Source organism: Tomitella biformata AHU 1821, assembly GCF_000524475.1.
In the GTDB taxonomy this organism is placed as follows: Bacteria; Actinomycetota; Actinomycetes; order Mycobacteriales; family Mycobacteriaceae; genus Tomitella; species Tomitella biformata.
Genome location: NZ_BAVQ01000027.1, coordinates 1 through 57,671, shown reverse-complemented (window position 1 = coordinate 57,671; position 57,671 = coordinate 1). Strand labels below are relative to the sequence as shown.

The 57,671-nt window shown below is 64.2% G+C and carries 30 protein-coding genes, 1 pseudogene and 1 riboswitch (1 of these 32 running past the window's edge); of the genes and pseudogenes, 11 read left to right on the top strand and 20 right to left on the bottom strand.

Annotated features, from left to right (window positions below; translation table 11 throughout):
- A protein-coding gene (locus TBIF_RS10730; RefSeq protein WP_148302235.1) for a DEAD/DEAH box helicase crosses the window boundary here: on the top strand, nt 1–131 show its end. Its footprint begins 1,981 nt before the window's first position; the window shows 131 of its 2,112 coding nt (coding positions 1,982–2,112); the start codon falls outside the window, past its left edge; it ends in the stop codon at nt 129–131.
- A gap of 8 nt (nt 132–139) precedes the next feature.
- Here the strand turns inward: TBIF_RS10730 and TBIF_RS10725 are convergent, their stop codons facing one another.
- From TBIF_RS10725 to TBIF_RS10715, 3 genes are all read right to left on the bottom strand, one after another.
- A complete protein-coding gene (locus tag TBIF_RS10725; protein ID WP_024794803.1) occupies nt 140–757 on the bottom strand; it encodes an NADPH-dependent F420 reductase in 618 nt (205 codons plus the stop codon).
- Nucleotides 754–1,149 (bottom strand): VOC family protein, encoded by a 396-nt coding sequence (locus tag TBIF_RS10720; RefSeq protein ID WP_051461479.1) that lies wholly within the window; start codon nt 1,147–1,149, stop codon nt 754–756. Before TBIF_RS10720 ends, TBIF_RS10725 begins: the two co-directional genes overlap by 4 nt.
- Before the next feature lie 242 nt (nt 1,150–1,391).
- Entirely contained in the window at nt 1,392–2,582 is a 1,191-nt protein-coding gene (locus TBIF_RS10715; RefSeq protein ID WP_024794801.1) for a Fic family protein, read from the bottom strand.
- 124 nt (nt 2,583–2,706) lie between these two features.
- Here TBIF_RS10715 and TBIF_RS10710 point away from each other — a divergent pair, with 124 nt between their 5' ends.
- On the top strand, nt 2,707–4,161 hold the full coding sequence (locus tag TBIF_RS10710; RefSeq protein ID WP_024794800.1) for a plasmid pRiA4b ORF-3 family protein: 1,455 nt from the start codon (nt 2,707–2,709) through the stop codon (nt 4,159–4,161).
- On the opposite strand, the gene TBIF_RS24940 is transcribed toward TBIF_RS10710, so the two are convergent.
- The gene (locus tag TBIF_RS24940) at nt 4,064–4,489 is read right to left on the bottom strand and encodes a nucleotidyltransferase domain-containing protein (RefSeq protein WP_084611655.1); all 426 of its coding nucleotides are present in this window, start codon (nt 4,487–4,489) and stop codon (nt 4,064–4,066) included. The two genes, TBIF_RS10710 and TBIF_RS24940, sit on opposite strands and share 98 nt — an antisense overlap.
- A gap of 180 nt (nt 4,490–4,669) precedes the next feature.
- On the opposite strand from TBIF_RS24940, the gene TBIF_RS10705 reads away from it, so the two are divergent.
- Nucleotides 4,670–6,148, top strand: a complete 1,479-nt coding sequence (locus tag TBIF_RS10705) for an IS1096 element passenger TnpR family protein (RefSeq protein WP_158506338.1) — start codon at nt 4,670–4,672, stop codon at nt 6,146–6,148.
- On the opposite strand, the gene TBIF_RS10700 is transcribed toward TBIF_RS10705, so the two are convergent.
- The 3 genes from TBIF_RS10700 to TBIF_RS10690 are packed head-to-tail and all read right to left on the bottom strand — an operon-like array spanning nt 6,145 to nt 9,064.
- Complete coding sequence (locus TBIF_RS10700) at nt 6,145–6,936, bottom strand: ABC transporter ATP-binding protein (protein ID WP_024794798.1); 792 nt, start codon at nt 6,934–6,936, stop codon at nt 6,145–6,147. The genes TBIF_RS10705 and TBIF_RS10700 overlap by 4 nt on opposite strands.
- Nucleotides 6,933–7,961 carry a FecCD family ABC transporter permease gene (locus TBIF_RS10695; RefSeq protein ID WP_024794797.1) on the bottom strand — a complete coding sequence of 343 codons (1,029 nt, stop codon included), beginning with the start codon at nt 7,959–7,961 and terminating at the stop codon, nt 6,933–6,935. Before TBIF_RS10695 ends, TBIF_RS10700 begins: the two co-directional genes overlap by 4 nt.
- A gap of 38 nt (nt 7,962–7,999) precedes the next feature.
- On the bottom strand, nt 8,000–9,064 hold the full coding sequence (locus TBIF_RS10690; RefSeq protein ID WP_024794796.1) for an ABC transporter substrate-binding protein: 1,065 nt from the start codon (nt 9,062–9,064) through the stop codon (nt 8,000–8,002).
- Nucleotides 9,065–9,109: 45 nt separating this feature from the next.
- A riboswitch (cobalamin riboswitch) is annotated at nt 9,110–9,245 on the bottom strand.
- A gap of 186 nt (nt 9,246–9,431) precedes the next feature.
- On the opposite strand from TBIF_RS10690, the gene TBIF_RS10685 reads away from it, so the two are divergent.
- Nucleotides 9,432–10,922 (top strand): plasmid pRiA4b ORF-3 family protein, encoded by a 1,491-nt coding sequence (locus TBIF_RS10685; protein WP_084611653.1) that lies wholly within the window; start codon nt 9,432–9,434, stop codon nt 10,920–10,922.
- Between the two features lie 17 nt (nt 10,923–10,939).
- On the opposite strand, the gene TBIF_RS25685 is transcribed toward TBIF_RS10685, so the two are convergent.
- Nucleotides 10,940–11,086 carry a hypothetical protein gene (locus TBIF_RS25685; RefSeq protein WP_158506337.1) on the bottom strand — a complete coding sequence of 49 codons (147 nt, stop codon included), beginning with the start codon at nt 11,084–11,086 and terminating at the stop codon, nt 10,940–10,942.
- Between the two features lie 25 nt (nt 11,087–11,111).
- Between TBIF_RS25685 and TBIF_RS23435 the strand changes: the two genes are divergently transcribed.
- The 3 genes from TBIF_RS23435 (at nt 11,112) to TBIF_RS23430 (ending at nt 14,065) form a co-directional block, all read left to right on the top strand.
- Complete coding sequence (locus TBIF_RS23435) at nt 11,112–12,050, top strand: aldo/keto reductase (protein ID WP_038170718.1); 939 nt, start codon at nt 11,112–11,114, stop codon at nt 12,048–12,050.
- Between the two features lie 264 nt (nt 12,051–12,314).
- Complete coding sequence (locus TBIF_RS10670; RefSeq protein WP_024794794.1) at nt 12,315–13,310, top strand: helix-turn-helix domain-containing protein; 996 nt, start codon at nt 12,315–12,317, stop codon at nt 13,308–13,310.
- A 275-nt stretch (nt 13,311–13,585) separates the two neighbouring features.
- The gene (locus TBIF_RS23430) at nt 13,586–14,065 is read left to right on the top strand and encodes a hypothetical protein (RefSeq protein WP_148302234.1); all 480 of its coding nucleotides are present in this window, start codon (nt 13,586–13,588) and stop codon (nt 14,063–14,065) included.
- 28 nt (nt 14,066–14,093) lie between these two features.
- Here the strand turns inward: TBIF_RS23430 and TBIF_RS10660 are convergent, their stop codons facing one another.
- The 4 genes from TBIF_RS10660 to TBIF_RS10645 all read right to left on the bottom strand — a co-directional run bounded on the left by TBIF_RS10660 (nt 14,094) and on the right by TBIF_RS10645 (nt 21,094).
- On the bottom strand, nt 14,094–14,828 hold the full coding sequence (locus tag TBIF_RS10660) for an SDR family oxidoreductase (RefSeq protein WP_024794793.1): 735 nt from the start codon (nt 14,826–14,828) through the stop codon (nt 14,094–14,096).
- Nucleotides 14,829–14,922: 94 nt separating this feature from the next.
- Nucleotides 14,923–18,087, bottom strand: a complete 3,165-nt coding sequence (locus tag TBIF_RS10655; protein WP_024794792.1) for a helicase-related protein — start codon at nt 18,085–18,087, stop codon at nt 14,923–14,925.
- On the bottom strand, nt 18,084–19,901 hold the full coding sequence (locus TBIF_RS10650; RefSeq protein ID WP_024794791.1) for a phospholipase D family protein: 1,818 nt from the start codon (nt 19,899–19,901) through the stop codon (nt 18,084–18,086). Before TBIF_RS10650 ends, TBIF_RS10655 begins: the two co-directional genes overlap by 4 nt.
- Entirely contained in the window at nt 19,901–21,094 is a 1,194-nt protein-coding gene (locus tag TBIF_RS10645) for a DUF6361 family protein (protein ID WP_024794790.1), read from the bottom strand. Before TBIF_RS10645 ends, TBIF_RS10650 begins: the two co-directional genes overlap by 1 nt.
- 600 nt (nt 21,095–21,694) lie before the next feature.
- Between TBIF_RS10645 and TBIF_RS24455 the strand changes: the two genes are divergently transcribed.
- Nucleotides 21,695–27,148 carry a DUF3320 domain-containing protein gene (locus TBIF_RS24455; protein WP_024794789.1) on the top strand — a complete coding sequence of 1,818 codons (5,454 nt, stop codon included), beginning with the start codon at nt 21,695–21,697 and terminating at the stop codon, nt 27,146–27,148.
- A gap of 330 nt (nt 27,149–27,478) precedes the next feature.
- On the opposite strand, the gene TBIF_RS25390 is transcribed toward TBIF_RS24455, so the two are convergent.
- From TBIF_RS25390 to TBIF_RS10620, 6 genes are all read right to left on the bottom strand, one after another.
- Nucleotides 27,479–28,651, bottom strand: a complete 1,173-nt coding sequence (locus TBIF_RS25390) for a PDDEXK family nuclease (RefSeq protein WP_200182822.1) — start codon at nt 28,649–28,651, stop codon at nt 27,479–27,481.
- 65 nt (nt 28,652–28,716) lie between these two features.
- Nucleotides 28,717–30,942 (bottom strand): 3'-5' exonuclease, encoded by a 2,226-nt coding sequence (locus tag TBIF_RS10635; protein WP_024794788.1) that lies wholly within the window; start codon nt 30,940–30,942, stop codon nt 28,717–28,719.
- A complete protein-coding gene (locus TBIF_RS10630) occupies nt 30,943–37,293 on the bottom strand; it encodes a DEAD/DEAH box helicase (RefSeq protein WP_500805014.1) in 6,351 nt (2,116 codons plus the stop codon).
- Nucleotides 37,290–38,996, bottom strand: a complete 1,707-nt coding sequence (locus TBIF_RS25385) for a hypothetical protein (RefSeq protein WP_148302232.1) — start codon at nt 38,994–38,996, stop codon at nt 37,290–37,292. The genes TBIF_RS10630 and TBIF_RS25385 overlap by 4 nt, the downstream gene beginning before the upstream one ends.
- Nucleotides 38,997–39,006: 10 nt before the next feature.
- Complete coding sequence (locus TBIF_RS10625; RefSeq protein WP_024794786.1) at nt 39,007–43,620, bottom strand: Eco57I restriction-modification methylase domain-containing protein; 4,614 nt, start codon at nt 43,618–43,620, stop codon at nt 39,007–39,009.
- A 2-nt stretch (nt 43,621–43,622) separates the two neighbouring features.
- Entirely contained in the window at nt 43,623–46,514 is a 2,892-nt protein-coding gene (locus tag TBIF_RS10620) for a helicase-related protein (RefSeq protein ID WP_024794785.1), read from the bottom strand.
- 144 nt (nt 46,515–46,658) lie between these two features.
- Between TBIF_RS10620 and TBIF_RS10615 the strand changes: the two genes are divergently transcribed.
- Together TBIF_RS10615 and TBIF_RS10610 are read left to right on the top strand one after the other, a co-directional pair.
- Nucleotides 46,659–50,060, top strand: coding sequence for a hypothetical protein (locus tag TBIF_RS10615; RefSeq protein WP_024794784.1), 3,402 nt, complete (start codon nt 46,659–46,661; stop codon nt 50,058–50,060).
- Nucleotides 50,057–55,000 carry a DEAD/DEAH box helicase gene (locus TBIF_RS10610; protein ID WP_024794783.1) on the top strand — a complete coding sequence of 1,648 codons (4,944 nt, stop codon included), beginning with the start codon at nt 50,057–50,059 and terminating at the stop codon, nt 54,998–55,000. Before TBIF_RS10615 ends, TBIF_RS10610 begins: the two co-directional genes overlap by 4 nt.
- 46 nt (nt 55,001–55,046) lie before the next feature.
- On the opposite strand, the gene TBIF_RS23420 is transcribed toward TBIF_RS10610, so the two are convergent.
- Nucleotides 55,047–55,358: a hypothetical protein gene (locus TBIF_RS23420; RefSeq protein ID WP_024794782.1), complete on the bottom strand. Its 312-nt coding sequence runs from the start codon at nt 55,356–55,358 to the stop codon at nt 55,047–55,049.
- 124 nt (nt 55,359–55,482) lie between these two features.
- Here TBIF_RS23420 and TBIF_RS24935 point away from each other — a divergent pair, with 124 nt between their 5' ends.
- Nucleotides 55,483–57,066 (top strand): DEAD/DEAH box helicase, encoded by a 1,584-nt coding sequence (locus TBIF_RS24935; protein ID WP_084611652.1) that lies wholly within the window; start codon nt 55,483–55,485, stop codon nt 57,064–57,066.
- A gap of 368 nt (nt 57,067–57,434) precedes the next feature.
- Here the strand turns inward: TBIF_RS24935 and TBIF_RS10595 are convergent.
- A pseudogene (locus TBIF_RS10595) lies at nt 57,435–57,671 on the bottom strand (IS1634 family transposase); the annotation flags it as partial.

Below are 57,671 nucleotides of genomic sequence, written 5' to 3'. Positions count from 1 at the left end.
TGTTCGATGAGTACGCGCGCCGCAGCCACGCGAAGGAGTCGGATGCCGCGGCCACCGCGACCGGCTGGGACGGCGGGGCTGGTCCGACGGAGCAGGACTACGTGCGGGCCGAGCGGGAGCGACTGGGGTAGATCGCCGATCAGAGGGCTTTGGCTCCCAAGGCGATGTCGAAGCCGGCGCCGTTGCGTGCCAGGCCCATCAAGAGGATGCCGGCGGACTCCAGGATGTAGGCCATCTCGAGCCCTCCTGCATCGAGGGGCCGCATGCCCAAGCTCTCTAGAAACGCCGCGACACGTGCTTTCGCCTCGGCGCTATCGCCGGCGAAGAACACGTCCACGGGCTTGTCTTGGGCAAGGACGCCGCCGAAGATCAAATTGAATGCCTTCACGACGTGTGCATCCGCGGGGGCGGCGGCGGCGATCTGCTGGGACGCCGAGTTGCCCGCGGTAGTCAGGACCCCGCTTATGTCGGCGTTGAACGGGTTGGAGATATCAATGAGGGTCTTGCCGGCCAGCGCATCGCCGTAGTGCCCGACCACGTCAACAGCGCCGCTGTAAAGGACGGCCATGATGACGATGTCCCCCGCCGGCGTTGCGCCGAACGCGCCGACGGTGGCTCCGTCGCCGATCTGGTCGGCGAGCGCTTGAGCCTTGGCGGTGTCGCGGTTCATGAGCTCGATGGTGTGGCCGTGCTTGGCCGCCCGGGTGCCGATGGCGGTGGCCATGTTGCCTGCGCCGATGATGCTGATGGTGGTCATGATGAGTGTTCCTCCGTCGTTGAGGCCTGGCACTTGAATTCGAGGTTGTTCCCGGCCGGGTCGCGGATGAACACCGCGTAGTAGTCCGGCCCGTACTCCGGCCACAGCCGAGGCTCGTGGAGGATCTCGGCACCGAGCGCGATGGCGAGATCGTGGACACGCCGGACGGTGGCCTCGTCCTCGACCCTGAGCGCAACGTGGGTCTGGCGGCCACCGGGATCGGTCGCCCGGGAGAAGAGCAGCTGGGTTGGCTGGCCAGGGAGGGCGTACCCGATCAGGGTTGGCGTATCGAAGGTTCGCGTGCCCCCGGCCAGGCTGACGAGCTGGTCGTACCAGTCGCCGATGGCGTTCAGGTCGTCGACTTGGAGAACGACGTGGTCGAGCAGCGTCATGGGACGAGCCCGCTGGCGGCGACCGGCTGGACCTCGTTGGCGATGGCGTGGGCCATGAGTTCCTCCGATGGAATCGGGGATGGAGCGGGTGGTTCGCGCTGCGGTGGGTGACGCCCGACACATTACGTTCCAGGCTAGCCCGGGTTTTCCGATCCTGCCGACACACTGTGCGCGGCACTTCCGCGTTCGGAGGCAGGGGAAGAGCACGTCTGCGCGGCCATAACTCGGGCTGACTGCCAGAATTACCGGTGGTGGGCAGTGCGTTTGCCGATCGCGGCGCTGAGCGCGTCGAGTTCGACGAGCACGTCTGTCGCGGCCCAGACCCGGTTGCGCTTGCTCTCGGCGAGCACCTGGAGGATCCCCGCCTCGGTCAGCTTGCGGAGCGCCCGGTAGGTGCTGGCCTCGGATGTTCCAGTGATCGACTCAGCGGTGTCGGCATTGAGAATGGGGGAGTCGAGTAGTGCCGCGATGAGTGATCCGTCCGCGGAATTGGCTTGCGGTTTCGCGATAGCGCGCCAGCGCCCGGGCAGGTCGGCTAAGGCCGCGGCCGATTCCTGGGCGGCCTCGCTGGAGTCGATGGCGGCTTGGGAGACGTAGTCGACGAACTCGTCCGCCGCGCCGTTCCGGTACCTAGTCAACTTCGCGAAATAGCGGTCGGTGTTCGCGAGCATCACCGATGCGAGCGGCACGGTCACGCGTGTGGTGAGCCCGCGCCGGCGCAGGATCGCGCTGATCAAGGCTCGGCCAATGCGACCGGTGCCATCTGTGAACGGGTGGATAGATTCGAACTGGGCATGGGCGATCGCCGCCTGCGCGATGATCGGCAGGTCAGTTCGGTTTGCGAACACGGTGAGGTCCGCCATCAGCTCGGGCACCAACTCGGGCGGTGGCGGAACATGCATCGCGTTGATCGGTGTGTAGTCGCTGCCGCCGATCCAGTTCTGGACATCCCGAAGTTCTCCGGAGTCTCGCGCCGCGTAGTAGTCGGGGGCCATCAGTAGTCGATGGGCCTGCAGCAACGTGTCAAGGACGATCGGTCCAGACCCAGCGGTGTCGACCATTGCGATGAGGGCCTGCGCGGCCGCGAGCTGGGAGCGCGCCTCGTCACTGGCTTTGCCCCCGGCATAGGCCTTGCCAAACGCGTGCCAGCCGGCGTTGATGTGCTCGATCTTGGAGGATGCCACGGACTCGCTGCGAAGCAGGAAGTCCGCAAGCGGCGGAAGATGCGCCCCATAGCCGGCCTCAAGCCGCACGACGGCGATGACGGCCGCTTCGTGCAGCCGGGCGATCTGCCCGGCGGGCTCGTAGACGAGGTCGCCAATCATCGGGGGAATCTGCACGGTGATCGTTTCGAGTGGGCGGTCCGCTCTGGAGCCCTGACGGCTGGCGGGATCCCACTGGCGCACCTCACTCTGATGGCTGGGCCACTCCATGGGTCCTCCTGGCAGAATACGCGACTAACGTGCACCTTACTGTACTTTTCATATAAAAAAGTACAGTAAGGGCTCGGGTGCCGTACTTTGCTCACGAGTCAGGTCAATTGCCTAGGCTGGGCGCATGGCCTCCACCTCTCCGGAATCGCGCTCGCACCTGTCATTGGTTCCGAACCCGGCCGACCCAGCAGCCACCACGGCCCCGGTGCCGTCGCGTCGGCACCCCCGGCGGGGGACGCTGGCCGTTTACACGCTGCGCGTCGAGCTCCAGGACATCGAACCCGCGATCTGGCGGCAGATCGCCGTCCCGTCTGACCTGATGCTCGACGCACTCCATCCCGTGCTGCAGACCGTCATGGGCTGGCGGGACAGCCACCTGCACGGATTCCTCAGCGGGGAGCTGGGGTCGCCGGATTCAGAGCGGTTCGAAGTGCGCTCGGAATTTTCAGAGCCGCTCGGTTTCGGTCCACCCGGGTACGCCGCGCAAGCTTACGAGGACGAGGTGCGCCTGGATGAGGTGCTGGCCGAGGTGGGGGACACGCTGCTGTACTCCTATGACTTCGGCGACGGCTGGGTGCACACCGTGACGCTCGAGGGCGTCGATGAGGTGGCGTCGAGCACGGTTCCTGTCTGTCTCGATGGGGCCCGGGCCTGCCCGCCCGAGGACTGTGGCGGCGTCCCGGGCTACGAGAACCTACTCCGCGTGCAGGCGAGCTCCGGTGATGCCAGCAGCCGGGAGCTGCGTGAGTGGCTGATGATGACCACCGGCAAGTTGTTCTACAAGCCAGAGGAATTCGACGCGGACGCGGTCAGCGCACTGCTGCGCGCGCAGGTCGAGGGTGCGGCGCTGATGCCCGACGCCGCCACCCCGTTGGGCGCGTTGCTCGCACGGCTCTCGCCGCGGCGGGTGCCGGGGCTGTTCGCGTGGCTGCCGCGCGCGGGGCTTAGTGAAGGCGCAGAGCTGACCGCTGAGGAGACCGAGCGCGCGACGCGGCACCTGCGCTGGCTGCTGCGCGTCGTCGGGCCGGACGGTGTGGCGTTGACCGGCGCCGGCTACCTGGCGCCCAAGATTGTCACCGAGGCGCGCGCAGAGTTCGAGTGGACCCAGCGCTGGCGCGGGACCAGCAACCGCGAGTCCGACCACCCGCAGATGCTCCACCTGCGAGAGGCGGCGCAGGAGCTGGGCCTGGTCCGCAAGGCGAAGGGCAAGCTGCTGCGCACCAAGCTCGGCTCCACGCTGGCCGACGACCAGACTGGTCTGCTGCGGCACGTGGCTGCACGGCTGCCGCTGGGCAAACCGAAGATCGACCAGGAGGCCGGGCTGATCTTCCTGCTCGGCATGGCGGCAGACCGGCCCTCCGGCGAGTCGCAAGCGGTGCTGGCCCAGGCGATCGCGGAGTTGGGCTGGCGGTTCGAGGGGGTGCCCGGCGCACTGCCCGATCACGAGACCCGCTGGGTGATCGAGCGGACCCTCGGCTACCTCAACGCGATCGACGCGCTGAGCGAGCCGGACGCGAGGATGGGCGACGAGACGGTGCCGGAGTGGGGTCGCAAGCTCGCGCGGCTGGCGCTTCGGTAGGGCAGTCTCGACGGACCGTGTGGTTGCGACGAGCGAACTCGGATCGGGAACCCGAGAGGGGGATGCCCTCGTGCACGACGTCCATGAGGACAGGTTCAGCGTTGCCTGTCCAATTGCTCACGTCAGCCATCAGGTCAGCGACCTGTGCATCCCATCGTTCGTCGCTGACGACTGTGTCGGGACGGATGAAGAGGATGTCAATGTCACTCTCGATGGTCATCGTGCCACGAGCCGCGGAGCCGAAGAGGGCGGCGAACTGGGGAGGAGTGTCCCACCCCGCAAGGCGAGCCTCTAGCCTGCGTAGCAATTCGCTGAAGAGGCCGCTCATCCCGATGATGTGAGGGAACGCCAGATGCTGGCGGTTGAGCTAGTAATTGAAGGTGTACGGATTCTTGCGGTGCGCCGAGGGAGGTTGAGTCCACTAGCCCTCCGCAGAATTTCGCTGGGTGGCGGACCGCGGTTGTCGAAGCTGATTCCCAAACGTGCGGCCGCGCCTATCCTCGGCGACATGGCAACATCCAGATCTCGCGGCCGCGGCCACCTCTCACTGGTGCCGCCACTGGCCGACGCCGTCGCGCCGCAAGCCTCCGCGACGACGCCAGTCAGCGGCCGCCAGACACCTCTCCAGTACACCCTGCGGGTGGAGTGCGAGGGGCCTGGTAATCCGTCGTGGCGTCGGCTCCTCGTCCCGCGCGGGATGGTGCTCGACGCGCTGCACAAGGCACTGTGCGCGACGCTCGACTGGGATGACCGCGGACCCCACGCGTTCGTCACCGCCGATGGGACCTTCGCGGCCGAAAGTCGGCGGATCGAGTCGAGCCCGGAGCCCGACGCGACCCCGGCCGGAGAGCCGGATCATGTGGCGGCGCGCGGAATTGGCGTGCTCCACAGCGACAAGTTGCGACTGCACGAGGTGCTGCGGCGCACGGGCGAGGCCATGAGCTACGAGAACAGTGGCGACGGCGTGGTGCGGCGGGCGGCCATCACTGTGGAGGACGTGGAGCCGATTGACCAGCGCCCTGGCCAGTACCCGGTCCTGCTCGCCGGCGAGGACGAGGTCGAGATCGCGGCCGGCAATGCGAGGCTGCGCCGGCTCTATGGGCTGCCCGTGTTCACGCCGGCGGAGGGCTCCGTGTTCGCCGCGCTGCTGAGCAGGCTGCCGGAAGCGCGTGCGCCCCAGTTTTATTCGATGCTGCCCCGGATAGGCCAGGATCTCGCCCCGGGAGACCAGCCCGGCGGTGATCAGCCCAGAGGTGATCAGCCCAGCGCCGAGCCAGCCCGGGACGATCCGGACCGAGATCGGGGCCCCGAGCACGCGGTGTTCCACCTGCACTGGCTGTTGCGGCGGATTGGGCCGGACGGGATCGATCTCGACAATCTCAGCCGGCTGCCCAAGCCGATCGTGTCCGCGGCCCGCAAGGAGGTCTGCTCGCCCGATCGGTGGCGCCCGCGCAGCCTGAAGGAGTCCGACAACCGCGAGATCGTCAGTCTGCGGGCCGCGGCGGAGGACTTCGGGCTCACCCGGGTGCACGAGGGGCCGCCGGAGCCCGGCCCCTTGAACGATGCCCTGGCCGAGATCGCGAACAAGTGGGGGACAAGGCCGTTCCGGGCGTTCCGGTTGGAGCGCACCGACGTGGGGGAGACGCTCGCGGAGGACCAAGGCGCGCTGCTGCGGCACGTGCTGACGAGCCTGCCGTTCGGGGAGACAGCCGCCGAGCGGGACGACGCGCTGCTGTGGCTGGCGGTGCTGGCCGCGGGGATCCCACTTCACCTGCGGACCAGCCTCCTCGCGGAGGCGATGGCGGCGCTGGGCCCGGATGTGGAGGCCCGCACGCGGACCTTGCAATCGGGGAAGAACGTCAATTTCCTGTTCGCCATCGACGCCGCCGATTGGTGGTATGACCGCGAGGAGGAGCTCAACAAGAAGCGGTGGGTGCGCGAGTTCGCGCGGCTGGTGCTGGCGCAGCCGGTGCAGACCCGGAGCTAGCCGCTAAGTCGCACAGGCTGGGCTCTGCGTCGACGGTATGTGACGGTGGGGTAGCCGTCCTCGGGCGCGATCGTCACGTTGGCCTGGACCCGGTAGACCTCCCAGACGAGCTCCGCCGTGATGACGTCGACGGGGGTGCCCGCCGCGACCACCCGGCCGTGCGCAAGCACCACGACACGGTCGCAGAACATGGCCGCGAGGTTGAGATCATGCAGCGCAATGACATTGGTCATGGGCAGCTCGGCGACCAGCGTCAAGATGTCGAGTTGGTGCTGGATGTCGAGGTGGTTGGTCGGCTCGTCGAGCAGCAGCACCTCGGGCTGCTGGGCGAGGGCGCGGGCGATCTGCGCGCGCTGGCGCTCGCCGCCGGAGAGGGTGTGCCAGAGCCGGCGTCGCATATCCGCCAGGCCGGTGGCCGCGAGCGCGGCGTCGATCGCCGCCTCGTCCGCCCCGGGGTCGGCGGCGAACAGCGTGCGGTGGGGAGTGCGGCCGAGCCGGACGATGTCGAGCACGGGGATGTCGACCTCGGTGTGCGAGTGCTGGTCGACGGTGGCCACCCGCCGGGCGATGTCGCGCCTCCTCAGCGTCCGCAGGTCCTCGCCGTCGAGAAGGACCTGCCCCGAGTCCGGCGTCGTGAGCCCCGACAGCAGCCGGATCAGGGAGGACTTGCCGGAGCCGTTGGGGCCGAGCAGGCCGATGGTCTCCCCGGCCCGCGCGCCGATGGTGACACAGTCCAGGATGGTCTTCGCGGAGCGGGCCCAGGTGATGGCGTGGGCTGAGAGGCTCATTCACTCCTCCGCATGCGGAACAGGATCACGGCGAACGCGGGCACGCCGATCAGCGCGGTGACGACGCCCACCGGGATCTCCGTCGGGGCGAACGCGGTGCGGGCGATGGCGTCGACCCACACCATGAAGATCGCGCCGATGAGCGCGGTGGCGGGCAGCAGGCGGCTGTGGCGCGTGCCGACGAGGAAGCGGGCGGCATGGGGGAGGACGAGGCCGACGAAGCCGATCGCCCCGGCCGCGCTGACCAGCGCGGCGGTGATGAGCGCGGTGACCGTGTACAGCAGGACCTGCACCCGGCGCACAGACACCCCGAGCGCGGCGGCGGCGTGGTTCCCGAACGTGAACGCGTCGAGCGCGGGGGCGTTGAGCAGGCACGCGGTGATGCCCACGGCGACCACCACGCTGCACGTCGCCACATCGGTCCAGCCGGCGCCGGCCAGCGACCCGAGCAGCCAGAACAGCACCCCGCGAGTCTGCTCGGCGTCGGCCGAGGAGATGACGATGAACGACGTCAGCGCGGAGAACAGCTGCGTGCCAGCCACTCCCGCGAGGATGACGCGCGAGGTGCCCCCGCCGGCGCCGGTCGCCAGCAGCATCACCAACCCGAAGGAGACGATCGCGCCGACGAAGGCCCCCGCGGACAGCGAGATGGCGCCGCCGCCGATACCCAGTACCGCGACCATGACGGCGCCGGTCGAGGCGCCGGAGGAGATGCCGAGCACGAACGGGTCCGCGAGGGGGTTGCGCAGCAGCGACTGCATGATCGCCCCGCACAGGGCCAGGCCTGCCCCGCACACCGCGGCGAGCAGCGTGCGGGGCAGCCGCAGCTCCCAGACGATGCCGTCCTTGATGGCGCTCACGCCGGAGCTGCCGATGCCCCAGTGCGCGAGCACCACCTGGTAGACGTCGAGCACGGACAGGCTGGCGGGGCCGAACGTGATGGCCAGCGCGATCGAGAACACAAGGCCGACGAGGCCCAGGGCGAACAGCCCGCCCAGGACCGGCCGGGAGTCGAGACGCTGGATGTCGAGACGCTGGGCACCGGAGGACGCTGTGCGCGTGCTCAATTCGTCAGGCCCCAGCCGTCCAGCGCGGCCGCGGTCTTCTCGACGCCGTCGACGGTGCGGATCGACGGGTTCAGGTCTGCGCCGTTGACGACGATGTAGCGCTTGTTCTGCACCGCGGACAGGCGGGCGGTCACCGGGTTCGATTCCAGGAACGCGATCTTGGACTCCAGCGCGTCGCCGTCGATGCTGCGCCGGCTCAGGTCGGCGAGGACCAGCACCGTCGGATCCTGCTCGAGGATGGACTCCCAGCTCACCTGGGGCCACTCGTCGGTGGTGCCGGCGAAGATGTTCTGCGCGCCGACGGACTCGGTGATGATGCCCGAGGACCCGCAGCAGCCGGCCATGTACGGGGTCATCGTGTCCGCGAACCAGTACGCGACGGTCACCCCGGCGGCGTCGACCTCGTCCGAGGCGGCCGCGAACCGGGTCTGCAACTCGGCGATGTACTGCTCGCCGCGCGCGGTCACGTCGAAGATCTCTGCCAGCTGGCGGATCTCCTTATAGATGGTCTCCATCTGCAGCGGCTCGGTCCGTGCGCCGTCCGCGTTCACGCTCACCGCGGTCTTGCCGTCGCAGTCGGTGGGGGACAGGTACGTCGGGACGCCGAGGTCCGCGAACTGCTGGCGGTCCGCCACCCCGCCCGGGCCGAGCGTGCCGCCGAACGACGCGGTGACGAAGTCGGGCTCCGTGTCGAGGACCACCTCGAAGGACGGGTTGTTGTCGGCCAGGCGCGGCACGCGCTCGTTATCCGCCGCGAGGTTCTCACGCACCGGGTCGGTCCAGGTGGCGGTGCCGACCATCCGGTCCGCGAGGCCGAGGGAGAGCAGGATCTCGGTGGAGCCCTGGTTCAGCGACACCGCGCGCTGCGGCGGCGCGTCGATGGTGATCTGCTTGCCGCAGTTCTCGATGGTCAGCGGGTAGTGGCCCGACGCAGTCTCTGCGGTGTTGGCGGCATTGCTTGAACCGGCGGCGCTGGAATCGGGGGAAGAGCTGCAGCCGGCTAGCGCCAGGGTTGTCGCGGCGGTGGCGGCGAAGGCGGAAAAGGTACGCGAGAATCGCATGTTCGAGGGAACTCCTTGCTCGGGGCTCAGTCGCGGAGCCGAGAAATTCGTCGTGCTCGATCGGTCAGTGTCCGGACTTCGACCCCTGAAGGGTCGTTACCGTTGCGCGTCAGCCCTGGATTCACACCAGGTTCCCTGCTCGATCGTGGCCGCATGAACGGCCAGTGGGGACCCTATAGGAGATCTGCGGTGCGGGGCGACGGGCGGTGTGCGCCGACGCCTGATCGTGGGCAGCGTCACGGCCGGCCCCGGTCCGGAATCGAGGGGTCCCGCTCTGCCGTCGCGGCGGTCGGGGCGGCGCGCGCGGCCGGCGGCGGCATGCTGTCGTTGTGCTGTATCGCGCCGGTGATCTGCCTATCCTGGGCGGGTGACGAGAATCGAGCGGGGCCGGCGCGCGCACCTGTCCTTGGTCCCGGCACTGGTCGAGGCGCAGGACGAGGTGACGTCTGAGGCGCCGCGACCTGCCCCCACGCTTCTGCGGCCGCGCAGGCCAGAGCCCGTCACCTACACCCTGCGGGTGGGCTTGGAGGGCGTCGAGCCGGAGATTTGGCGCCGCGTCACCGTGCCGTCGGACATCATGCTCGACGCGCTGCATCCGGTGCTCCAGACCGTGATGGGCTGGACCGACAGCCACCTGCACTCCTTCATCAGCGCCAGCGAGAAGTACTCGCCCGACTCCCTGCGCTTCGACATGCGCCCGCGCTTCGACGCGGTGGAGGACGCCGGCGGACAGGGCGAGGGCGAGCAGGGCGACTACGAGGACACCGCCCGGCTCGATGAGGTGCTCGCCGAGGTGGGCGATCTGCTGTTCTACGAGTACGACTTTGGGGACAGCTGGGAGCACGTGATCGCCCTCGAGGAGGTTGGCGCGCTGGCGGGGCCGAGCCCGGTGTGCGTCGACGGGGCCCAGCGCTGCCCGCCCGAGGACTGTGGCGGGGCGTACGGCTACGCGCGGCTGCTCAAGGCGCTTGCCGACCCCACCGAGCCGGAGCGCCGCGAGCTGCGGGCCTGGGCCGGATCGGGGCTGGACCCGCAGCGCTTCAGCGTCGAGGACGTCAACGCGGAGCTGCGGCGGCAGGCCACCCTGCGCGCCAGCTACCCGGCCCCGTGGACGCGGGCGGCCGGGCTGCTGCGGCTGATCCCGGAATCCGCTGCGCCGCTGCTGTATGCGCTATTGCCGGGGGCGCAGTTCCAGGACGAGTCCGCGCACGGCATGACCGCGGAGGAGCTTGCGTCCGCCACCGCCAATCTCCGCTGGCTGCTGCGCCACCCCGGCGAGGACGGGGCGGCGTTGACCCAGGCCGGCTACCTGCGGCCCGCGGATGTGGCTCTCGCGCGGGAGGAGCTGGGCTGGGCCGGGCACTCGCGGCGGGCGGGTGCCCGGGAGGTGGACTGCCAGGAGCTGCTCGACGTGCGCGCGGCGGCCGCGGATCTGGGCCTGACCCGCACGTCGAAGGGGCGACTATTGCGCACCAAGCGCGGCGACGCGCTGCTGGCGGACCCGGCCGCGCTGCTGGCGCACATCGTGGCGCAGTTGCCGCTGGGGGCGGAGGATATCGAGCAGGACTCGGGGCTGCTGATGCTCCTCGCGATCGCCTGCGGCACCCCGGAGCAGCGCCGCTCCGGGGTGGTCGCGGAGGCGATGACCGCGCTGGGGTGGCGGACCGACGGCCAGCCGATCGACCCGCGGCGCACCCCCGCAATGGCGGGCCCGACGCTGCAGGTGCTGCGGGCCGTCGGCGCGTTTGGCCCGCGGTCCGTCCGGCCGCGACCGCCAGCTGACGTCCCGGTGGGTCCGCGCTGGGGCCGCGAGCTTGCGCGCATGGCGCTGCTGCGACCGGGGCCCGCGGGGGAGTAGGGGCGCGCCGGGGTCCGTCAGAAGATCTTCACGGCCTCCTTGAGCGCGGACGTCAGCTTCTCGCGGTGCACGGGCTTGGTCCACGGCGCGACCGTCACCCGGAGGTAGCTGTTGCGGCGACGGTTATGGTCGCGAGAGAGGTGGGAGACGAGCCCACTCGGCATTCACGGACCTTGAACTAGGAGAAGAATGACCAAGCTTGGTACGTCAGAACTCGATGTATTCCCACTCGCGCTGGGCACCAACACCTTTGGCTGGACCTCGGATGAGGCCACGTCGCACGCGGTGCTCGATGCCTTTGCCGAGCACGAGGGTAACTTCCTCGACAGCTCAGACAGCTACTCGAGCTGGATCCCGGGCAACTCCGGCGGCGAGTCCGAGGCCATCATCGGCTCCTGGCTGGGCAAGCGCGGCAACCGTGACCGGATGATGGTGAGCACCAAGGTGGCCCAGCACCCGGAGTTCCAGGGCCTGGCCCCGGCGAACATCGCCGCAGCCTGTGACGCGTCCCTGTCCCGCTTGGATGTCGACCACATCGACCTCTATTACGCGCATCAGTACGACCCGAACACGTCCGTCGCCGACGCGGCCGCGGCATTCGACACGCTGGTCAAGGCAGGGAAGATCCGCCACATCGGCCTGTCCAACTTCCCGGCTGAGCGGATCGACGAGTGGATGGCCGTCGCGGACCGCGAGGGCTTGGCCCGGCCGGTGGCCCTGCAGCCGCACTACAACCTCGTCGCCCGTGGGGGCTACGAGCAGACGCTGGCTGAGACCGCCCGCCGCCACGATCTCGGCGTGTTGCCCTACTTCGCGCTCGCCAGCGGATTCCTCACCGGAAAGTACCGGACCAAGGAAGATTTCGAGGGCAAGATGCGCGGGCAGATGGCCAGCCCGTACTTCAGCGCGTTTGGCGTGCAGGTCCTGGAGACGTTGGATGCCATCGGCTGGGCGCACAAAGCGGAGATCGGGACGGTGGCACTGGCCTGGCTGCGCACGCGTGAGAACGTGGCCGCCCCGATCGCCAGCGTGCGCACCGTCGAGCAGCTGCCCGCGCTGCTGGCCTCCGCCACGCTGGAGCTGACAGCGGAGGAGATCGCCGCGTTGGACGAGGTGTCGGCCGCCTAGTCTTATAGGACTGCGCCAGATGACATTGCTTGCTGGTCAACCCTTCTCGCCGTCGGCCTGGCGGCGAGCTCGTCGTGCGCCGTGCCCGGATGGTCAGTGTGGAGAGCGGTCGAGTCCAGGTCGAGACGGGGTGCTCTGCTGGGTGGCGGTCGCGAGCTGCTTCGGGACAAGTCGAGGCACCCAGCTTGGTCGACAACCTATGTATGATTTTGTCATCGAAGGTTGTTTGACTTCCAGGTGTCGATGTGAACGGAAGGGGCTCGAATGCATTTGGCGGCTGATCCCCAGCTATCTCTAGCGGGGCTGCTTCGTCGTGCTTCGATCCGCATTACAGAAGGCACCGCGGACGAGCTGACGCTGGTTCTTCCCGGCCGCGAGGTCCTCAGGGTGATGGTCCGCACCGAGTCTCAAAGCCCCAGTCGCAGCCGGATAGCGCTGGCCGTCGCGGGGGCTCGGGATGTGCGGGTACTTTACGTCGCGTCGCGGCCGGGGAGTGCGCTTCGCGAGGCGGCGGAGACAGGTCAAGTCGATCTCGTTGCGACGGAACCGGAGCTGGTGATCATTCAGGGACGAAACCGTCTGCCGGGACGGGCACCGGGGAGTGCGCAGGGCCAGAACCGCCGCGCGCGGTGGGGGCACTGGGCGGTGGATCGAGTACTGCTCCTCGCCGAGATGCCGATGACCCAGCGGGCGCTCGCGGATGCCGCCGGGATCTCCCAGCAAGCGGTGTCGAAGATCCTCCGCGTGCATCCCGACGCGATCGCAGCTGCGGACGGTTGGGCCGTGGAGTCTGCTGCAGACCTGCTTGACCGGTGGGCTCAGGAGTATCCGGGGGCTGGCGGGATCGAGTCGGACTGGTACCACCTGGATCCGGTGACGGCACAGGCACGGCTGGTAGTGGCTGTCGCGGACAGCTTGAGCGTGGATGTGCTCGCGACCGGGGATATCGCTGCTGACACCTATGCGCCGTGGCGGCTGCCGGCCACGGCCACGCTTTACACCGCAGAGTGGATCGACTTGTCCGTTGCGGACTTTGTTCCGGCCGAACCTGGGGAGTCGACGCTGACAGTGCGTATCCCTCGCGATCCGACTATCTGGCCGGTGGCGCGGTGGTATTCGAGTCAGTCCGAGGGAGACGGCGGAAGTTTGGCGGACCCGGTGTTGGCCTACTGGGATCTGCTGCGCGCGCCAGGCGCAGACGCGGCAGAGGCGGCGAGCATGCTCCGCCAGAAGATTGTGGAAGGACGCCCGCGTGGCTAGTCCTGCGGCGCACATCATCTCGACGTCGACTGCGAGCGACTTGGGGCTTCTTGCCCTGGCAGATCTCGCGAACGCCGCGCAGGGGATTGAATACCGCGTCATCGGCGGACACATGGTCCACCTGCTCACCTACGCGTACCCCACCCTGGGCGTTGCGGCGCGGGTGACCTCCGACGCCGACGCTGGCATTGATAAGCCAGTGGCAGCCGGATTGGGACTGCACGCAGCGTTGCTGGACCAGGGTTATGCGGAGCAAAAGGGTAATAGATCTCACCGTGGACATACTGGTGCCGAAGACTGGACCCGACAAGATCGCGGTGCTTGGTGGCAGAGGCTTCGACGCGGCCCCCGGACTGAGCCTCGCCTTAAGTCGTAGGGCGGTGGAGGTCGATGTGGACGCCCAGTTGCAAGATGGTCGGAAACTGCGATTCACCGTGCCGATTCCGGATGTGGAGGCGGCTCTGGTTCTCAAAGCGCTGGCGTGGCAGTCGCGGCTGGCACTCAAAGACGCCAGTGACATCGCAACGCTGCTGGAGATCGCCAATGTACACCGAGACGCGTTCGATTCCCGTTGGATGCTCGACGATCCGCTGCGTGCGGCGCGAGGCGAGCGCCTGGATGCGGCCCGCGCTCTGCACCAGCTCGCAGATCGGCTGGACCGGGGAGTGGTGGCCGTGCCTCAGCAGCCGTCGCCGAGGCTGATCGCTCTGATTCGCAGGCATGTCTATGCCCCATCCGCAGGAAGACGTCTGTGATCGGGCGCTGCTCTCGGCTACCGCTTGCCTACGCGGCCCCGCCGTTGGCGTACAGCACCTGGCCGTTGACCCAGCGCATCTCGCCGGCGAGCGCGGCGACGACATCGGCGATGTCCTGCGGGGTGCCGAGCCGCTCCATGGGGTTGAGCCCCGCGATGGTGTCGATGAGCTGCTGGGGCTTGCCCTCACGGAACAGGGGAGTGTCGGTGGGGCCGGGGGCGACCGCGTTGACGGTGACGTCGCGGCCGCGCAGCTCCCGGGCCAGGATCAGCGTCAGGGCCTCCACCGCACCTTTGGACATCGCGTAGGCGGCGTAGCCCGGCTGCTGCAGCCGGGTGATGCTGGTCGAGAACAGCACAATCGCCCCGCCCGGGCGGACCCGCCGCGACGCCTGCTGCGCGACGACCATCGTGCCGCGCACATTGACGCGCTGGATCTGGTCGAACACCTCGAGGTCGAGATCGGCCACCGGCGCGAGGGGCATGATGCCGGCGGTGTGCACCAGGACGTCGACGCCGCCGAACTCCGCCTCGGCTGCGTCGAACAATCCGCTCATGGCGGTCTCGTCCGCGATGTCGCCGCCCACCGCGATCGCCCGGCCATCGGCGGCGTGGATCGCCTGGACGACGTCCTCCGCCCGTTGTCGGTTCCCGCTGTAGTGCGCGACAACCGCCAGTCCGTCGGCGGCGAGCCGTGCGGCGACGGCTCTCCCGATGCCTCCGGATGCGCCGGTGACAATCGCTGTTCGGGGCTGGTTGTCCATGACGGCTCCTGCACGTTTTCGTCTAGCGCGATACGAGATGCATCAAGGCTCACGGTAGAGCGAGAGTGCTGCCACGTCGAGGGCTGACCGGGGACTACCCCCGGCTCGGCGGCGCTAGGTCTAGTCGCAGCACCTCGCCATCCGCCTCGCCGTCATCGAGGTAGCGCACCAGGTCCTCCTGCCGCGGCTGGCCCAAGGTCATGCGATACGCGGCGACGGTGCGCAGCAGCCTCTGATATTGCGCCGTCTCGCGACTCAGGGGCATCGCGGGCACGTAGCGTTCGATCTTCGCTCCTCCCGGTGGGGCGAAGACCCAGTCCGGCACCAGGTCCGAGTCGGTGGGTGACTTGGCGGCTTCCGCCGCGTCGAACATCGCCGCCCACGGATCGACACACCCCGGCCGGAGCGCGGCGTCGGCGTGCACCGACGCGATGTTGCGCCGGATCGCGTGACCCCGGAATCGGTGGACCCGGCCCTCCCGCTGCTCCAAATCGACGGGGTTGCCGGGCAGGTTCCAATGCACGACGGCGCGGCTGTAGTTGTGGAAGTCGAGGCCCTCCTGACCGACCGAGGTGGACGCGACGACGAAGGGCCAGAACGGAGAGTTGAAGGAGGCCAGCACATCTGCCGCACGGGCCTGCGTCTGCTCGGTCTGCGATCCGCGTTGGCCCAAGCGCATGGCGAAATGGTGCCGGATGGGCAGCGGGCGGCGCATGGAGACCTCTCCACCAGAGAGGTCGAAGACGTCGACGCCCGCGCCGCCGGCCTGGATGCTCATAGCCGCGACGAGCCCGCTCGCGGCCGCCTCGGGATCATGCGCGTCGTGGAAGCGCTCCACCCCGCCGAGGGCGAGGTACTCGTCCAGCACCGATTGCAGGTTGCCGTCCAGGCAATGGCGCAGCGCCGCCTGCCACGGGGCAAGGTCGGGCTGCGCATGCCGTATAGCGGCGGCGATCTCTGACTGGTTGAACAGGGACCGGAACGCGTCGCAGGTGTCGAGCGTGACATTCCACAGCTCGTCATCGTCGTATGCGAGGACGGAGCCGGTGGCCCGCCGGAGGCCGCGGAGCAGGCAATTCGCGGGACCGGCGAGGGCGAGCTCCGCGAGGACTCGCGCCAGGTCCGCGGGGATGGCGCCGAGCGCGCTGACGTCGAGTTCGGTTGGCGCGTCGGGCTTCCCGTAGTAGTCAGGTAGCGCAGGTGGCTCGGTGTAGTCGGGATATGCCTGCATGTCGAGCAGGATCGGCGCGGCCCAGTACCAGGACGGGTCGACGGAGGAGCGGCGTGAGGACGAGATATCGAGCCCGGGCAGCAGTGCGTCGAGCTTGGACTGGACTCGCTCGGTGGCGATCGACAGCACGGCCTCCACAGCGGGGACGCCGTCGCCGAGCTCTTGCGCGAGCACCAGCGGGTCGCACAGTTCGGAGAGCACCACGCAGGGCTGGAACAGCGCCTCGGACGCCATATTCTCCTGATTGCCATCATTGCGGGGCCGGCGGAGGAATGCCGTTCGTCCACGCTCCGCGTATCGGCGCTCCGGATCGATGGCGGCGATGCCCCGCTGCTCGGCCTGATAGCTCAGCACGCTGGCGATCGCCTTGGGCGCGACCGCCCACGCGGAGAAGACCAGCCGCTTGGTGAAGCCCTGCAGCAGCGGATCGGCGAAGGCACCGCCGGGGGAGTAGTACGGCAGCGACGGCGGCAGCCAGGCGAGTTGCCACGCGCCGCGGTCGATGGTGTCGGCGATGAGCGCCCGCATCTTCGCGTTGCCGGCGTCCAGCGGCTGATACCGATCAATGACGTCCCAGTCCAGCAGCCCGCTGGCGTTGCGCAGCGCCTCCTCCACCGCGGCGCGCGCCTGGGGGTCGGGGGAGTTCAGAGCCTGGCCGAGCCCCTGCTTGACCTGGTAATTCTCCATGATGTTGAACAGGTAGGGGCTCGAGCGCCAGAGCTCGAAGATGTCGCGGCCGCCGCGGCCACGCCCGACGGCGTCTGCGATGGACTGCCCGCCCGCGTAGGCGAGGAGGTCGCCTCCGGTCACGGGGACCGGCATGGGCACCTCGACGAGCATCCCGTCGCGGTCGGGGGTGGAGCCCAGCCGCTCGACGCGTGACATCACGTCGGTCAGCGTGCCCTGCACGCGGTCACGTGCGGCCAGCCCCGCGCCGCGGGATCCTGCGCCGAGCCGGGCGGCCGAGCGCATCGTCGCCAAATCCTGTGCCAGCGTGTCGATCTGAACGCTGACGTCGGCGGGGTTGGCACGGCCGCCGAACAGGAACCGGACGGTGGCCAGGAAGTCGTCGTAGTGGCCGGCGCCCTCCTCGTCGTCGGGCAGCGTGTACATGCTGAACGGGGTGGCCGAGAGCATCAGTACCTTGGCGGTGTCCTGGTTGAACAGGGCCTTGGCAAGGTCGGCCTCGTCGTTGTCCTCATCGAGCAGCGCCTTGAAGCGGTGGAACTCGTCGAGGATGATGAGGTCCGGCTCCAGGGCTCGGATGCTGGCGTGTGCCACCAGGTTTCGCATCCTGCCGATGAGGCGATTGCGGTAGCGGCTGGTGTCTTTGTCGACGGGCTTTCGCAGCCAACGAAACTTCGTCATCGCGAGGTCCCAGACTTCCGCCGCCAGCGACTCGTAGTCGCTGTCGATGGGATCCTCGTTCTCGAGGTCGTTGACGAACTCGAGGGCGACGGCGTCCGTGATCCCCGCGGTGTCGAAGGCTTTGAGCCGGCGTGTGAAGGTCTCTTTCGCAACTCCGCAGCGGAAGAACTCCGGCCAGGCGGTGGAGCTCATCTCGTCCTTACTCCAGCCACGCTGCAGCAGGTGGTAGAGCAGCACTCGTTCATTCGCGAGTCCGCTGGTCTCCTTCACCGTGAACGAGGTGCCGGGGGTGAACGAGATGTAGTTCAGCTTGTTGCCCTGAAACTCGGCGATGTTGTGCAGGAGCAGTGACAGGCGATCCGCGTGCGGCACGCGGACGCCCTCGGGCACCAACTTCGCCAGGTTCTGCTGCGCGATCTGCGCGTTTGAACAGATGTAGACGATGTCGCTGCGGTCTTCGATCTCCCACAGGTGCTCGATAGTCTCCGCGATCACGCCGCGCGCGACGAGCGTCTTGCCCAGCCCCACCTCATCGGCGACGAGGAAGCGATCCGTCGCGTCAGCGTCCTTCCACAGCCTCTTGGTCACGTGCGCGACGGTGTCGCGCTGAAAACCCTTGAGGGGTTCGAGCGCCGCCTTAAGATCTGGCTTCGGAGTCATCGCGATCCTCCCATTGTTGCAGCGCGGGCAGCGTCGAGCAGGTCCCGAAGCTCGTCGTTGACAAGGCTCTCGACGTCCGCCTCAGCACCCAGTTCGCGGATGAATGTGTCGATGGCGACGATCGCCTTGCTGTCACCGGCCGCGACGGCGCGGACAAGCGGCTCGAAGATCGTGGCGTCGTCGAATCGAGGCCGGGTTGGCAAGCCCGAGACATTGCCTTGCACCAGCCCCAACAATGAGTCGAGGTCGCCTGGAAGGTTGCCGCCGAGGAGCAGGAGCAGGTACTGCGTCAGCTCGCGTTGCGTGCTGATGATCTTGCGCAGCACCACCGCGTCCCGCTCGGCGACGTTGCCGACCAGAGCAGCCTTGATGATGCCGACGCGCTCGATGCCGTCGCGGCGGGTCCGCACGCTGAGGAACGGCGTGAGATTCTCGGCGGCGATGTCCCGCCAGGCGGGCGCGCCGGCCAGCGGCTGATAGGCATTGTGCAGGGAGACCAGGGTGACGTCCACGCCGCCGTCCCACACCAGGTCGGCCGACTCGGGAAGGACGAGGGCACAGTGCGCGACGCCTCCCGCCAGCAACTCGAATCGCAGTTCCGGGTTCGCTGCCGCCAGGCGGGCGCGGAAGTCCGCCATCGCCATCTCCACCCTCGCCAGGGCGGTCGCATCGGGGTCGAGCGTGGGCGAGGAGATCGTGTACGGCTCGGTGATCTTGCCGAAGCCCGTCGAGTCGGAGACTCCGTCCCACATTTGGGCGACGCCGCAGCGGTCGGTGCGGCCTCGCAGCGCCGCGGAGAACTCGACGTTGCCGCCCAGCCCCGCGCCGGTCGCATTCGCGGAGCCGGTGATTAGCAGCGTGTCCCTACCGGTGTCGAAGACGAAGGTCTTGGCGTGCAGGCCGGAGGGGGTGCCGGTGATCTCGGAGCTCTCCGCCGCGGCCTCCTCGTCCTCGCCCGGACGGTCGGCGGTCTGGTGCAGCACGTGTGTGCTCGCGCCCGCGAACGCGTCGGCTCCGGCGGCGTCGAAGGTCGCGGCGCGGGAGACGACGCGGGTGTCGGGGGCAATGGCGGAGACCATGCGCGCGGTGGACACATCGAAGAACGGCGAGATCACCAGCGCGCGATCGGCGGCGTCGGGGATCGGCAGATCGGGGCCGAGGCCCATGCCAAGCGGATGCAGGGTGAGGCCGGTGAACGGTGCAGGACAGGAGAATTGAGCGGCGCGCACTGTGCTCGCGACGTCGAGGACGGACTTCTTGCGGGTCGCAGGCATTGGCGTGACGGCGAGACTTGGCAGTGCGGCCAGGAAGGCCGCGAGCGGAGCGGCGTCGATGGCCTCGGCGGTGGCGGCCGAGTCCTCGTCGAGCATCAGCAGCGTGTCCCAGGACGCGTCGAACGTCAGATTCCGGCTGGAGCAGAGGAGTCGGTGCAGATAGCCGCCGTCCGCCTCGTTCTCGAATCGGATAAGCCAAATCTTGGGGTGGAAGAGCCTGCCCGCGGTGGGTGCCTGCACCTCGACGACGGCATCCTCGGCGAAGGAAAGCACCGACCGATACGGCCCGGCGGCGCGGATGGCACCGGCCTGGCAGAACACCGTCATCGAGTCGGTGTGCCGCCGGAGCGAGTCGAGGATCGCGAGAGGGGAGATGGCCTCTATATTCTCGCTGTGGTTGCGGGCAGCCAAGGACAGCGGAGCCAACAGCAGCGCGGTGAGGTCCAGCGAGTAGGTGGTGGTGACCACGGCGTCGACGCGGTAGCCGTCGGGCGGCTGCAGCGCATCGGTCAACAGCGCGCGGGTGTCGGGGCTGAGCATCAGCTCTCACATCCTTCGATGATGTCGCGCAGGATGCGCACGGCTACCGGCCAGTTGTAGGTCAGCTGGCCACCAGACGCGCCGAGCCAGGAATCGACGGCTGCGCGATTGTCGCCCAAACGTGCGCGGTGAGACTTCAACTGGATCTCGCGGTCCCGGATCAAAGACCGTGCGGCGTCGCTGGGCGGGCCGTCGGGGCTCTGCGCGGCCTGCTCGATCCACCGGGTCACGAAGTCGATTGTGGGCAGCGCGATCCGGGAGTTGTGCTGGCGCATCAGCTTCCAGAACTCTTCGCGGTCCCAGCCGCCGAGGACGTTCTCGTCCCTCATCTCGTGCTGCCACGCGTCCCACTCCTCGGAGTAGAACTCGATGTGCTCGTCGGCGTGCTTGGCCTGGGCCACCAAGAGGTTGTACAGGATGGTCGCGCCGGCGGCGGTGATGCTGAACCGGCGGCCGTGGTCGACGATGCCCTTGAGCGGGCCGGTGAGCGTCCCGATGTCCCGGTGCTCCCATACGAAGCGGGCGTCCTCGTCGATCCCCTGCTCGAATAGCCATGGGAACAGGGATTTGGGCTGGGTGTCGATGATGCGACCACGCAGGTACTCGGCCTCGTTGGCCGGCATGGCGAAGGTGGTGGCGCCCAGCAGCCCCGGCGGAGCGAGTGGAAGACGCGGGTCGAAACCGTCTGAGACGAGGTGCTGATGGGCGCCGGGGTCGTCGGCGGACACCATGCGGCGGTTGGACCGGCGCGCGCTACGGGCATCGCGCAGAGTGGCATTGATCGATCCGCCGCGTGTCCGGAGTCCGTAGGTGGCGGTGGCGGACCAGAACATGCCGCTGGGCAGCCGTTTGAGCTTGTCTTTGGCGGTGCCACCGATCACGCCCTGGGTCTCGCCGCCGTTGAGCAGCGCAAGGATGAGCTGGCGCTCCTTCCGATCCAGCAAGGAGGGTTCCCCGGCGGTATCAGCCGAGCTGGCGATGGTGTCCTGGATGAGCCACGGGATGAACAGCATGTACCGGGCGCGGGTGTGCAGGGTTGAGGTGCCGGGGAATAGCAGCTGCGCGAAGGTGTCCCGGATGGATCCAAGACCCAGCTCGTCAACGGTGCCCTCGTCGCGGAACTGGTCGATCACCTGCATGACGCGTTTGCGCTGCTGCTCGTCGTGATCCAGCCAGGCGAGTTGAGACACCATCGAGTGTGAGCTCCTGATCTCAGGGGGACTTGGCCGAGCGACGTCGACACTGGTGCATCGGCGGAGCAACGGTTATTCGTTACGGCTGACCTGTTTTTACAGGGCGGCGCTGGACCGCCACGACGACCATCGAGCCGGGGACAAGGCTCACTTCGCCGGTGGCGGGCCAGTCTTAGTCATGCAATGCCGGCCGGATCGATGGCAGGCGCGTGGTCAACTCCGGTGGCTCGCGGGCTGTGCGTGCTAAACGGTGCCGAGGTTCGTAACACTGTGTCGGTGGGCGAAGGTAGTTTGCTGACGCGGTGACACGGATACTGCTGATCGCCGTGGCGGTCTGTATGCGTGAAGTCAGCTGATGGGAACGGATGATCTAGGTAGCAGGATGAGGCAGGATGAGCCGATGTATGTTGGCTGGACAAGCGGCTTCGCTTGGCTAGATAGCGCTTGCGATCCGGTGCGCTTGTAATTTGGCGACGTGGGAGTGAGGCCTTGCCGCTACGGACGAAAATAGGGCGGCAACTTTCAGGACATCCGGCGATGTGCTGATCAGCTCACTGCAGTGATTTGTCTTGATTGATTATTGGAAGAGAAAGTCTTGATATGGCTCAGAATACGGGTGTTGGAACCGGGGCGGGCGCGTTGACGGTGGATCAGCGCTTGAACCGTCAGCTTGTCTCTTGGCGTGAGCAGCTTCTGGCCCTGGACCGTCGTCAGCGCCTGCTGTACTTCAAACACACGAAGGCGTCTTCTCTTGAACTGAGCGAAATCGGTTCGGCCGAGATCTTGTCATTGGTCCAGCAGGGTGAGGTTCCTGTGCGTCCGAAGCCTGATGACGGCGAGGCAGCGGTACCTCGCTCAATCACGGCCGAGAACAAGACGGCGGCGACGCTGAAGTCCTCGCTGAACCGGATGAGTGTCGTCTCCCAGCAATCTTTTGCCGATCGAGGCGTGTGGACTCTGCAGTTGGGCCTCGGGATGCTCCGCTGGATCGATCCCGATGATGGCGCCGAAGTCCACAGTCCACTGCTGATGGTTCCGGTGGAGTTGAAGAAGACTGGCGCGGACTCGCCGTACGTGCTGTTCCTGGCCGATGGCGATGCCTCCGTCAATCCGGCGCTCAAACTGAAGTTGGAAGAATTCGCGCTCACTCTGCCGGAGGTAGATCCGGACACCGCAGACATCACGAGCCTGATGGCAGACGTCGCAGTACTCGTGGAGGGGAGAGCCGGCTGGGAGGTCGTCGATCGGGCGGTGTGCACCACGTTCACCTTCCACAAGGAGGCGATGTATCGGGACCTGCTTGCGAACGCGGACGCGGTTGCGGGACACCCACTCGTGGAGCTGCTCGCAGTGGGGCCTGAGTCCAGTTCTGCCGACAGCTTCGCGTTTGATCCCTTCCCGATCGACTATCTGGACTCCGTTCACCCGCCGGAGAAGATGTACAGCATCCTGGATGCGGACTCGAGCCAGCGGCGGTGCATCCTCGCTGCGGCCCAGGGGCAGAGTTTCGTCATGGACGGCCCACCGGGGACCGGCAAGAGCCAGACGATTGCGAACACGATCGCCGAGCTGATCTCTACCGGGAAGACGGTGCTCTTCGTCAGTGAGAAGGCTGCGGCGCTCGACGTGGTGCGAGACCGGCTCGGCAATGCCGGCCTCAGTCATTTCCTGCTCGAGTTGCACAGCCACGCTGCCACACGCAAACACGTGGTCCAGGAGCTTGCCAAGACGCTTCAGAACCGCGTGGTGACCCGGCAGAAGTTCACGGGAGATGAGACGAATCGTCTAGCCCAGACGAGGGAGGAGCTCAACAACTTTGCCGCTGGCATGAACGAGGTCCACCGTGATCTGGGCATGACGATCTTCGAGGCGATCGGCTTGCTCGAGCAACTGCCCGAGCACATCGACGCGTCGGCGGACCATGGTTCGGACTGGGCCATGATGACTCGCCAGCGACTGGCAAACCTGCGTGATCAGGCAGCCGAGCTGGGGACCTTGTGGCACGTAGCCGAGACCGGTGATGATTTTTTGTGGCGTGGGCTTGTCAGGCAGGACCGGGGTGCGCCCGAGGCGAGGGAACTGAAGAGAAAGGCCGCTTCCGGAGTCCAGCAGGGGGAGCGGCTGGCGATGAGGCTGGACTCGATCGATACAGCGATCGGAATGCGCTTCTCTCGGGACACAGCTGGTGTTCAGGTGCGGACACAGGTTCTGAACCTATTGGCCGACCGCCGAGACGTGCCCACCGACTGGTTCTGCAGGAGTTCGCTGGAATCTGTTGGTGATCGTCTAGAAGCGGCGCGAACCGCCGCGGAGATCGTCGAAAGTCAGTTGGCGCATCTGAATGAGCTGGCCGGGCCGAAGTGGACTGAGCTCGATGCGGCGGTGATCGATCCTCTCCAGTCCGGGGTGGAAGACAAGATCGTCCGGCCGGTGACGCTGCTGAGCGAGATCGATTCGCTGGTCCCGCAGCTAGCAGCGTTCCGGGACTTGACCGTCGAAGTTCTGGCCGACACCGAAACCCTCGCGTCGATGCTGGGTATTCAGACGAAGGCCATCATGGCCGAGCGCGCTGCAGAACTGGTGGAGCTGGCGGCGTTAGGCGGCGCTGTCGAGAGGCCGGATCCGCGGTGGTTCAACGCGGGGCTACAGGAACAGGTCGCGCGGGCCATCACGGTCCTGGAGTCTCTCGTGGCCCACGCCGAGAGGCGGCAGAAGGCGATGAGCGAGGTGTTCACCCTCGACGCGCTGGACCTTGACCTGCACGCGCTGATGGTGCGATTCCGGGATGTGCACAAGGGGATGGCAAAGCTGTCGTCCGCCGCACGAGGGGATAAGAAGTTGCTGAAGAGCGTCACCGTCACCAGAAAGGTGAACAGGGACCTGATCTCCCAGTTGGGGGAGGCGGCGAGCTGGCAGCAGGCGGTCACTGATTTGCGGAAGGCCGAGGCGCTTCATGGCACTCAGCTTGGCTCCCAATATCGGGGTGTTGAGACCGACTTCGCCCACATGCGCGCGGCGCTGGACAACGCGAGACGCGCTGTAGGCCTGGCGGGTATCGGCGTTGATACACCTCAGCTGACCAGGCAACTGGCCAGCACCGGGGTGCCAGATCCAGAGCTTCTCCTCATCGCAGGCCGGCTACGAGGACTCATGGACCGCTGGACGGTAGAGGTCGCTGCACTCCCGAAATCTGTGGAGATGACGGCAGGCGGAAGTTCGCTGGGCGTCTTGATCCGAGACGCCTCATGGCGGATTGACCGATTGACCGAGGTGCAGTCGCTGCTCCAATCGGTGGCATACGTACTGGGACGGGACGTCGCGGTCGACGATGCCATCTCGATCACCATGAAGACGGTGCGCATCGCCGGTAGCCTCGCGGAGCTAGAAGGCGGCCAGACCGCTGATAGGCAGCTCTTCGGGGGAGCGGTTCTCGACCGGACCACGGATTTCGATCTGTTGTCCAAGAACCTGAAGTGGGTCGAGTCGATTCGAGAGGCGATCGGGAGCCGGATCCCCACAACAGTTGCCGAGGCATTGCCATCTGTGACCGTCGAGGCGTCGGATCTCACCGATGTGTCAGACCAGTGGGATCGTACGGTGCGAGGAATTCTGGATCAGTTTACGGGTGATCGCCAGTGGGAGCTCAGGGAAGATCTCCTGGGAGACCTCGACGGGGCACGAGACTTGCTACGGGAGATGGAAGAGACTGCCGTTCCCGATATCGAGAACTGGTGCCGGTATATCCAACTCCGCGAATGGGCCAGCTCCAATGGGTTCAAGACAGTACTTGCTGATCTAGGAAAGAAGCCCAGGACCGCGGCCGTCGTAGCGCAGTCGATTGAGTACGCGGCGCTCGAGGCGTGGGTCGATGGCGCTGTCCGCGACGACCCACGACTCGTCAACTCGCATGCGCAGGCCAGAGACAATGCCGTGGCCCGATTCAAGGAGCTGGACCAATCACTCGTTGACGATGCCCATTCTCGAGTGATCGAGAGATGCAATGACCGTGCGCCCAGCTCTCTGACCAGCCGTCCTGCTCAGGTGATTATCCGTGAGGCGGAGAAGAAGACACGGCACAAGCCCATCCGGACCTTGCTGCAGGAGACCGGATCCCTGGCACAGGAACTCAAGCCGTGCTTCATGATGAGCCCGCTGTCGGTGTCGCAGTATCTCCCGCCGACCGTGAAATTTGATGTGGTCATCTTCGATGAGGCATCACAGGTACTGCCGTCGGATGCGATCAACTGTGTCTACCGGGCCAACCAGCTCATCGTCGCAGGGGATCAGAAGCAGCTGCCACCCACCGACTTCTTCTCGGCCGGGGACGATTCCGAGGACGAGGATGACGAGGTCGACGTCTTCCAGTCCGTGCTCGACCTCGCGAAGGGTGCAGGAGGACTCACTTCGCTGCCGCTCAACTGGCATTACCGAAGCCGCCACGAGGATCTCATCACCTACTCCAACTATCGCTTCTACGACGGGAAGTTGTTCACCTTCCCTAGCGCTGTCTACGAGGCTTCGGATCTTGGAGTGAAGCTGTTCACGGTAGACGGCGTTTACAAGCGTGGTGGTACGCGGGACAACCCGATTGAGGCTGCCAAGGTTGTCGAGCGGGTTCTCTATTTCGCCACCAATCACCCAGAATTGTCGATCGGTGTGGTGACGTTCTCCACGGCGCAGGCTGACGCGGTGATGGCGGAGATGGAGCGGCAGTCCGGGGAACATCCGCAGCTGGCGGCGATGCTCGGGGACTATGACCGGCTGGATGGCTTCTTCGTCAAGAGCCTGGAGAACGTCCAGGGCGACGAACGCGACGTCATCATCTTCTCTATCGGCTATGGGCCGGACGAGAACGGCAAGCTCTACATGAATTTTGGGCCGCTGGGGAAAGACGGCGGTTGGCGCCGGCTGAACGTCGCGATCACGCGCGCGCGAAGCCGGGTGGAGGTCGTCTCCTCATTCCACGCAGGTCAGATGAGCCCGGGGGCCAATGAGGGGCTGAGGCACCTCCAGAACTATCTCGACTTCGCGGAGCGGGGTCAGGCTGCATTGGCCCTCGACATGGCGGACAGCCTCGGCGACGTGGAGAGCCCCTTCGAGGAGCAGGTGATCGCGGTCATTCGGGGCTGGGGCTATGACGTGGTCCCTCAGGTCGGCGTTGCTGGTTACCGGATTGATATGGCGGTGCGCCACCCGGACCGGCCGGGCACCTACGTCATCGGGATCGAGTGCGATGGTGCGGCCTATCACTCGTCGAAGACCGCTCGGGACCGAGATCGGCTGCGGGAGTCCGTACTGCGCAACCTTGGGTGGGAGATCCACCGAATCTGGGGCCTCAGCTGGTGGCGCGACCGGGTTACACAGGAGCAGCGGCTGCGTGCTGCGATTGAGGATGCGATCGCAGCCAGCGATGAGCCGCGAAAGCCCTCGCCCGCGAGGGAGATCGTCACACCGGTCATCGAGGTCGAGGAATTGGATTTCGACGCCAAGCCGGAGTGGGCTGTCGAATACACCATGGCCGACGAGCCTATGGGCGGGCGTCGCGATCCGAAGACATTGGAAGGCCAGATGGATCTGCGCAGGTACTTCCTCCAGGTGATCGAGGCGGAAGCCCCGGTCCACTACGATCTCCTGGTTGAACGGTTCAAGCAAGCATGGGGAACCCAGCGGTTTGGTGCGGCGATCAAGCGCAGCGTGGATGAGGGGCTTAGCGCGCTGCGGTCGAATGGTCATGCCATCACACGGGATCGTGATGATGTGTTCCGGCTGCCGGGCAGCCCCGCACCGTTCGTCCGTATTCCGGTGGACGGGGAACCGAAGCGGAAGCTGGCACATGTTCCGGCGGAGGAGCTGGATCTTGCCGTGATGTGCCTGGTGAAGGACGCGCACACGCTGGACATTGAGATTCTGGCGCAGCAGGTGTCCAGGCTGTTCGGCTGGTCGAAGGCTACGCAGGAGGTGAAGGGAATCACCGAGGCTGCGGTTGAACGCCTGGTCAGGTTGGGCGACTTGGACCGTAGTGCGACCGGGGATCTGTCGGTGGTGTATGAATAGTGGGCGAAACATGGAAAATCATTCGGACATTAAAAGCCTGATTTGATCGCATCTGAATGACTCGCTAAACATCTGCAGATCTACTTCGGGTTTTCTGTGTTGCAACTTGAATATCCGTATCTAGGAAAGGGGCCCTCATGGCTGAAGTATCGGAAATAGTTTCATTGCTGGAAAGAATTCTCGACAAGCTTGTAGATATTGACTTAAGCATAAATGCTGTCGAGTCAAGTGTGGATTTAGTCGACTCCGGTATTGGTATTATGGCGTCAGAAGTGTCATCGATTGAATCGAGTCTTAGTTCTATTTCGAGCAGTGTTTCGTCGATCGAAATCAATACGATGTAGGTGAGGTCGGAGGTCTGGGTGTCTCAGTATTCGGGGACGTCATCTTTTGGAAATCGGTGGCAATTCCAGAGAGTGACCTCTCGTCGCGCCACCACACGCTGGGACCCTGAATGGATTGTTTCTCGGGCCCTCCGGTCGCTTGCTTGATGATGTGCTTTGCCAGCCCCGTGGGGGACCAGGGGGTGTCCGGATTTGAATCTGCTGACCACCGTAGATTTGCATTTCCGCTGGTGCTCCAGATAGCGGTGCCCCGGTGTGAGTTATCGGCAATCCACCGATCTACTGCGGAACGTTCGTACTCGTTGGCGAATGTTCCTAGATTAAGGTGTAGGAGCTGACCATCTTCAACGAGGTTGAAATTACGTATAATTTCCACTGAATTCCGGCTGCGCTTCTCTCTGGCAATCTGGTTGGTGATCGGATCGATCGCTTCATCGGAAAGTCCGGCACTCAGAATTCGGTCCTCAATGCTCTCCTCCGGGAACTGACGCTGAAATGTCAAGGACAGGATCTCTGGCTGGGCACTGTCGTCGACGGTCGCACTGAAAAGGGATGCGATATGAATCTCAATGTCAATGCCAAAATTGGCGGTTGAGGTGAGCCATTTGACTGTTGTATAAACCTGGGGTGCGTAGGACTCGGCGATGAGGATAATCTTGGGGCGCGAGAATTTTGAAGGATCGAGCGCCTCCTCCCTGTTGAGCGCTCTTTCGAGTTCTTCCCAAGCATTCTCGGGGGTGATAGGACTCTGCTCAGGGTTCTGTAGGTTTAGCCAATCTGCGTGGGCGCGGGAGAGCGTGTCCTGATCAAAGGATGCGACCATTGCGGCATAGGTAATCGCCTGTAAATGGATCTTCGAGTCAGATTCTCGTTTCAGTTCCACGACTATTAGTTGACTGGACGGGTCCACTGCGAGGATATCCAGTCGAGACTTTTGTCGCTCACCCGAATCTAACGACCACTCGTCATACTGAGTTGCGACAATTTGTACGCCGGGCCCCAATATCTGCGGGTTCTCGACGACCCATCTTTCGAGATCAGCCTCTTTGATGTTGTGTTTCTGCAGTTGGCTAAGTGTCAGAGGGTGGACCCGAGTCCCCTCAACGTTGAAAACCTGTCGCTCTGCGCGCATCTGAGATCCAATCAGTTTGTGTTCCATACCCAGCGAATCCCATTGGCCGGTTGATTTTGCATTCGTGTGAGGCCTCGGAGGTTGGGCCGTACTCACCCCAGCAGCGCCGACTTCGTCCCGCTCCACGTCACCACCAATTCATCCCTCGCCCTGCTCGCCGCCACATACAACAGCGACCTTTCCCGCAGCAGTGCCTCCGCCTGCTCTTCCTCCGGCACAGACCGCAGTGTCGCCGCGGATGGCACATGCGTGTCGTCCACCCCCGCAAGGACCACCCGGGAGAACTCCATGCCTTTGGACCGGTGCATCGTCAGGGCCTGCACATGACCAGCGGAGGCCGGGTTGGAGTCCAGTGCCCGCGCCTCGATTCCGCGTTCACCCAGGGCCCGGACGAATCGGTCCCGATCACTCTGCCCGCGAGTCAGCACCGCGATGGTGGACGGCTCGATACCCTCTGCAATCCACTCGGAAATCTGCGCTGCCACACGGTCCAGTTCGTCTCCTGCGGATGAGCACTCGATGAGCACTGGAGTGGGGCCGGTTCGGGCAGAACGGTATTCGGCCGTCGACTCCTCGGACTGCTCCAGATCCTGGTAATCGGCCCCGGACAGGATGCCGACGGCGAACTGAAGGTTCTGGGCGGTGGTGCGGTAGTTCAGCGTGAGACGACGGGACCGGCCGACGATCTTGATCCCGAAGCGGGAGAGCACAATCGGCTGGCCGTAGATCCGTTGGTGCGAGTCCTCCGCGATGAACAAGTCGTTGGGCCCCTCCGCGACTAGTGCGCGTAGCAGCGCCCAATGCGTGGCGTGCAAGTCCTGGGCCTCGTCGACGATGACGTGGTCGGCGGCGGCACCCACCCCGGACTCCGCGCGCAGCCGCAGGTGCTCGGCGGCCAGGGCCAGCACCTCCGGAAAGCTGACAGTGCCCTCCATCCGGTTGTGCCGGCGGTAAGCCTCGACCAGCTTCCACACTGCGATCCGCTGAGGCCGGCTGAGCCGGACTCCTCGGCCGGGCCGCGCGATCCTCGCGTACTGCTCCAGTGACGTGATGCGGTTCGCGAGAACCACCGCAACGTACTCGTGTTCCAAGAACGATGATGCCTTGAGGTGGGCGGGCAGGTCGGTCTCGACGGACTGGGACACCTCCCGCCACACCGCATCGCTGTTCGTGCGGCCGGCGAACTCGAATGCGGTGCCGAAGACTGCCTCACAGGCGGGGCCGGAGTCGTCGGCCTGATCCAGGGCAGCCTTGGCCAGCGCATCGATGCCCCGGACATACACGCCGGGGTCGCCGGGCTGCTTCGCCTCCGTGATGTTGGGATCGAGGGAGCGAAGGTCACTCAGCAAGCCCAAAGCCAGAGTCTTGTTGAAGGTGGTGAGCACAATCCGGGCGTCGGGGTTCAGGGACATCAGGTGCCGGGCCCGGTGGATGGCGACGACTGTCTTGCCGGTGCCGGCACCGCCGGACAGGCGGAACGCCCCGTTGCGGTTGGCGTCGACGTACTTGCGCTGCTCGGGATGAAGGAACGTGCGCCAGGCCGCGAAGTCGCCGCCCTCGATAACGCGGCGCAGCTCCTCGTCGTCCTCGATGTACGCGAACTGCATCTTCGAAGCGGGCCGCTCGAGGGCCTTGAGAACCTGCTCGTCATCGTCGAGCGAGGTGTCGATGGGTTCGTCGTCGAAGGCGTGCTTGTCCCGGATATCGTCGATGCTGATGCCGGTGGCCAGATCGAGGAGCGCGCTGCCCTCCCACGCGACGGCGTGCTGGGCGATGTCGATGATCTCGTTGTCGTCGGCGGCCTTCATCGCCAGCTCCGCGATGGCCGGGTCCAGGCCCAGCTTGTCGGTCAGGTCCGTCAGCGTGTAGCCAATGCCGACGAGGAACGGAACCGACTCCTCCGCCACGGCGCGGTTGAGCTTGTTGTCGAAGTCCGGCACCACGACGCGTTTCTTGCGGTCGCTGTTCCCGTCGAGCTCTCCGACGATGCCCTCGAGCGTGCCGTTGATGGGGTTGACGCGCAGCATCGACTTTCTCGCGAGATCGATGGCCTCGTCGTGCATCCACGTGCCCATATAGATATAGGTGGTATCGCCGCCGAGCTTGTTATCGATGCGGAACAGGATGGCCCGGTATTTGAGGTCGACTCGACCGGTGCGGACGCGGGGGTCCACGGCGGATTTGATCGGCTCGATGTGCAGGCTGGGGTTGGTGTCATCGGAGCTGAGCTTCTCGAAGAAGTCGTGCACCTTCGACTTGATGGAGCCGTCCAGCTTCGGCATCGCCTTGGTATTCGTCGCGATCACCAAATGCGCCACTTACAGCACCCCATTCGCTTGCAGTAGTTCCAGAATCCGCGACGCATCGGGCGCGCAGAGTGTCCATCCGTCGGCCATCGTATTGTCCGCGCCGTCACTATTGGCGAAGGCCACACCGATCTTGGCATGTTCCCATGCGAGGTCGAGGACCTCGCCGCCATCGGTCTCTAGGCCCAACTTGGGGAGCGGCACTGCCGGAGTCAGCGCGGCAAGCGCGCGGATGAGGTCGCGCTCGGCGTCGGAGACCGTCTCTGCGAGCAGCGCCTGCCACTCGGGGGAGAGCGCGTCGGGCTGGTCGGCGGGCTTGGGAACCGGGGCCCCGACGCCGGACTCGAGCAGCTGACGGGTGGTGATGTGATGCTGTCCGCTGAGCCCCAGCCAGTTCGACAGCCGGAGCCATTCCTTCCAGTCCCTGCCATCGTGAGACTCGAGCGCTACGGAGTCATCATCGAGGGCTAGTACCGCGGTGGCGCGGCGATCGCTGTTGGGTGCGGTGCCCGCGGAGACGGTGATGTGGCCCTGGGTCAGCGACCAGCACATGTCGGCGCCGCTGGAGGCGAAGGGAGGAAGTCCGTTCATGGAGTCGAGAGTGGATTCGAGCACCGACTCCACCTGTGAACGTTGGCGGTTGTTCCCCCGCACGAAGAGATAGGGCATCCACCGGCTGAACTTCTCCCAATCCTCAAGGTCCGGGGCGGTGAGGAACTCCAGGAGCTGGGTGACGGGATCCTTGGACAGCAGTTTCAACAGTGCGGGGCGGACGTGGAAGTTCTTCACGACCACGTCCGCGGCTTGCTGGTCGAGCCATGCCGGCAGCTGGTCCTCGCCGGTCTTGAACCGCTGCACGTCGTCGAAGCTGAAGGACCACACGAGGTAGCCGGCGGTGCGGAGATCGGCGCGTTTCTGGGCGTCCTCGCGAACGATGTTGTTCTCCATCGACGCGTGCCAGCGGCGCCCGTCGGCGAAGACCGCGATCTCCGGCAGTCCAGGTGTGGAGAGCACGAAATCGGGTTTGACGAAGCCGAGGGAGACCTGCGGCGTGAGCTTCCACTTGCGGGTGCGCAGCCCGTGCACCGTGATCGTCGCGGACGGCCCGTAGGTGCCAGGCTTCTCGACGACAGCGGCGCCGGTCAGACGCAGCCGATCCACAAACGCATTGTAGAAGTCCTTCTCCAGGAACGACTCATCGCTGGCCGGCGTGGCGGGCGGTGCTTCCTCGGTGATCGAGTCCATCCACTCGTCGAAGCTGGGAGCGGAATGCTCGCCGGCATCGAGGATCTCGTTGAGGTAGGTCAGCGCGGATCTGCGGGACACCTTGTCCAGTTCGTGCGGCGAAGCGAAGGGGAGCAGGCACAGGTGGCAGGCCAAGCGGGCCTCCTCCCGGCAGGGGCATTCGCGGACGATGGTGCGGGCGGCATCGAGCACCGCCCAGACCTTGGCCGGGTCGGCGAACTCGGTGAGATATCCGGTGCCGCCGGGCACGGTGTCGTGGATGAGCAATGCCCGACGCTCCGGCGCCCGCAGCGCGTCGCTGATGGTGGCGACGTCCAGGTGCTCGGGGGATCCGCCGATCACCTGGCGTAGCCCCAGCAGCACCGCGGCGCTCAAACTCGGGTGGGCGAAGCTGTCGAATTCCATCGAGGGGGGCAGATGCAGGAGCACGCCCTGCGTGCGGAGGGTGCGAGCTAGGGCAATGGCACGCACGTGTTCGGCGGTGGAATTGCGGTGGCGGCACCAACTCCGATGCTCGTGTCGGCTGTTGGTGCCGGCCGCGGTGTCCAGCTGCCCGCATGACGCGCAGACGCGGAAGAGCCCGGTTGACGACTCTTGGCCGGCGACCATCAGCTGCTTGCCCTGCGAATTCCCCTTGCCGAGGTTGAGCCAGCGAATATCCATGCGGCGCAGGTACTCCGCACCGAACTCGCGGCCTTCCACGAACCAGGAACGGCCTACGTTGGCGGGATCGATGTCGGCGGCGATCGCCACGGTGAATTGCTGTCGCTGCCGGTCGTCACGGGAATCGCTGATGGTGGCCTCGTCACGGCGCACCTCCGCGGAGACGCGCTCCATCTCCACTACGGACAGGCTTTGCCTGACATCCGCGATGGCGGTGGTGCCGCAGCGGGGGCAAGCGGCGACGGGCTCGGCATTCGCCCCGGCGGTGTGGGCGCCGATCCAGCCGCACTGCGGGCAGATCTGCCACGTGTGGATGTTGGATTCGCCGGCCCCGAGGTCGACGGCGTCGATCTTGACGGCGAGGCCCTGCGCGTAGAAGGTCGCGCCGGGGGCAAGCTCCGTCAGCGCGACGCGCGAGCCGCGCTGGTAGCTCAGGGAATCGCCGAGGAACTCGAACGTGTCCGGGTCGATCCAGGTGACGCCGACGTCGAGGGTGACGGAATCGTCGAGCAGCGTGTAGTTGGGCAGAACCCCGTAGCGCTCCAGGACCGAGATCCAGTAGTCGGAGGTCAGGTCGATGATCTGCTTGCCCAGCAGTTTGAAGCTGCCCTTGGCCGCGCGGTAGTCGCGTTTGTCGTCGTCGGTGGCGGCGGGGGAGTCCGCGCGCTTCTCGAACTCCGGCATCGCCTCCTCCACCGTGGTCCGTCGGGTCGTGAGCTCGGCGAGGTCGCGGTTCCAGCGGTGCACGGATGAGCGCAGGTCGGTGACGAGCCCGCTCGGCTCATCGGCGTCTTGCGGACTGGCCCAGGTCCGCAGTGAGTCGATAGTCGTTTCGTCGAGGACCGCGTCGAACTGGTCGAGGAATCCGTCGAGCAGCGTGGACGCCTGGGTATCCGCGAGCTCGAGGAGACGGGCCATCCAGGTGCCCTCGTCGAAGCTGCCGAGCACCCCGCGGGCATCGCGCGGCGCGATGGTCTGCGGGTCGCGGGCGAGCTGATCGACGATGTGTGCCACGTACTGGCGCTGCAGGATCTCCTCCGCGGTCAGGTACGTGGCCGGCGGGCGGACGTCGCCCTGGATCACGGAGATGGGATCGAACAGCTTCGGCAGATGCTCGCCGCGGCCCCGCACGAACGCGAGGACCAGGGAGTTGCCGGTGAGTCGGCCGGCGCGCCCGACTCGCTGCAGGTATGACGAGACCGTGCGCGGCAGCGAGCCGAGCATCACCGTGGAGAGGTCTCCGATGTCGATGCCCATCTCCAGAGTGGGAGTGGCCACCAGGACATTCGGGGCCTGGGGGTCGGTGTTGCCGCCCCGCTTAAAGGAGGCTTCGTAACCGAGCCGGGTCTGCGCGTCGAGCAGCGACGTGTGCTCACGGGCGACCACTCGCTTCATCTCCGAGGAGCCGTAGAGCTTGCGGTAGAAGTTCTCCTTCTTCTCCGCCCGGGCCAGAGTTCCGGGGCAGCGCACAAGCATGCAGGGCGCGCCGTCGAGTTCGTCGATCACCACACTGGTTCCGGGTGTGGGGGTTTGGCACACATCGCACACCAACAGGTGCCGCTTGCCGGCCAGGTTCTCCAGCGTCGGCGCGCTGATCTGCACCACCGCGGGCGGCAGCGCGTAGGCGGTCAGCCCGGTGTCGGTGATGATGGCCGAGAGCACGCGCTGCTCGGCGAGCACCGAGAACAGTGACTTCGCGAGGAATCCGCCGTCCACGGGGGAGACGTTCAGGCACTGGGAGGCCCATTGGGCGAACCAGGAGGACGGCGCGGTGATCGCGTCGAAGCCCTCCGGCACGGTGCGGGATCCGACGGCGGGAAATGCTGGGGCGGGGCGGCCCTTCGGGAAGGCCGGCATGCCCTGACCCTTGGGGCGCCCGCCCCACACCCACCGGCGGTTGGCGTCCTTCTCGATGAAGGTCTGCAGCCATGGGTGCGCGATCGCGCCGCGGGTGCGGACCCGCTCGACGGTACCGCGGACCCAATGGGCGATGGCCGACGGAGTGGGAGCGTCGAACGTCATCTGATGCTCTGTCGCGTTCAGAGCAGCTAATCCGAGCCGGGCGGACCGTTCTGCGGAGCCGAGGTTGACCTCCGCTGTGACGCTGCCGGTCAGCTCGAGCGTCCGGCCGAGGCGGGATTGGAGTCCGAACTCGAGGTCGATGTCGAACTGCAGCTGCTTGAGGGCACGTGCGGTCGCGGCCCTGCGCTGGCTGGCGGCGGCGTCGGCGCGCCAGAACGCGGAGAACTCGTCGCGGTCGACGATGTCCGGGGCGAGCAGCTGGTATCGGCGGACGGGATCCTCGCCGGCGCGCGCGATGACGGACTGGCACAGCTCGGGCAGGGGGATGGGCTCGGGGCCGATGGTGTTGCGCAGTGCGGAGCGCAGGCTCAGGCTGTGTGAGCGTGCTTGGACGAAGCCCGCGCGGTGCGCGGCGTCCTGCACGCTGTCGGTGAACATCAGCGCCTTCTTCTCGTCGGCGTCGAGGTCGGCGTCGCCGAACAGGTTCGACAGCGTCACCGAGAGCTGGGTCGCGACGGCGCTGCCGAGGAACCGGATACCGTCATCGGCCCCGCAGGCTGGGCACATGTCGTTCTGGGAATGCTTCTCGACGTCCTCGCCGGTGAGGATGAGGACCGGCAGGGTCTTGCCCTCGAGTTGTTCGGTGGTGTCTGCGGCGGGCGGAGTGTCGGTGAACTCACGATCGTAGACGCGGAACCAGCGCAGCCCCTCGATGGGGCTGGTGAGGGCTGCGGGGTTGAGCAGCGCCTCGGCGGGCGCGGAGATGAGGGCGCGGAAACCCGATGCGCCCGTGGCGTGATCGCGGCGGATCGCGTCGTCGGTGACGTCGAGCGTGCTGCCGGTGGGGCTCAGACGCGCTCCCCATCCCGAGCGCCCGCAGTGCCGGCAGTAGATCGCCGGCAGATAACTCTCCTCGTCGTCCGCGGCGACCCCGTCGTCGGACCAGCGATAGGACGTAATGGACGCGACGGCGCGGTCGATGCGCGAGAGCTCGCGAATCCACAGGTGCACATCGACATTCAGCGCCGTGCGACCAATCTCGGCACGCAAGTGCGAGAGCGCCGCGAAGAAGTAGTCGAGGAAGCGCTGCTGGTCGAGCTGAGTGCGGCCGGAATCCCGCCCCGGACCGGTGGGAAACACTCGATCGGCGAGGTCAGCGATGGAGACCGCGCGGACAGCAAGATCAACAATATTGACTGCCAGTGGGTGGGCCTTGAGCAGACTGAGTTGCTCGATGGGCGAGAGGATTCGCATGTCCGCGCCGGTCAGCTGCGGGTCGCTGTCGAGGTCGTCGGCGCGTTGGAACATGGTCGCCAGCACTGCGGCAGTTAACGTCGCGTTACCCACAGAGGCCTCGGCCAAGGCATCAAGCTGCGCCACCGCGTCCGTCGCCGAGGGAGAGATAGGACGGTAGAGGCGGTTGATTGACGCGTCACCGTCGGCACGCCATTCGGCAGGGGTAAGACGGGTCTCGCCGATCACAGCGGTCTTGTCGAACCGCTCACCGAATACGGTGCGGGCGAACTCCAACATTGCGACGGGATCATCTTTGGATCCGAGGGTGGCAGACGTAGCGACGGGGGTGATGCGCCCGAGCGGGCGGGCTCGGTCCTCGGCCGTGGCGGAGAAATCTGCGGGCCAATAGGACTTGATGGTCAGGCCGAGACGACGGAGAAGCATCGCGACGTCGGTGCCCTGGGCTCCGTCGTAGGTGTGGAACTCATCGAGCACCACGTATTGCAGGGAGTCGGCGGACAGCCGCCACATGGCGGCGCGGTCGGGGTGGAGCAGTAGGTGGTCAAGCATCTTGTAGTTGGTCAGCAGGATGTCCGGGGGGGAATCGTGCATGAGCTTGCGGTCGGTGATCAGGCCGTCCTCGGACACGAGGGTGCGGCCACCGCTAGCTTGCTCGCCGGTGTAGAGGCCGGCGGAGACTCCGGACAGCTCCGGGTGCTCGGTGATCAGCCGCGCGAGCCGTTCGGCTTGGTCATTGGCGAGGGCATTCATTGGGTAGAGGATGAGCGCCTTCATGCCGGTGACGCCGGCCTTCTTTGCGCGCAGGACGTGATCGAGGATGGGGTAGAGGAATGCCTCAGTCTTGCCGGAGCCGGTGCCGGTGGTGATCAACGTCGGCTGAGGGCGGTCGCGGGTCTTGGTAGATAGACGCTTGAAGGCCTCTGCCTGGTGCCCGTAGGGAGAGAAGCCGCTGGGCCGCCAGTCCAAATGTGATGACCAATTTCCGCCTGCCGGTGCAAACGGGAGGCGCAGGCGGACATATGGGCCCTTGAACATGCCATTCTCGGGATCACCGACGAAGTCCGACAAGGTTCCCTGGGCATCAGGATCCGTCAGAGCGAAGGTCGTCGCCAAGTAGTCGGTCAGGCCCTCTCGAAGGTGTGCGGCCTGGAGGGTTGGCAGGAGCGCCCCCATCATGGCTCTCCATCACTGTTTACGGCCGCAACTTTTTCCATCAGATCAGCGAGTAGCGTCAAACATGCTGTAATCCTAATAACGATTGATTCGAACGCTTCCAGGGTCGTCATTCCGACGATTCCAAGATTGTTCGCTGCTTTGGTACTTCCTGAGCCTGAAAGATGAGCGACGCCGCCTGCACTTCGAAATCCTTGGAGTGCGCGGAGTATTGAAGTGCAGTCGGACTTATCCCCGAGATTATCGCCAAATCTCTTGAGTAAGCTCAGTGACTTTTCATTTGGATCAGCTCCGTTGAGGAACTTTTTCAGTGGCCGGGGATTAACTGAGTCAACCATTGACTTAGTCAGCGTCAAGATCGGCATATTTAGGCTTGATTCATCGTCCGATAGCGGCCCTATTAAGGATTGAAATTCAGACTCAATGCCTCCAGTAAGATCCCGCCATATCGGTGTATTTAAGAACTTTTGCGTTGCGTGATTCGCGCGGATCCGAGCCCGGCGCAGATCTCCCATCACATCTTTGGAGCTGGCCCATTGATTCAGGAAGTCCCTACGAAACCTACCTTCGTCCATCGCGCCCGAAGGAGCTACGTTGCAGGAGAGCCAGTGCCCCCACTCGTCAGAGGGAAGGTCGCGGCCAATATCGCCCAAGTAGACCTCTACTAGGCCCGCACTATTAATTCCAAGACTTAGGCCCCAGAGGCTTAAGCACTCGAGCCGAGTCGCGCTCAGCCGGTATTTTGTTGGCTCAGAAGCATAGCGCTGAAGGACGTCTCTTGTGAAGTGAACAGTTGTGAGATAATGCAGACGGGACTGATCTTTATCGAAATATGTGCCAAGCTTATCTGGATCACACGTGTGCTTCAGCTTCTGTCCAGTTTTGCTATCTATCCCGTAGCAGAAATCCGGATAGTCTCGCTCTTCGGATCTTTCTTGTGATCGAGGGCGTCGATGATTATCCAGGGGGGAAATTACGTATTGTCCCATGAGTCCGGATAGAGACTCTCGTTCTCGGATTGAATGTTCCGGAGTTGCAAACCAATTGAAATGGGCCCATTCGTTCTTAAATTCTTGATCATACCGCTCGAAATCTTCTGAATTCAAGCTGGACACGTAATCGACTTGAATTATTGCAGATTGATTTGACGAAAATAGGAATTGCCGAAGTTCTAGTGCTCGAATACCAATCGACCATGCATCGGACTTTACATCAGAACGAACAAGTTCTTGACTTCGGCCTGCGCGATTAAGATAGGACCACCCACTATCGGTTGGGTAGGCGTCCCAGTACCACAGAAATGATGGGCATATGTAGACCACTGGCTGGCTGCTCCCGGCTGGAGACTGCACTTCGACGAGAAATCGTACGGAAATATTATCTTCAACGATTGATATTCCATCGTCAAAACCTCCGCTATCCCAGACTGACACCTCACCCAGATAGCGTCCGATCCAGTTAGTTTTGGCGATGGCATATGCGGCTCGATCAGAGTCGACAAGAACTGCTCCGCGACCTCCGTGTTTTTTCTCAGAGTAAAAATGTTCGCATACTGTTATCCACTCTGTTGGATTGGGTTGGATGGCACTAAGGTCGTCGTGAGGCCACAGGGCTTCTGGATAATTGCCCGGCGGTCTTATCCAGAGCGAGTCGAGTGAGTCGGAGGATGACCTATTGAAGTATCCCGGGATGGACGGAATGCTCACGAAATTCCCCTTAGTGCGCTAGGTTCAGCCGTTGGTGCTCCAGCTGTTTACTGAAATATTGATGGGCTAGAATCAAGTCTTGCTCCCGGTTGACGGCAGCGAAGGGTTTCAAATATGTGACGCCGTCGACAGTGAGATTTGAAGGGCCGGCTGAGCCGGTCCTTCTGTGCTCAGAAGCGAGCGCCGTGGGAAGTTGACGCCCAGTGGCGTCGAATAGTGACTGGCGGTCGTATTTCTGTAAGATCGGGAATTGTGTTTTGTATATGGTAAGCAACTCTTCTGATGTAATGTCAATCATGACGGCGACGATTGCATCAATCTCAATGAGGGCTTGGCGTCGGTCGGCATCGCTGCGCAGGGGCGTTTCGGGGCGCCACTCAGCTTGTATGTCACTAAGGGGTACGACGGGGGAATGGCTTGCGCAGATATTGGGAACCCATGAGTCCTGCAACCAGGATGGGCGATACAACTCTTCCCATATTGGGGAGTATGCCTGGACGAGACAGTTCAGTCTGAGAGTCCTCAAAATGAGATGTTGGATAAGTGGGTGATCCGTAACAATTGGAAAATGTCGGATCAGGCTTTGCGCAAGATGCGTCTTATTTGCTGTTTTTGCGAGGAAGTCCATAGGTATGGAGGACAACAGACCGACGATTGTCGCTACCATGATATTTTCACTGCCTGGTACTTGCAGTGACAAAATTGCATTAACGTGCGTTGTGCCCGGAGGTAATAGCGCAGGCTGAAGGGCGCGCTCGTTACTCGGCTTGATCCATTCTCTCCATGCAGCGCTAAATTGATCAGATGACGTTGGTTGGAAGAACCTCGATTGAAATAGTTCGCGGCTGTTCTTTCTTGAGTATCTGGTATTTGGTACTGCGTTAACAGGGAGGGACATAAGGTCGATTTTCCTGAAGTTCGGTCCTGTTGGATCAGGGTTAGGTTCAGATGAAAATGGATTGCATGGTGAAATATTCGCAGCCAGGAGTATGGAGTCCTCCCAGTCGCGTGGTTCGATTACGTCAAAATCGAATATTTGATCGCGTCGCGAGGTGGTTTCATTCCATCCACTGTTGAACGCTGGGTCGATGGAATGTATACGAGAAGTTCGTGCCATTTTCTCAATGACAGATGCGCTCTGTTGATTATGGAGGAACTGCATTCTTCCAGAGTGGGGGTCGCTCTCTTGGTCGTCAAATAGTTCTGACCAGGATTGAACTACTGATTCCGATATATGGAATAGGCGGTGGGAGTGTGGGGACAGATCGGGCTTGTTGTCGATATTGGACATTCCGGGAACGGGGCCAGAGCCATCGTGGGTCAAGGATCGTTCGATTGTAGACGGATGGAATATGAAACTTGCAGTCGAGAACGAGATTCTTGTTGGATTTCCGTAAATGCTAACGGAGTATTCTTCTTTTGAGTCAATGTCAAATAGACGTAGTTTGTTTTGAAAGTGCCACATGCGAGTTAAGCGTATGTAACAGGATTTGCGAAATTGGGCCAAGTTTGGTGCTGTAAGATGCGTTGCTGGGTGGACTAGTGCCAGTACACCGTTCTGGTTCTGGTTACGCCATCCAGTTTCAATGAAGCTTCGGTATAGGTCCGGTCTACCGCCATGTCCTATGGGGAAAATCGGCGGTGATGTTAGAAATGATCTGAATGCAGTTGTTTGGATGGCTTCGTTGAGGAAATTATTTAGAACTTCAGGATCGGAGAGGGCTACAGTGCGGCGATGCTCGATTTCCGCCTGTACAGTGTTATTTTGCAGAACCCATGCAGGGTCATATTCTGCGAGCACTCGGGCCTCGTCCCAATCGGGTCTCACCCATGGCGGGTTGCCGACTTGAAGATTGAAGCCCCCCTGAGTGAATATTGGGGAAAAGTCTAGTTCCCAATGAAAGAATCCCTGGGCCTCGGCAACTTCGGCGCTAACCATTAGCCATGGAAAACGGGTCATGGCTTTCTCCATTGGAATGGCTTGCGAGAAAGTGATGTCAGTATCTTCTGCGATTCCGAGCGCGTTCCAGCTCATGTCATTGGAAAGAGTTGTTTGCCCGTATTTCTCGAACTTCCCCGGCTTCAATGTAGTGCCAATAATTGCTTCCAGTCCACCGACCCATTGATCCCAGTCTGGTGGCTCGATATCTGTTGTTAGTGGCCACCACCACATCGCGCACCAGGCATCCATTACCGAACGAAGGCGTTGGTACGCGCTATTGGGGTCGCTTAGTAAAACTTCGATCTCCTCGCGTGTCACAGCGTGGATATGCGGTATGGGCTCTGCTCCCCACAGATGGATATCCCGTCGGATTTCAGACTCCGCAATCGTAAGTCGTCTCAGCGTGAAATCCCACAGCGTCTCAACCCGCTGTGCTAGCGCTGCGAGGCGCTTGACGATTGCCTTGCTAGGAGCCTTGCGGATCTCGTTGCGCCACAGACGCAGTTCTTCACGCTGATCAGGTGCGTACTTCCTGGCCTCCGAGACTTCGATTGCCGCGCCCCAGCCCTCAGAAGGTAGGAGGAAGTGGTGAATGCCGGTGCTGATTTCCTGCCCGAGGTGCACATCCTTAGCCGGCGTCCTAAGCCACTGCCCCTTCGCAAGGAGACTCGGTGCGTACACCGAGCGCCGTGCACCGATCAGTGAATTTCCTCGGCGAAGGTGGAGGCCGAACCATGGTGCTTGCAGGCCGGCGACCATGGTGTCCAACCACAGTGAGATCTCCGCGAGCTCGACAGCGGTCGCGTTGAGGTCGACCCCGTAGACCTGGTGCAGCGCTAGATAGGCCTTCACCTTCTGCAGCTCGATCGGATACTGATCGGCGTCGATCAGCTCGCCAAGGTCTTCCTGCCTGCGCTTGAGATATTCGGCGGCGAGCTGGCGGACCGCCTCGATGGCGAACGCCCCGGAGCCGAGGGCTGGCTCGCAGATGGTGAGATCGAGGATCTGCTCGGGAGTGGTGCGGACGCCGTCCTGGTCGAGCAGCTCCTCCAGGGACTGCGAAACCACGAATCGGGTGAGAACCTCAGGCGTGTAGTACGAGGCCGACTGCTGACGCTCACGGCCGGCGAGGCGATAGACGAAGGTGCCCTTTTCGTGGATGACGGGCTTGTCCTCGCCGGTGGCCTCGTCGACGGTGCGGACAAAGTCGGCGGGGGAGAGGTGTTCGGCACGGGTGGTGGGGACCACCCAGGAACCCTTCTCCGGGTCGCCGTTCTTTGCGACCTCGTATAGGTCCTCCTCGGCGAAGAAGCCGGTGTAGGACATCAGGCCCTCATACACCGCGCCCAGCTGGTTGATGCCGAGCTCTGCGTAGGAGATGAAGCCGCGTTCGCGGTTCCGTGACCCCCGGCCCTTGGATTCTTTGGAAAGCAACAGGTGTTCCAGAACCTGCTGGGTGGCCTCGTTCCCGAGACCAACCTCGTCGATCAGCGCGGTGGATTTGGGGGCGAACAGGTCGGCTCGAAGAGATTGGAACTCCAGGCCCGGCGCGGGGTCATCGACAGCGGCGCCGTCGTTGGTAGTTCGGATTACGGGGGAATGCCCCTTGTCGACCAAACGGAACAGCGTCGACAGCGACTCGTAGAGGTGGGTGCCGGAACGTGCTTGCGCGGACACGAGTTCAGACAAGGTGAGTTCGCGGAGACGGTCTAGGCCGTAACCCTCCTCGTATTCTGCCGCGCCGGAAGGCAGCACCCGCATCTCTGGGGAGGCCTCGGCGTAGAGAAGGAAGAGGATTCGGTAGAGGAATCGTAGGGAGTGCTTGGCGAGATCCTGGCCGTCGATGTCGTCGAGAGACAGTCCCTTCGCGGCCCTGCGGCGGACAACCTCGTTGGCGATAATCTCGATGGACAGCCGGATACCCTCGCGGAGGTCCTTCGATACCCCGACGGTGTGTTTAACAGAATCCTCGAGCGTCTCGGTCCACCAGATATTGCCATCGGCATCGGACATCAGCGCCTGACGGCCGAACATCGCGGCGGCACGGTCGATCTCGCCGCCGCGCGCCTCGTGCCGGCGCTCCGTCACCACGAGTAGATCCATGGCCAGGTATCGGCCCTCGGCCCAGCGCTCAGCCTCTGCCAACATGAGCCATTGGCCGGCTTGGACCACGACGAATGCGGGTGGAGTATCGGACCGGAATGCGGCCGACACGGCCTTCCAAACCGTAGCCATTGGCTTGCCGTCTTCCATGGCGGGGATGAGGAGCTGCCCGGTATCCGGATCCTGCAGGTCTTCGATGGAGGCAACCGGCTGAGCCTGCAGGAAAAGCAAGTTGGCAGATTCGCTGAGCTGGGCATCGCGAATCTCGAGCTCGGATCCGGACCGCTCGGCAGCGTAGGTGCTGAGCTCGCCGGGGAATCCCAGGGCGCTTCGGACCTTAGCGTGGGCGGCGCTTGCTCCGTCGGGGTTCTCGGACAGTCCGGCGAGTGTGGCCTGCAGGTCGCCCGCGGCTGCGAGCAGGTCGCTGCGGACGGTCGAGCGACCGGCCTTGGCCTCGGCGTCCCAGAGCTTGCGGAGGGCAAGCACCCTGCCGTGGAAGGACTCCTTCGTGGAATCCGTGGTGAAGTAGTGCTCGCTGATCCAGTCCTCGCCGATGACGATGGAGTCGAAAGTTGCCACGATTACTGGTCCTTCTCTGAGCCGGCGGTGGAACTGGGAACAATGACGAGGAGCGGTCGCACCAGCTGCTGGGTGGGCGCGAGAGTCTCAGCGAGCCGCTGCTCCTCGGAGATCCGCTGGCCCAGCTTGCTGACCTTTTGCTTCTGGCTCGACGCGAGGTTCATGGAGTCGGCGTCGCGATGCCACTTGCCGGCACGCTCATTCCAATGGGCGAGCCGCGACCTGGCCGAATCCTCTTGGGCGGCCAGGACGAAGCTCATCGACTTGCTCGCCTCCGCGACGGCGGTCGGCACCAGGGCTTGGTAGCGGTCGGTGTCCGGGATCGGGCCGGGGTTTGCGGAGCCGGGCTTGAGGCCGGTGTCGGTGATGAGGAAGCTGAGGTCCTCGATTGGTTCCACCAGACAGAAGGCCGGGTTGTTCGGGTTGGGGAATTCGGCGGTGGAGAAGACCCGTGAGATGAGCTGGCCGCGGCGGTTCATCAGCGTGCCCATCAGCAGGACGGTGGGGGCGTCGACGTCGCCGCGGATCGCGAAAATCTGGTTGCGGCCCAGCGCGCCGAGGGCCCGGTCGCTGGCCCAGTCCAGCACCGGGTGCAGCGGGCCGAGGAAGTGTGCCTCGGGCCAGGTGGTGCCGTTGACTCCCTTGCCCTGCCGGGCCGCCTGGAGCTGGGCGTTGCCTACCTGCGCGGTGGTCGCGAGCTTGAGGTTCTCGAGGACCTTTCCGTGTTGCAGGTAGTTCTGCGGCAGCTTGTCCAGGCGCTGGCGGAGGTCCTTCGGCGGGGTCAGCTCGGCGATCGCATGGTTGGGGTGCACCGTCCAGCCGACGCCGCCCTGAGCCAAGGACGCGTGGGGCACGTCGTGGAATGCGGCGCGCAGGGCCTCGTCGAGGAAGGAGATGTCGTCGGGGTAGAGGCTTTGGCGGGGGGACTCCGGCAACGCGGCGGTCGCGGTGTCCGGGGCAGCGTCGAACTCGGCGAAGAACGCGTCCAAATCATCGCCGCCCGCGACCTCGTCGATGGTCCGGACCTCATCCTCCAAGCTGCTGCGCCGGGCGAGGACATCGCGGATCGCGGACTCCTCCTCGCCCACACTGTGCTTGCCCATTAGCGACGCGACGTCACCGAGTGTGGAGTGCGCTTGGTTCTCGCGCTCGAGGAGGCGGGAGAGCACTCGCAGGTCGCCGGAGAAGTCCGCGTCGGACGGCTCGAGGATCAGGGAGGAGATCACCGGGGGGAACTTCTGCCCGTACCGGTCGATGCGGCCGTTGCGCTGTTCGATCCGGATCAGGCTCCACGGGATGTCGTAGTGGATGAGGTGGTGGCACTGTGCGTGCAGGTTCACACCCTCGGACGCGACATCGCCGGTGACGAGCACGCGGATGGGGGAGGTCTCCAGCTTGAAGCTGTCGACGATCTCCTGCTGCTCCACATCGGAGAGCCCGCCGTGGAGCATCGCGACGTTCTCGGGCTTGAGCTTGAGCTGCTTCGGCAGATTCTCCTGCAGCCATTTGAGCGTCGCTACCCGCTCGCCGAACACGACTGCGCGCATCGTGGATTTGGGGCCGACGCCGATCTCGCGGAGCAGATCCACCAGCGCGGTGTATTTTCCGGCGGGCTGGGCGAGGGCCGTCGCATTGAGGCCGTCGAGTGTCTTAAGCGCGGCGAGCTCGATGCGCTGGTCGGCATCATTCGCGTCGAGCTTGGACTGGCGTTGCTTGATCGACTCGGCCAGGGCGGCGGGGGAGGACAAGTACGCCTTTGCGAGGGTCCAGGGGAATAGGCGGTCTGCCTTGCCGGAGTACGGGGTCTTGCCGTGTTGGGGGTGCAGCCACACCTGGGAGAGCTCGGCCGCGACTGCGTCCTCTGCGGTCGAGGGGGTGACGAGTCTGTGCACGGGCTCGGCGCGTTCGGCCCAGTCTCCGCCGACCTCTGCTGCTACCTCGGGGTGGTGGCGGTGCCGGCGGATCAGCAGGGACGCGACATCTTCTTTCGTGAAGGTGCCGTCGGCAGCGACCACGGTGGGATCAAGAAGGCGCAGCAGTTCCGCGAAGGACTCCTCTTTGCCGTTGTGCGGCGTGGCGGAGGCGAGGATCAGCGCCTCGGTGTTCGGCGCGAGGATGCGGGCCAGCTCGTTGTTGAGGGTGCCGACATTGGTGAGGTTGTGCGACTCGTCGATCACCACCGCGTCCCAATGCTGGCGTGCGAGGTGCGCCTTATAGCGGGGGCTCTTGAGCGTGTCGATCGAGATGATCGCCCGTTTGTAATAGGTGAACGGGTTGCGGGTGGCCGGCAGCTTCTGGCGGACCTTCTGGATGCCGGCGGAGTCGAGGCGCACGAAGGGCAGGGCGAAGCGGCACCACAGCTCGTGCTGCATCTGCTCGAGCACGTGCTTCGGGGTGACGACGAGGATCCGCTCACCGCGCCCGCGCCGTACCAGCTCGGACAGGATCATCCCGATCTCAAGGGTCTTGCCCAGGCCCACCGCGTCGGCCAGCAGGATGCGCGGGCGGATGTGCTGGGGGTCAAGGGCTTTCGCGACGGCCGCGCGCTGGTAGGCCAGAGAATCGGCCAGCATGTGCGTGGAGACCGTCAGCGACTGGTCGCCATAAGGGACGGGGGTCTTGCGGGTGAGAGCTTCGAGCCACAGACGGGAATCGCGATAGCCGGGGGATCCGTCGGCAAGCACCCTCGTCTTCGCGGGGTCCTGAACCTCGATGGCATCGAGGCTGGAGTAGAACGTGGCGGTGGTGTCGGCGACTAGCTCGCTGAGCCCGCGTACCCGCAGGAGCCAGCCGTCGGAGCCGTGCTCGGCCGAGGTGACGAGCCATTCCTCGTCGCGGATGACGACGATCGAGCCGGGCGCGACGTTGAGGTCGGGCGATTCGACGGTGGTCATGGCGGTGGCAGCTCCTGCGGTTCGATGGTCCGGCATACCAACCTAGTGTGCGGCTCAATGGTGATGTGACAGAACCCTGGTCCTTTAATTGTCGGTGAGCTGTGGCACAGTCGTGCCAACTTGGGTCAGCGATCAAAAGGGGAAATGGTGGCTCGGAGCTATCTGCGAGATCAGGCGAGCGATGAGGAGTATCGCCTCGGCCGCATGCTGGACAAGGCGGACTTGTTTTTTGAGCTGAACCTCGACGAGGACGACATCAGCCGCACGCAAGATCTGTACGCGCGGGTCGCTGCGCTATTCGTGCGGGTGCATGGGCCGGCGGGGCTGATCAGGAAGTACCCTGCGCTGACCTTGACTACGCTGATCGGGCACGCGGGCCTGGCCTACGAGCAGGGCCGGTTCTGGGAGAGCTTCTGGGACGAGCTGGACACGGCCCGCGATACGGAATTCGAGAACACTCTCCGCCAGTCCTTGTCCGGGATGCTGCAGCGCTTCGGGCTGCGCCAGTTCCCGGAGATCGACGGCAGCTACGTCCGTGTGATGACGATGCACGCCGGCATCCCGGTGCACTGCCTGGGCGACCTCGTCGACGTCATCGAGGAACACCTGCTGCAAGGCCGAGATGCGACAGCCGCCTCGCTGTTGGAGTGGCTGACAGAGCCCGGCATGGAATACCGCCTGAACCGCCTCGACGTGCCCGTGCGGAACTTCCTGCAGCTCGGTGGCGAGATCGCCGTCGACGTTCTCGACCGGATCATCGAGTTCCTCCACTTCACCGCTGACCAACCGGAGGTGTGGAACAACCTCGAGCTCGATACATCCACCACCGGTCTGCCGACCTTGATTCTCGAGGGGCTGATCGATCGGCTGCAGGAACGGCCGCTTGGGCAGGCGGCGGACAAGCCGCATAGGGCAGCTCGCCGGCGCAACCCGGGCGTCGTCTACTCGTTGTCTGACGACCAGGTGATGGTGGGCGTGCCATACCCCGACTCCTCGCCCGCTATGCCGTGGAAGGTCTCTTTCGACGGCGACACCCGCGAGGTGTACGCGGAGCGCGGTTGGGGCGTGGACGAGGACGGCGAGCACCCCCTGACCCTGGTCAGCGTGACGACTCCGGCGCGCGAGGTGCACCTGCGCCACGATGCGTCGGGAGCCCAGCACCAGATTCCACTGGTGGATAAAAGGGATCCGCTCCTGATCTTCAACCCAGACGGTCGGCCGATCCAGCGGCAGACCACACTGCCCCGCGGGGTCGTTCTCGCGGTGTATCCGCATGACGCCGAAGTGGTCGACGGGATGTCGAACGCGCCCGTCGAGACCTTGGACGACGCCCGCGCGCCGTCGGGTTGGCGGGGCTGGAGAGCGGTGAGCATCGACCTGAGCGAGCATGCGTCCGTGCGGCTCCGGCGCTCAGGCAGCCCAGTGGGCCCGGCCCGCACTGTCAGGGCGGCCGGCGCTCCTCGGTACGAGAATGCCGAACCTGTCGAGGGACTCAAGACAAGCAATGGGCTGTCGGTGTACTCCGAGCGTCCGACCATCACCCTCCCCGCGAACCCCGGAGGATCGCCACAGTCGTGGCACATCCGGGCCCGCCGTGCTGGAGCGCAGCGATGGTTGGTGGACGAGGAGTGGGAATCGGACACGGAGAACACCTATGTGGACCCCTTCGAGGGCGTGGCGGCCGGGCTCCTGGGCTCATTCGAGGTCGTCGTGGGCGGCTCGCTGGAGTTTGACCTGCGTCAAACTCTGTTTCTTGCGGAGGGCGTCAAGGTTAACCACGGCGTCGAGTTCCGTCGGCCTGTCGCCGGGGGTTTGTCCACGAGCATCAGCGCTATCACGTGCCTTCGGCCGCTAACGGCAGACCACGCAACGGTGTCGTTCGGCCTCGGCGTCCGAGAGAGCCAGATCCGCCTCGGTGACGGTGAGCGGGCATTCAAACTGGTGCTCCGCCCGCCGTACTTCGAGTCTCGGATCGATCCGTTCGGTGCCCCTGCGCAGTGGCGAACCACGGCCCAGGTGATCGCGCCCTCCGATCTCGAGGCGCATGGCATGATCGCCGCCCGTATCCCGGGGGACGTCGAGGTCTCATTTGCCCTACGAGACCTGTCCGGAGAGGTCCTGCACGAGGAGGTGCCGGAGGTTCCCAGGGACAACCTCTTCCAGTTGTCCACTAGAACTTTTGTGGACACAGCGCGCACCGCGGGGGTCTGCCAATTGGTCGCGCTGATCGATGACTTGGACGGGCGCACCCAGTCGGTGGTGATCGCCCATGTGCGGCCAGCGCGACTGTGCTCCGGAGTCCACATCGACGACGGGCGGCTGGTGTTTGCGGACCTGGCGGATGAGGCTGACCTCGCGGCGTTCGTGTGGATGTCGACCGCGCCCTGGATTCCTGTTCGGTCCCTCACCATCACCGGTGGGAGCGCGGAGCTGCCGGAGGATCTGCGTGACAGCGGGCAGTTGATCGTCCAGGTGTTTGTAGACGACCCCTGGGTGACCATCACCCGCCCGCGGCGTCCGGATTGGTCGGCTTTCCGCGTCGAGCAACAGGGCTGGGTGAGGGACGAGGACCTCGCCCGCGAAAACCTGTCGCGGTTCTTGGCGGGCGAGTCCAGCGCGCCCACCTCGGGAGGCGCGATGGACGCGGTGTGGTCGGCGCTGGCCGTATTGCCCGCGTCAGGGCACGACGACAGTGACAACAGCCAGCGTCGGGCGCTGGTGCGGATCCTCAGCATCCATCCGCGGTCCGCGTTGGAGGCGTTGGGGGACAGCACGATTCCCTCAGAGGAGCTGCCGGCCATGCTAGTTCGCACGGGGCTCGCCCGCAGCGGCTTCTCCGCCGACTTCACGGAAAACGATTTGCACCCGAACCCTTGGGTGGGCTGCCTGGTCGAGCTGTCAGACCTGAACTCGCTGAACAAGCGCCGGGACGAGGTTGCGGAGGAGCGCGAGGCGACGCTGGCATACCTGAAGAATCAGGGCGGCCAGATGCTGCTGGACTTGCTGGCAGGCAAGTCGCGAGATGCGAGTGTCGGTGTGTTCGAGCGGGACACCCAGATTCTGGATGCGAAATCGCCCGCGGATGTGGACGAGATCTTCGAGTATTGCCGGCTGGTTCCCGGGGCGCTGCTGGACCCTGACACGCGTATGGGTTCGACTATCGAGGCTTTCCACGCGAGAAGGGAATGGCTGAGCGAGCCGGTATCTCGCGGGCTCAGCTTCGAGGTCCAAAGGGCGCTGCCCGCGGTCAAGCGAGTCGCGCCGCTGGTGTACGACGCCATCCGTGCTCGAAACGAGGTGCTTGATGGGGCTGACACGACTGCGAACCCGTGGCTGCTTCTGTCCATGCAATCGCTGACGCTGGCGGCTCTGGCGAGGCTGGAGGCGCGTGGTGCATTTAATCGCCCGATGATGAACACCCCCATGACCGATGGCTGGATTCGGATGGCGGAGATGTTCCCGTCGATGGTGACGACAGACTTATTGATTGCCGATGCTTTGGCGAGCTATGTGCGCCACGGCGACCTGATCGGAGACTGGGAATGATTGATCGGCTTGACCCACTCGAGGCCTCCGCCGGTATTGAGGCCAGCTACAAGAGGTACCTCAAGACGATGGTGGCGCCCCGAGACCCTGCACTTGCCAAGGCATTCGACGCTGCTGTCGACGGCACTACGCTCCTCACCAAGGGGCCCCTGCTGGAACTGACACCGCCATACGCCGCGGGGGCGTCTCTGTCAGACCTCGTTCACGAGGGTGTGCTGCACCCTGACTTCCCGGAGTTGGAGAGCAAGGCGGTGCCGATGGAACGCCCGCTGTACAAGCACCAGGAGACCGCGATCCGCAAGGTGGTCGCAGGGCGCAATCTCGTCGTCAGCACCGGCACCGGATCAGGAAAGACGGAGAGCTTCCTGCTGCCGATTTTGAACTCCCTGCTCGCCGAGCGGGCCGCCGGAACCCTCGGTCCCGGGGTGCGGGCGCTGCTCCTCTACCCGATGAACGCGCTCGCGAACGACCAGCTCAAGAGGCTGCGCACGATGCTCGAGGGAATGCCGGACATTACCTTCGGCCGGTACACCGGCGAGACCAAGGAACATCAGAAGGACGCGGAATCCACCTTCCGGGCGATGAACCCAGGGGTGAAGCCTCTGCCCAACGAGCTGCTCAGCCGGCAGCAGATGAGGGCCTCGCCGCCGCACATTCTGCTGACGAACTACGCCATGCTCGAGTATCTCCTGCTGCGCCCGGCCGACCTCGACCTGTTCGACGGCGATCACACAGGGACCTGGAAGTTCATCGCACTGGACGAGGCCCACGTATATGACGGTGCGCAGGGCTCGGAGGTGGCGTTGCTGCTGCGTCGGCTGCGTGAGCGCGTCGCGCGCGGCCGTCAGCTGCAGTGCATCGCGACGTCCGCGTCGCTCACCGGCAAGAGCGAGGCCACGCAGGGGGCCGAGGCGACGACGTTCGCGCGCAAGCTTTTCGACGTCCCGTTTGAGTTCGAGGCGGATGACGATAGCCGCCAGGACCTGGTGACCGCCACCCGCCAACCGCGTCGCGACGAGCCGACCTGGCGGATCGAGGACGATGCCCTCATCGAGCTCGCCGCGGCCGACGCGGACCTGGCCCGTCTGAGCGCGCACTCTGACAGCGGTGACTTCGCGGACGCCCTGCACGGTGAGCAGCGGATCGCCGACCTCAAGGCGATCGTCTCACGGGGCCCGGCCGAGGTCCGGGCCCTGGCGTCGGCATTGTGGCCTGACGACGCCAATGCCAGCGTCAAGCTGGAGGCGCTCGTAGCACTCGGCTCGAAAGTCAGTGATGCGAGCAAGAACCCGGTGCTCTCGGCCCGGTACCACATGTTTGTGCGCGCCACGGAGGGCGCGTACGTCAGCTTCACCGAGTCCGAGCCGCGGGTGTACCTCGGCAGGCACGAGGTCGATCCCGAGACCGGGGCCGCGGTATTCGAGTTCGGCACGTGCCAACGTTGCGGTGCGGTCCACCTCGCCGGCGACGTGACCGTGCACGAGGGCCGCCAGTACTTCAAGCCGGCGAAGACCGACAAGTCGGTCCGCTGGCTCGTGCTGACAGATTCGACCGAGTCCAGCCTCGTCGACGAGGACGAGGTGACCCTCTCCGAGGACGCTGAGGTCGACGAGGCGGGAGGCCTGCGGAGCCTCTGCGCCGGATGTGGATGCCTCAACTCCCTTGGCGGCACGTGCGGGAACGTGACATGCCCGGGCGGGCCGATGCTCACGGTCCGAGAGCACAGAGCCCCCACGCGGGTGATGAGCAAGTGCACGGAATGCGGGGCCAGGTCCCGTCAGGTGATCCGGCGGCTGCGGACCGACACGAACGCCGCGCCCGCGGTCATCACCACAGCGCTCTACCAGCACTTGCCACCGGCCGCGGATGAGACAGTCGAGCAGGTGGGTGAGGGCCGCAAGCTGCTCATGTTCTCCGACTCGCGGCAGGCGGCGGCTTTCGCGGCCCCGTATCTTGAGCGCACCTACGGCCGGATGCTTGAGCGCCGGTATCTGACCCAAGCCCTGCTTGATCCTCGGAACCAGGGCGAGGAGCTGTCGGTAGAGGACCTCGCGGACGACACCAGGAAGAAGGCCTCGCAGGCCAGGCACTTCGAGGAGCGGGCAACCCGGCGTACAGAGCTCCGTGTTGTAAACCCATGGGTGATGGCTGAGCTGATGACGATGGACCAGCGGCAGTCCCTCGAGGGGCTCGGCCTGATGCGAGTGTCGATATACCGTTCCAAGAAGACAGAGCTGCCACGCGGGTTCCAGCAGATCGGCCTCACCGAGGACGAGGGTTGGGGGCTGCTGGAGGAGCTACTCAAGTCGATTCGCCTGCAGGGAGCGATGACCCTGCTGGACGACGTCGACATCAAGCAGACGATCTTCGAGCCACGCAACACCCAGATCCGTGTTCGCTCGATGGGCTCGGACCAGAAACGCCGGATTATCTCGTGGCTCCCTGGTGGACGCGCCGGCACGACGAACAGTCGAATCCTGTTCGTGCGCAAGGTGCTTGCCTCGTTGGGATCGGAGGTCCCTGCGGAGAAGGTCCTGGACGCCTCCTGGCAGTTCCTGCTAGGGGAGGGCTACGTGAAGCTGTCAGCAGACAAGGTGTCGGGAGACATCTATCAGGTGGACCACGAGCAGCTGCGGGTGAGCTCGGGCATCGACTCGCACTGGTTCCAATGCACCGCTTGCCGGCGGCTCTGCGCCAACAGCGTCCAGTCGCAGTGCCCGTATGGCGCGTGTGATGGGACATTGGTCCATTTCGAGATCCCCTCGCTCGAGTCGGACGCCAACCACTATCGCTCGGTTTACCGAACGCTGAACGCCGCCCCGATGTCCGCGGAGGAGCACACAGCGCAGTGGGCGGCCAGCCACGCGGCGGAGGTCCAGCGCAAGTTCATTGCCGGGGAGGTCAATGTGCTCTCTTGCACAACAACATTCGAACTCGGTGTCGATGTGGGTGACCTGCAGTCAGTGGTGCTGCGGAACATGCCGCCGAAGACCGCGAACTATGTCCAGCGCGCCGGCCGGGCCGGACGGCGCGCAGGGGCTGCCGCACTGGTGCTGACCTATGCCAAGCGCAGCTCGCATGATCTGTCTAAGTACCAGAATCCGGAGTCGATGATCGCGGGGGAGATGCGCATCCCCTGGATCCCCATCGACAATGAGCGAATCGGCCGCAGGCACGCCCATTCCGTGGCGCTGTCGGCGTATTTCCGGCACCGGTTCGAGAAGGATGAATTGATCTGGCGCTACGGCGGAGAGTTCTTTTCGCCAGGTGAGGATGGACAGGACTCGCCCGCCTCCCAGGTGCGGCAGTTCCTCACCCCCGTGCCCGCCGGTATCCACGACGCGCTCGTGGAGGTCCTGCCGGCGCATGTCGCTGAGGCGATTGGCCTGGAATCTGGTGCGTGGGTGGACCGGCTATGCGAGCTGCTGGCCATCGCAGAGACCGACTTGCGCAACGACATCGACACGTTCGTGGGGCTCATCGAGGAAGCCAAGGCCGAGGAGAAGCTCGCACTGGGCGGACGTCTGCAGAAGACCCTGAAGACCATCCGAGAGCGGCAGCTGCTCGGCTATCTTGCGAACAAGAACATTCTGCCGAAGTACGGCTTCCCCGTCGATACCGTCGAGCTTCGAACCATGCACTGCGAGGCGGATGTCGGCGCCAGGCTTGAGCTGTCCCGAGACTTGAGCCAGGCCATTTTCGACTACGCGCCGGGCAACCAGGTGGTTGCCGGGGGCAAACTGTGGACCTCCCGCGGACTCCACAAGCTGCCGAAGCGCGAGCTGCCGGAGCTGAAGTACCGAGTGTGCCGCGAGTGCAACCAGTTCGAGTGCGGTCATGAGCTCGACGCCGACGCGCTGTGTCCTAGTTGCCACGTGGAGTTTGGCAGGATCCGCACCTTCGTCGTCCCAGAGTTTGGGTTCGTTGCCGATCGTAAGGTTGACGATGTGAAGGCTGAGCCGCCACAGCGCCTTTGGGGCGGGGCCAGCTACGTCGAGAACGTGGGCGACGTGGTGGACGTCTTCGAATGGCAGTCGACAGGCGGCGTCGAGGTGACAGCGCGCGCCGGCACCCGGGCTCGGATGGCCGTCGTCTCGGAGGGTATGGGAGGCGGCTTCCATCTGTGCGGCTGGTGCGGTTGGGCGGCGGCATCGACCGGCAAGCCGATGAAGTCAGGCCATCAGCGCCCCACCACCGGAGCTCCATGCGAGGGCCGCCCGCAGATTGTGTCTCTGGCGCACCGCTATGAGACGGACGTCGCCGAGTTCACCTTCGGAGACATGGGCTACGACAAGGAGTCTGAATCGCGGTGGCTCTCTGTCCTCTACGCGCTCTTGGAAGGGGCGTCGGAGGCGCTGGAGATCAGCCGTGACGATATCGACGGAACCCTGTCCTGGAGCGGCGATGGAAAGCGCAGCATCGTGCTGTTCGACACCGTTCCCGGTGGGGCCGGTGCCGCGAAGAAGATCGCCGAGAGTTTGGCGACCGTCCTCCAATTCGCCGTGGACCGCGTCAGCCGCTGCGACTGCGGTGAGGAGACATCCTGCTACGGATGCCTGCGCTCCTTCCGCAACGATCGCCACCACGACAAGCTGACTCGAGAGGGTGCGCTGGCGATCTTCAAACAGCTCAAGGTGGAAGGTGCGGCCAGTGCGGATGGGACCTCCGTCGATCGGCCGTGGGGAGTGACTCTGGTGCATACCCCAGAGTCGGTCGTGGAGCTACTCGTCGCGCTGGAGCTGCGGGGTGTGGCCAAGCCAGACATCGGTGTCGATCTCGGCAAGCACTACTGGCCGGTCGAAGCCGTGTGGACTGATTCGAAGGTCGTTCTGGTGGAGGGGGAGGACCCGGATCGCGACGATGGACTATCGGACGGTGGTTACACGGTGGTTCAGGCCGGTGAGGTGGAGGCTTCTCAGCTCGTGGCGATGTTGGTGTGACCGTGACCCCGTGACGCATCGCGTCACGGGGTCCGTTGATCGGTGATCAGTCGGCTCGGCGGTGACGCCCATTCGTCCGAGTGCTGGAAGCGGGCGAATGGGCAGTTGTGGGTTGGGCCGCCGCGAGGCTTGGGAACGTCTCGTAGAGAACCTCGATCAACTGCGAGGCCATTGCCACGTCGAGCTGGATGGACTGGCTGCTCTTCGGCGCAGACCTTCGGTGGTCGGATCCGAAGGTCGACAGATGCAGCAGGGTTTCACCGGTGGCATCGGTCACAGTGTTGAAGAAGCAATCCACCTCAGAGTCGTGAGCGCGAATTGACTGGATACCGGGGGCAATTGAACGGATTCGGGCCATAGATTCAGATCATACTGGATAGCATCATGGTGAATCTTCTGACTGTCGTCGATAGTCATTCAAGAAGGCAGAATATGGCGCGGATGGTCACTGTTCCGCTACGGCCTATTAGCAGGAGGAAGAGATGAAGGATTATATTTACCGAGCACTAGAGAACCATCCGCTAATGGATGTGCATCAAATTATGCAGAAACTGCCAATGGAGTTCCGTGACCAAGCGAAGGTTAATGCAGAGATTTATTACAATAGTGACCTTTTTGCTCAATTTTATATTACCAATTCGCGCAGACCGAGATGGGCAACAAAGGCGTATTCGGTGAATTTTGTTGAAAACTCTGATAATGGTCAATTGGGCCGTGTTAATTACTCGCATTTTTGGGATTATATCGAAGAAGGTGAGGATATTTCATATTTGGGTCCAGAGCTTCGAGAATGGCAGTCTGAAGCGCTGGAGAAGTGGGGCAATGGGGGCTACCGTGCAATTGTGGAGGCGGTAACTGGGGCGGGGAAGACGGGGCTCGCTGTCGTGGCCGCCTACCAGGCGATTGAGGAAGGCTTCAATGTCCTAGTTGTGGTACCGGGAACACCATTGATGCGGCAGTGGTATGACGTTTTGAACGAACAGCTGGACGCGGTAGTTGTTGGGCTTGTTGGTGACGGCAAGAATGGCACTTTTCACGACTGTCATGTGCTGGTGTCAACAATTCAGTCTATCAATAACATTGATCTGGGAGGGCCAGACGCCAAGTATCTGCTGATAGCGGATGAGGTTCACGGCTACGGCTCACCTGTTTGGTCAACCTGGTTGCCGCCTCGCTGTTCGCGACGGCTTGGCCTCACGGCAACTCTGGAGCGAAGCGACGATGGCGTAAATAGTCGATTGATTCCTTACTTTGGGGAAAGTTTCGTCGGATGTGATTATCCACGTGCCTACCGAGACGGACTGCTAGCGGATGTGTACGTGGCACTTGTTCCTGTGGACTTGCAACCGGATGAGCGAGTGCAGTACGACCAACACTCCAAACAGGTTTCCAGGCTGCAGCATCAACTTGAGGAATTTCATGGACTAGATAGTAGCGATTACGGTGAATTCATGGCTAACGTGGAGATGCTAAAGAGGTCTGGCAATCGTGATGAATCAATTGCTGCATCGCGGTATCTTAACGCTGTGAATAAGAGGCGTGAACTGCTTAGCGGTTGCATTGGTAAGGTGGAGGCTGTGACGGTGTTTGGAAAAGCGTTGCAGCACTCTAACGCCGCGCTTGTATTCACCGGGACTAAGGCCATGGCAAAGGTTTCCTGTCAGGCATTGATATCGGTCGGTGTTAGGGCTCAGTCTATCGATTCAGACGTCGAGAAAAATTTACGACCAGAAATCCTATCTGGTTTGACCGATGGCTCCATAAAGGCGGTTTGCGCTCCTCTGGTATTGGACCAAGGGATTGATGTACCGAATGTTGACATGGGTTTGGTTTTATCTGCTAGTCGCACTAGGAGGCAGATGATCCAACGAATTGGAAGAATTATTCGATTAAAAGAAGACGGGCGAGCTGGAATTTTCACCATTTGTTATGTTCGCAACTCAGTCGAGGATCCGAAAGTGGGTGTACATGCGAAATTCTTGAGCGAGATACAGGACGTTGCATTGGAGGTGTGTGATGTCGAGATGGATAGATTTGAAGAAACAGTTAGACATTGGAGGAGATAAGTAGGGGTCTTAGCTCTGGTGGTGTGCCGAAATAATGCAGGGATGGCATTCTCTTTTCCTGCGTATTCGGCCTCGTGAAATGACGTGCGTGTCTTTCATGCGCTCGGGATAGGGAATGGCCAGATGGGACGTCTGGCTGGAGATATTGGACCTGAGGGGCGCGTCTGCGTGGCAAGCGTGATGAACCCGGCCACGGCGCTACCGCTCATGATGTCCCTCGGCGATGGGTAGTCGGGCGTCGGCATTGAACTGGGCTTCGTCACAAACGACAAGAAGATCGAGGTGTTCAACATCATCGGGGAGATCGTCTGCAGTGAGGTCGCCCGGAGCGCGTCGGCCCCTCTCGGACCTGAGTTAGGACATTCTGCTTAGTATCCCGTTTCGGCCCGAAGTCGGTCCAAAATCTCGCGTTCAGTCGGCGGGATCTGTGGCGGGAACTCCTGTGTGACGCCGTTGATGACGATGGTCGCGTGTCGCAGCGGCCGCAGTTGTTTGACGACCTTGCCGATCGCCAGACCCGTGTCCTGTTGGACGCGCCTTGCGACGGCGAGCGCCGCGAACACGATCGTCAGATGCGCCTCGATCGCATCCCGCCGCCTGTGAAA

Coding starts and splice junctions, on each gene's coding strand:
- TBIF_RS25390 (WP_200182822.1), bottom strand. CDS start 28,651: ATGGAACACAAACTGATTGGATCTCAGATGCGCGCAGAGCGACAGGTT.
- TBIF_RS10645 (WP_024794790.1), bottom strand. CDS start 21,094: ATGGTGTCTCAACTCGCCTGGCTGGATCACGACGAGCAGCAGCGCAAA.
- TBIF_RS10700 (WP_024794798.1), bottom strand. CDS start 6,936: ATGAGCCTCTCAGCCCACGCCATCACCTGGGCCCGCTCCGCGAAGACC.
- TBIF_RS10655 (WP_024794792.1), bottom strand. CDS start 18,087: ATGACTCCGAAGCCAGATCTTAAGGCGGCGCTCGAACCCCTCAAGGGT.
- TBIF_RS10710 (WP_024794800.1), top strand. CDS start 2,707: ATGGCCTCCACCTCTCCGGAATCGCGCTCGCACCTGTCATTGGTTCCG.
- TBIF_RS24455 (WP_024794789.1), top strand. CDS start 21,695: ATGGCTCAGAATACGGGTGTTGGAACCGGGGCGGGCGCGTTGACGGTG.
- TBIF_RS10650 (WP_024794791.1), bottom strand. CDS start 19,901: ATGCTCAGCCCCGACACCCGCGCGCTGTTGACCGATGCGCTGCAGCCG.
- TBIF_RS10670 (WP_024794794.1), top strand. CDS start 12,315: ATGCATTTGGCGGCTGATCCCCAGCTATCTCTAGCGGGGCTGCTTCGT.
- TBIF_RS10690 (WP_024794796.1), bottom strand. CDS start 9,064: ATGCGATTCTCGCGTACCTTTTCCGCCTTCGCCGCCACCGCCGCGACA.
- TBIF_RS25685 (WP_158506337.1), bottom strand. CDS start 11,086: ATGCCGAGTGGGCTCGTCTCCCACCTCTCTCGCGACCATAACCGTCGC.
- TBIF_RS24935 (WP_084611652.1), top strand. CDS start 55,483: ATGAAGGATTATATTTACCGAGCACTAGAGAACCATCCGCTAATGGAT.
- TBIF_RS24940 (WP_084611655.1), bottom strand. CDS start 4,489: ATGAGCGGCCTCTTCAGCGAATTGCTACGCAGGCTAGAGGCTCGCCTT.
- TBIF_RS10660 (WP_024794793.1), bottom strand. CDS start 14,828: ATGGACAACCAGCCCCGAACAGCGATTGTCACCGGCGCATCCGGAGGC.
- TBIF_RS23435 (WP_038170718.1), top strand. CDS start 11,112: ATGACCAAGCTTGGTACGTCAGAACTCGATGTATTCCCACTCGCGCTG.
- TBIF_RS10720 (WP_051461479.1), bottom strand. CDS start 1,149: ATGACGCTGCTCGACCACGTCGTTCTCCAAGTCGACGACCTGAACGCC.
- TBIF_RS10725 (WP_024794803.1), bottom strand. CDS start 757: ATGACCACCATCAGCATCATCGGCGCAGGCAACATGGCCACCGCCATC.
- TBIF_RS10615 (WP_024794784.1), top strand. CDS start 46,659: ATGGTGGCTCGGAGCTATCTGCGAGATCAGGCGAGCGATGAGGAGTAT.
- TBIF_RS23420 (WP_024794782.1), bottom strand. CDS start 55,358: ATGGCCCGAATCCGTTCAATTGCCCCCGGTATCCAGTCAATTCGCGCT.
- TBIF_RS10610 (WP_024794783.1), top strand. CDS start 50,057: ATGATTGATCGGCTTGACCCACTCGAGGCCTCCGCCGGTATTGAGGCC.
- TBIF_RS10630 (WP_500805014.1), bottom strand. CDS start 37,293: ATGATGGGGGCGCTCCTGCCAACCCTCCAGGCCGCACACCTTCGAGAG.
- TBIF_RS10705 (WP_158506338.1), top strand. CDS start 4,670: ATGGCAACATCCAGATCTCGCGGCCGCGGCCACCTCTCACTGGTGCCG.
- TBIF_RS10620 (WP_024794785.1), bottom strand. CDS start 46,514: ATGACCACCGTCGAATCGCCCGACCTCAACGTCGCGCCCGGCTCGATC.
- TBIF_RS10715 (WP_024794801.1), bottom strand. CDS start 2,582: ATGGAGTGGCCCAGCCATCAGAGTGAGGTGCGCCAGTGGGATCCCGCC.